Raw genomic sequence first — 44391 nt, 5'->3', positions numbered from 1 at the left:
TGAAAGGCAACTCAAATTCGGTGGTGACTGCATTTGAGTTGTTTTTATTTCCCTACAATGCCACGTAATGTAAACCAAGAATCTTTATATTGTGTGTGAAGATGTTGTCAGTGTGAAAGGCAACTCAAATTCGGTGGTGACTGCATTTGAGTTGTTTTTATTTCCTTACAATGCCACGCAGTGTAAACAAAAAATCTTTATATTGTGTGTGAAGATGTTGTCAGTGTGAAAAGCGGCTCAATTTCGGTGGTGACTGAATTTGAGCTTTTTTTATTTGTGCCACACAATTATTATTCCTTCCAAAAAAAACTATAATTTTATTAAATATTCTGCTTTAAATTATTTTTAATTCAAGCTAACTCATTGTTTTTTATATTGTTATTTTTTATTAACAAAATAGCTTTGAAAGCTTAACCAAAATTAATTGATTTTTAGTTGAACAGAAAATTCTCTTTGTTATACTCACGTTCGAACTTTCAGTAAGTTTTGAAAGTTTGATTGATACGGATCAATTTTCGCTAGGTAAATATGTGCTAGCTGGATTTGATTGTATTTAGCACCTGGTTTTAGGGCTTACAACAGCAATGTTTTTTAAATTTTTCCATTGCAAACTGTATTCCTCTAATTTTGTTATAGTCATTTTAGTAGGTTAATGTTTTTGAACACACTTTCTTTGCATCATACAAATACGGATCTTGCCTCTGGCGAGCCGCAGACGTGTGAGCGCTTGAATAAAGCAGGCAAGGGCGTGTGTGTAGCTATAACTTTATTAGTGTTTAATACTGTAATGTTGCTAAGCGGTGCACTAGAGGATGCCTTCAAGCTTGAAGCGCTATTAAGTGATGGGTTTATTGTAGAGCCGCTGTTACTTACTATTGTGCAATTTTTAGCTCATCCGATCATATCAAGTCAGTTACTTATTGGCCTTTGCTGGCTATTGTTCCATATTTTTCCAGCGCGTCGTGCTGGAATTATCCTCCGTAAAGCAGCCTTTGCTTTTAGCGAGGCTAAAGTTCTTCAGCCAGTGCAAGTTGCACACGGTTGTCGTGCTCCACCTAGCTTTACAGGTTGTCTGTAAGGCTGCATTTTGTTGCTGGTTTTAATTATTTGTTCTTGCTGTAAATAATTAAGGTTAGCTAAAACAAAGTAGCTCAGTGTTTTTTAAACACATTTCAGCCAACCACCACTCACCCAAGTTAACTTTTATTACGTTATATAAATGCGTTTAGAAAGCTGGGTTTGTTGCTAGGTCATTATTGGCATGAGCTTTAGGTTTTGAATAGCCCCCTTATTTTTTATAATTTAATTCTAGTTAACTTGGGTTTTACCGAAAAATCGTTGCTTTGTTTTTTATTTAAAGCAGCAAATTAGAACTTTTAGGTTTGTAGGATACTCCCTTGTTAATTCGTAACCTTTGTAATATTGCTTTAGCTAGTACAGTGCTGGCGTTGTCAGGCTGTAAAGGCGGGATACTCGATCCAAAAGGGCAGATAGGCATAGATGAGAAAAATTTAATCATCATCGCAACCGTGCTTATGTTGCTTGTAGTCGTTCCCGTTATTGTGATGACTTTGTATTTCGCATGGAAATATAGAGACACGCAAACTCATGAAATTTACGCTCCAAAATGGGCTCATTCAAATAAAATTGAAGCTGCAGTTTGGGCTGTCCCTATTGTTATTGTGATTATTTTAGGTGTTATTACCTGGGTGTCTACCCAAGAGCTAGACCCTTACAAACCAATTGAAGGTAAAGGTAAGCATCTTACTGTTGAAGTGGTTTCATTAAACTGGAAGTGGCTATTTATTTATCCTGAGCAAGGTATTGCTACGGTTAATGAATTAGTGTTTCCGGCTAATGTACCTGTTGAATACAAAATCACTTCAGAGAGCACAATGAATTCATTTTTCATTCCGCAATTGGGTAGTCAAATATACTCAATGGCCGGTATGGAAACCAAGCTTCACTTAATTGCTAATGAGCCAGGTACATTTAAAGGCTTTTCGGCAAATTACAGTGGTGCAGGCTTTACTGGTATGAAGTTTAATGCCATTGCTACACCTACTCAAGCTGGTTTTGATAAGTGGGTGAGTGATGTAAAAGCGAATTCAAGCGCTAATAATCTTACTCATGCAAATTATGTTGAGCTTGCAAAAGCAAGCGAAAATAACCCAGTTGCTTATTACGGTAAAGTTGATGACGGCTTATTTCATACCATCGTTATGAAATACATGCAGGCACATGGCGATATGAACAAAAAGCAACATGCAATGGGCGAACATGGGCAAATGAGTAAGAAGCATCAAGTAATGGATGAACACTCAATGCCATCATCTCACAGCCAGGGCGAGGAATAATAATGTCGTTATTAGGTAAACTAACAATAGACGCAATTCCGTTTCATGAGCCAATTCTTGTGTTCACGATGTCGGTTATTGCTATAGCTGGGCTTATTATTGCCGGGCTTATTACAAAGTATAAAAAATGGGGCGTGCTTTGGCGCGACTGGATCACGTCTGTTGATCATAAACGCTTAGGCGTAATGTATATTCTTTTAGCACTAATAATGCTGTTCCGTGGTTTTTCTGATGCCATTATGATGCGTGCTCAGTTAGCGCTTGCTACCAGTGGTGCGCCCGGTTATTTACCACCTGAACACTACGACCAAATATTTACTGCCCACGGCGTAATTATGATCATATTTATGGCTATGCCATTTATGATTGGTTTAATGAACATTGTTTTACCACTGCAAATTGGTGCTCGCGATGTTGCATTCCCATTTTTAAATAACTTAAGCTTTTGGTTTACAGCCAGCGGTGCCATTTTAATTAATATGTCGCTAGTGTTTGGTGAGTTTGCTAAAACAGGTTGGGTGGCCTATCCACCGCTTTCGGAGTTGACCTTTAGCCCTGGGGTGGGGGTGGATTATTATATTTGGGCCTTGCAAATATCCGGGCTCGGTACACTTCTAACAGCAGTAAACTTTTTAGCAACCGTGTTTAAAATGCGTGCACCAGGTATGACCCTAATGAAAATGCCAATTTTCACATGGACATGTACGTGGGCAAACATCTTAATTGCAGCATCATTCCCAATTTTAACTGCTGTACTTGCAATGCTAACGCTTGACCGTTATCTCGATTTCCACTTCTTTACCAATGAATTGGGCGGTAACGCCATGATGTACATCAACCTGTTTTGGGCATGGGGTCATCCTGAGGTATACATATTAGTATTACCAGCGTTTGGTATTTTCTCTGAAATTATTTCGACCTTTGCCGGTAAACGTTTATTTGGTTACAAATCGATGGTTTACGCCAGCGGTGCAATCTCAATTTTAGGCTTTATTGTTTGGTTACATCACTTCTTTACGATGGGGTCGAGCGCTAACGTTAACGCGTTCTTTGGGGTAATGACCATGGTTATTGCTGTACCAACTGGGGTTAAGTTGTTTAACTGGTTATTTACCATTTACCGAGGTCGCTTACGTATTAGCGTACCGGTACTTTGGACACTTGGCTTTATGGTTACCTTTACCGTAGGCGGTATGACCGGTGTATTACTTGCTATTCCTGGTGCCGATTACGTACTGCATAACAGCTTATTCTTAATTGCACATTTTCATAACACCATTATTGGTGGTGCTGTATTTGGCTACCTTGCTGGTTTTGTATTTTGGTTCCCTAAAGCAATGGGCTTTAAACTTAACGAAAAATGGGGCAAAGCATCATTCTGGTGTTGGATTATCGGTTTCTTCGTTGCATTTATGCCGTTGTACGTACTTGGTTTCTTAGGTATGACACGTCGTTTAAACCACACTAACAACCCAGATTGGAACATTTGGTTATACATTGCCGCAGGCGGTGCTGTAATTATTATGTTTGGTATTGTTAGCCAAGTAATTCAATTATATGTGAGCTTTAGAGACCGTGAAGCGCTTGACGATACAACAGGCGATCCATGGAACGGCCATACACTTGAGTGGGCTACAAGTTCACCTCCGCAAATTTATAACTTTGCAACAATTCCACACATCGATGATATTGATGCATGGACCGACATGAAAGAAAAAGGCCAAGCATACCAAGATAAAGCAAACTATAGCCCTATTCATATGCCTAAAAACACATCAGCTGGCGTGTTAATGGCAGCAAGCTTAACAGTATTCTGTTTTGCAATGATTTGGCATATTTGGTGGTTAGCTGTTGTTGGGCTAGTCGGCGCAATTGCCATCTTTATCAAACGTTGTTACACCAGCGATGTTGATTACTATATTCAACCTGATGAAATTGCACGCACTGAAGCTGCGTATAATTCAAGTGGCATTAAGGAGCTAAAAGCGTGAGTACACTTTCTGCAAATTTAGAATCAGTATCGCACGATGATCATGCCCACGTGCATGATCATCACGATACATCGGGTGACACCATATTCGGTTTTTGGTTATACCTAATGACCGATTGCCTATTGTTTGCCTCGTTTTTTGCCACTTACGCTGTGCTCTTTATGAACACAGCCGGTGGTGTATCGGGTAAAGATATTTTTGAACTCGACTTTGTAGCAGTAGAAACTGCTGCACTACTTATTAGTAGTATTACCTTTGGCTTTGCCATGATTGCCGCTCAAGGGCAAAAAAAGGCACTAACACTGACTTGGTTATTTGTTACGTTTTGTTTAGGTGCTGTGTTTATTGGTATGGAAGTATACGAATTTCATCACCTAATTGTGCACGGTAATGGCCCACAACAAAGTGCCTTTTTAACATCGTTTTTCTCATTAGTTGGCTTACATGGATTACATGTAACGGCTGGACTAATTTGGATGACCATAATGATGATTGAAGTTGCTAAACGTGGTCTAGGCAAAGCAACCGTAACGCGTTTAAGCTGCTTAAGCCTATTTTGGCACTTCTTAGACATTGTTTGGATTTGTGTATTTACCGTTGTTTATTTGATGGGAGCAATGTAATGAGCCACAGCGAAACGCATGCGTTAAAACAAGCGCAAAGTGATCATCATGATGAATCTCATGGAAGTGTTAAAACTTACTTAATTGGCTTTGTGCTATCGGTAATTTTAACTGCTATACCGTTTTATATGGTTATGGAAGGTGACTTCTCAAAAGCAACAACGCTTTGGAGCATTGTTACTTTTGCAATCGTACAAATTTGGGTGCATTTAAAGTACTTTTTACACCTTAATTTTACCACCGAAAATGGCCGTGCAAGTACTTTCTCATTCCTATTCAGTGCTCTGATCATCGTAATGGTTGTTGGGTTATCTGTTTGGATCATTTATGAATCTAACGCAATGATGATGTACTAGGAGTTGAAGATGTTTCGTCGTTATTTATCAGTGACAAAGCCGGGTATTATTATGGGCAATTTGATCAGCGTAGCGGGCGGGTTTTTACTTGCCTCGCGCGGTGATATAGACCTATGGTTAATGATTGCCACATTAATTGGTTTGTCGCTAGTGGTTGCATCAGGTTGTGCTATCAACAATGTTATAGATAGAGACATTGATGTAGCCATGGCACGTACTCGTACGCGGGTAACAGTAACTGGCGAAATGTCGGCCTTTGCTGCACTTAGCCACGGTGTTTTATTGGGCGTTATTGGCTTTGGTTTACTTATCGCCTATACCACTCAAGCCGCGGTATTTTTTGCAGTCTTTGGCTACGTAATTTATGTAGGGGTTTATAGCCTCTACATGAAACGCAACTCAGTATATGGCACTTTTGTAGGCAGCCTTTCTGGCGCTGTACCGCCAGTAGTAGGGTACTGCGCCGTAACAGGGCAGTTCGATATGGGCGCATTAATACTGCTAGTTATGTTTAGCTTATGGCAAATGCCGCACTCTTACGCCATCGCTATTTTTCGCTTTAAAGATTACCAAGCTGCAGGTATTCCAGTATTACCTGTGGCGCAAGGTATCGACAAAGCAAAGCGCCACATTGTGCTTTATATTGCTGTATATGCCTTAGTTGTGATGTTACTGCCAATTACTGGCTACACAGGTGCTGCTTTTATGGCTGTTGCTTGTATTACCAGCTTTTGGTGGTTGCTAATGGCGCTACGTGGTTATCGTCGTAATATTGATATGAGTAGCTGGGCACGTAAAGTGTTCGCATTTTCAATTATTAATATTACAGCGTTAAGTATTGCTATGGCTGTTGATTATCATAGCGTTGCTCCACAGCTATTAACGCTGACCTAATTTAAAAAATTTTTAACTATTCCAAAGTTAATCCAAAGGCTCGAAAGAGCCTTTTTTATGCTCGAATATTAAAATAATTGAACATTCGTATACTCGCTCTTTTACTTTTTAAAATCATCAGCATTGTAATAAAGTGGTTTAAGCGTGCCGCAATTAATAAACTTATAGGTAAGCTCATTTTCAGCTGGGACACGTTTTGAGGTACGAAGCTTTTGCATACACGCATTAACTAAATCGACAAAAATAAGATGGTTATAGCTCGGTGCTTTTTGAATTTTATGAATATAAATACGCTCAGTGCCGCTTAGTGTAATCATGTCGTAGTCTTGCCATTGCGATGGTTCACTCAAATCTTTTAGTTCTCTGGCATACAGCTGCTTACTCAAGACCAACTCTTTTTTTGAATAAATTAAACTGCCACCTTGTTGATAATCACCCTCGTAAATATCGGCAATAATTGTAATTTCTTCACCACGCATTAAATGCTGAATATTAAACGCTTGTGGCTTTACGGTGATTAACTCGGCATTTCTAACAAAGCCTAAAAATGGAACATCGGGGTTTCCTATTTTATAAACAACTTGCACATCATTGGGTAAATTATAGGTGGGTAAATTCATTGCAATAATAGACGAGCCTTTATTAACCAAAGCCATAGGGTGCTCAGCATTGTAAGCGGGGTCTACCGGTGGAAGTTCCGCTTTTTCTTCTTCAGCTGCGGCAAAGCCACTTAAAGTGATTAGTAATAAAGTAAGTAGTAAGCGCATTATAATCTCAATTAATTTATGAGCTTAAATTGTAGTATAAAAATATATATTACATTGAGTTAATTACACTTAATACTTAACTGCAAAGGATTGTATAAAAGGCTCAAATGAGCCTTTTATACAATTTCAAGGTAATCTCAAAGCGACATTAAAATAATGGCGACTAAATAAGCACTACTTAATTGCTTTTTTTACTTCTCGCCAATCTATTATTTTAAAGTTTTGAGGCTGCTGTGGCATACGGTTATAACCATCTTGTACAACTAAAATACCTTCAGGATAACCCGGAAGAGACTTAGATGTTACTGTTAACCCGTCGGTTTCTGATGAGCCATCAATACCATTAACCAAATCACTTATTACACTAAACTTACCTGCAAACTCTAAGCTAGGTGTTTTAATGCCTTGAGTACCATTCTTTATTTTATACAGTACGTAGCTGTTATCACCTTGGCTCGAAACAACTAAATAACGTGCTTTGTCGCTGTGGTAAATTTCCATACCTTCAACATCATCAACAAGTTGCTCATTTATGCCTTGTAGCATAACCGGTGTACTTCCTGCCGTTGGCTCTGCACCTACAAACCAAATACCGGCATCTTCCTCGCCTACAAATAATTGTCCTAGTTCATCATCTGCACTACAGCCTTCTGGTTGGCTTGGTAGGTTAAACTCGCGAACAAGTTTGCCTGTTGTTTTTTCGTTATCCTCACTGATTTTATATTGCTGATACAGCCCCGATTTATCATTTACAAATACATAGTTCCCCGTATTTGACGAGTACATACATAAGCCATAAATTTCATCAAGATTGGTAGGAATATCAGTAATGTACTTCACATTATTATTAGCTTGTACTGTAAATACACTAATACCGTTAAGTGTTCGGTTACTGGCGGTTATTAATGTATTGGTACTGTTTTTAATGGTGCTATTTTGTCGCAGGTCCACGTTATTTAAACGACCAACTTCAAGTGACTGTTCAAGCTTGCCATTTAGGCTATATACCATTAGTCCACGGCGTTTATCGGTGCCTAAAATTAAGCTGTTTGCTGCATTTTTAGGGTTAACCCAAATTGCCGGATCGTCTGCTGCATCACCAAATGCTTGAACGGGGGCAGTTTGTGCACTTGCCTTTATTTGAGTAATTGATTGGGTGCTGGTTTTTAATGATTTTTTGATAGGTGTTACAGGTAATGTACTTTTAATATAAGCGCCTGTTTCGTCGTTATACAGCACTGCCGTTGCCGTGTTGTTACTTGTGTAATTTACCGCTACCGATTCCAAGCTCAAGTCACCATTTAACATCCAGTTATTAAACGCTTTGCCAATTGGATCATAAGCATACACAGTATTGTTTTTGGTACTAGTAAACCAAATCATACCATCTTGCGAAGCCGAAATAGCTCCTAGTTCACTGTGTAACTCTCCAAAGGGGGCGACTAAAGCAATCGGTTTTTTATCTGCTTGCGATTCAGTGTTCGCGTTTATTGCCCAAATGCCTACTTCGCTTTCACTTACATATAAGGTATTTGTTGTTGTACTTACAGCACAACCCGACGCCTCACTAACGCCAGAAAATTCACGTACATTTACGTTAACCGCTTTATTATTCGCTGTATCAAAAATAATAGTTTCAGTAATTAGCCCGCGTACATCAGGTACAAATGCTGATATTGATTCACTCGCTTTATTAGCAAATAAACACACTGTATCGGGTTGTGCTTGTGGTGGGTTAATTCGGGTTAGTTCAATTGTATTCCAGCCACTTTGAGTGTGTTCAAGCTTAAATATAACAACGTTATCTTGATTGTTATCAATAGTTGCAACTAAAAATGAGTGTGCTGTTAGCTTAGTGACAGCAAGCGCTTCAAAGTTACCTTTTTTTATAATGCGGCTTTGTTGCGTTTCATCTTCAACTAACACTAAGCCTTTGCTTTCGCTTGCTAGCAACCAATTGTTATTATTTAACCATGCCGCTTGTGAACCTTGCATGTTATCTGTTGGACCAAATTTAGTACTATTAATGACTACTTTATCGGGTGTGTTTTTTACTGCCGTATTTGTAGTCACGTTACTATCGCTACACGCACTTAATGTACTAAGCACTAAGCTACTTACAATTAAGCTAATAGATTTTTTTAATTTAAAGTTCATGTTGTAACCCTTTATTGGTCAAAGCGCTTTTGAGTGCTGTAACGCACTTCGCCTTTATAGTTAATAGCCGTTGCTTTTAGTGCTTCATTGTTAATCGAAAAGCTCAAAAATCCTGGAGTAGCTTCTGCAAAACGCGTAAATTCACGTTGTTTTACGTAACGCGCTTCGCTACCGCCACCAGATACAAAGTGGTCGAGTTTACTGCCATCTATTTGGTTATGTTGCAGGTCATGTTCGTGTCCTGCTATGTATGCTTGCACACCATTTTGCTCAAATATGGGCTCGAGTAAATTACGTAAACCTTCAGTAAGTCCGTAACGTTTTCCACTGCTATAAAGTGGGTGATGACCAACCACTATTTTCCATCGTGCTTGGCTATTTTCGAGCTGGCTATTTAACCATGTTAATTGCGCTTGGCTGTTTTGCCCTTGAGTTGCTTTGTATTTTTCGCGTGTTTTGTATTCAGGATTTAAAGTATTAGTGTCTAAAAACACCATTAATATCTGCTCGCCACCTTTTAAAGTAAAGGTTTTGCTGTAATAGCGTGCAGGTAAATTCCAGCGCTGACTTTTTTTACTGTAATCAAGTTGTGCTTGCGCATTACCTAAATAATCATGGTTACCCAGTACTACATACCAAGGCTCGAATGTATGTGGACCATGGTAAATATCTTCATAGGCACTTTGCCAAAGCGGGTCGTTAACACTTGCTACGCCATTGGGGTAAAAGTTATCGCCAGTTGAAATAGTAAAATCACTATCCGTTTGAAACATCGCTATTTCTAACTGGTGCGCTACGTCTTTTTGATAAAAGTGCCCGTTATGACCCCAATCACCAATAACCGTAAAATTTAAGCTCTTAGGCAGCACCGTCAAGTTGGCAATTTTTTGTTGCTCGTATAATACGTCGGTGTACGTTACGTTTGCCAATACGCTTTGTATACTGCATAAGCCAAGTGTTATTAGCAGTAATGTTTTTTTTATCATTATTGTTCTCCCATGTTTGATAGCGCTAAATAAAGTGATTAGCACTACCTCATAAACTTATTTAAAACGCGTAACGCAGCATAAGTTGATAAACCGGTCCCGCTTCTTCAGACTCAATTTCGTACTCATCAAAGCTTCTACTAAACTGATCTTCAACGGTATCAAATTTATTAAAGGTTTCGTCTTTACTTGCATCAAGTAGGTTTGAACCCACCAAGCGTAGCGTTACATCTTCCCAACGTTTTTCTAAAAACACTTCAAAGTCGGCACTGTAAGATGTAGTGATTTCTTCACCTACAATACGTCCATATGCATCACCTTGCTTGCGGTAAGTTACGCCAAATGCAGCTTTGAGTTCGGGTAAGTCTTGAATAAACCCAACGTTATAAACGTAGTCTGATTGGTCGTTAAATTTGCGAGTTCCAAAAAAATCGGTTACTTCACTATCAAGCCATGAGTAGTTTAAAAATACACCCGTATTAGGCATGCTAAATGCGCCAAGTGGAGTAGATAAATCAAGCTCAACGCCTTTAACATTACCATCGCCTGTGTTGCGTGGTTGCAGTACAAATGTACCTTCGCCCTCAGAGCCTTCTTGTCCTGTATTTGCTATTTCTATTAGGTCATTTACTTTGCGATAAAATAAATTAATACCTACAACGCCACTTTTTCCTAAGCGATACTCGTAGCCTAAGTCCATACCCCAAGCTGATTCTGGTTTTAATTCAGGGTTCCCTAGTTGGTCGTTATCGCCAAGCTCTTTTTCGATAAGTGCCGGCGTTAAAAAATCAAACTCAGGGCGGCGTAAACTACGCGCAATCGATGCACTTATACGCCCATTTTCGCTAACGTTATAACGAAAGTGTGCCGAGGGGAGGATAAAGTCGTAACTATTATTTTCGGTCACGCCAATTGTTTTATCATTAATTTTAGAATCGGTAGACTCCCAGCGAACGCCCAGCTCCCAAGCAAATAAATCATCTTTGTGCTTAACAAGGGCAAATAAGTCAAAGCGATCTTCTTCTAAAGTATTTACACCACCAGTAACCGCTTCGTACTCGCTATTAAATGCAGCAAGCGTTAAAGGTGTTGCTGCGTATTGATCCCAACTGGTAAGTGCAAGTTCTAATTCGTTTTGCGATTCTAAAATTTCACTGTCGCGTTTTTTATTTTGTAAAAATGCACCAAACTGAATTTCTTTGCTGTCACCCCAAGGTTGGCTGTGTTGCCACTGTAGAGTCCATTCTTTATCATCTATTTCACTTTTAGTTTGCTCTTCTTCAAATACCATAGGCAGCTCTGAGGTATCTAATTCGACTTCTTCCTCATAAACAGACTCTTCAAACCGAGCAAAGCCAAATTTAAACTTACTTGTGCCGCTTAGTAGTGGAAATTCATAAGCGGTATTGATGTTGTAATTAGTTTGGTCAATATATTTAACATTCGCATTATCTGTTTCTAAGTTACCGCCATTTACAATATCGTTATTGGTTGCAGTTGGGTCGTTGTATTCAAATGAACGTTCATCCTCAGTACGCTCTGTATCAACCCACATAGCGCTAATATTAAACTGACTATCGTCGTCAAAAACAATTTCGTAGCTGGAGTTAAGTGACGTGTCGTCGCCATCGCGAGTGTCAGATTGGTCTTCGCGGTTATCAAATTCTTCTGTTTGAAAATTTATATTGTTTTCAGGGCTATCGCCGTAGCGCAAACTAGTTTTTTGTTTTGGGTTATATCTGCCTTGTAAATTTGCACCAAGTAATAAGCGCCCACCCGCAAATTCAGTACCGTACACTGCAGCTAAGCTTTCTTTAAATTCACCATCATCATAAAACAAGCCACCAGCACGCAAGTAACCGCCATCTAAACTGTAACCATCGCGCAATACAATATTTAATGTGCCTGCAATAGCATCGGCTGAGCGGTTAGCACTTGATGAGCGAATAATTTCAACGCGTTCAATTAACTCAGCCGGAATTCGGTCAACAAAAAATGAACGATCGGCACCAGCGCCAGGTACTTCTTCACCGTTTATAAGCACCTTTGTATAAGCAGGGCTTAACCCCCGCATACGTGCACCATCCGATTCAAGTACATCCGATAAAAATGTAACACTGGGTACTCGTTTTAATGCATCGCCTGCGGTTAAAGGTTCAAAACGTTGAAAGTATTCTTGTGAATATTCTAAGGTTGGTGCGAGTTCGTCTGAACGGTTTCTGTAACCAATTTCACCATATACAACAATTTTGTCAGAAACTTCGATATCTTTTTTTGTAGTTTCTTTTGCATCATCTTCTGCATAAGCTGTTAAATTGCATAAGGTTAATGCGGCTACCAGTACTTTTATTTTAAAATGTTTCATTGTATTTGCTCTTGGTTATTACTGGGTTGTTTCTTGGTATGGCGAGCAAGCTAAAGATATTTGGTTACGTAAATGTGACAGTGTTTAGTTTAAATACATGTATTTAGAGGTGTTTGAGCAATATGTAGTGCGTATTGAGCTTTTATCACTCCTCGTAAAGTCAGGTGTTATGTACCGTGCAGGGCTGTTTTTAAAGTAGGTATCATCTCGTTGTCATATAGCTGAGCTAATATGACCCTGCTAACAAAAACTTGTATGAACTAACTTCAAAACTCATTTATAAACGAGATACCGCACATGCGATTTAACCCCTTTATCAGCCACCGATTATTAATAAACGCTATTATTGCGATGTTTTTTAGCGCTGTGTTTTTAAGTAGTTATTTAGGTGTATTAAAAACTTACGCCAGTATTCAGTGGCTCGATATTATGGGGGAGGGCGGTATTGTATTAATGACCCTTGTATGGATTGCCGCGTTATTAATTTCAAGACCACCGAGTAAAGTAACCACTTACTTAGTAATAGGTGTTGGGCTATTTATGTTCTCGGCAACCCTAGATTTACTTGATGAATGGCTAATGCATCCCGCCCATCAATGGCTCAGTTGGATTGAATCTCTGCCAGCACCTTTAGGCATGTTGTTAACGAGTGTGGGTTTGTATTATTGGCATCAAGAGCAGTACGTATTAAATCGTCAGCTACGTCGCCGTGAAGCGCATTTACGTGAGCACGATAAGGTGTGTTCAGTTACAGGTCTTTATAAGGCGCAGTACCTAGATTCAGCAATTAAAGAGCAACTTACGAGCAAACAACCACTCTGGCTTGGGGCTATTGATATTCGTGATTTTTCGCATTTTAATAGTGAGTTTGGCTTTAGTCAGGGCGACCGGTTACTGCGTGAAATTAGCGAGCTATTGTTAATGAATTGCCGACTAAGTGATGTAGTGTGCCGCTACGCAGGAGATTGCTTTATGGTACTAATGCCAGCCACTACAGAGCAGCAAGCTAAAGAGTTGATGGCACAAATTAAAGGAGCTCTAAAGCATTGTGCATTTAAAGTTGAAGCATCTAAAAAAGCAAAGTTTCAATATGTCACTACCGCCTTAATACAAGGTAATAAGTATAGCAGTACAGATAAACTAACAAGCCAATTGCATAGTCAATTACAACAAAAAAAGCATCAACAAAAAGTAGCGCACCGTGCACATGTTTGTTAACCAAGACGATAAATATTTAAGCGCTCAAGGGCTTATTACGTCAGCTGTAGAGCTTGCTCAAAGCCGAAACATAAATTTACATAAGCTGCTACGCGGTACCGGTATTTTTGAACAAGACTTACTTAATTTTCAGCATACATTTAGTGTGTCTCAGCAGGTGCGTTTATTAGCTCAATTTAAGTTGTTGATGAAAAGTACCGACAGTGGTTTTTTACTCGGTAGCCAACTTATTAACGACACTCGAGCCGAAGCTCAGGCATTAAAATATAGCGATAATTTAGCTCAAGTATTAAAGCAATTATCACTTTTAAGAATGCAATTAGCGCCTTTGCTGTTTAGCCAAACGTATATTAAAAACGATAATGTTTATATTTATATTCAGCCAGCACATGGGCTTGATGAAAGCCTTTACCACTATGTGCTAGAGATATACAGCACTGCATTTTATAGTTTACTTAAACGAGTGAGCGAAAGTTACCCGCATTGTCAGTTCGACTTTGCTTTTAAACGCCCTCGGCATATTCAAGAGTACGAACAAAATTTAGGGCTAAAGGTAAGTTTTGATAAGCCATGTACTCGCTGGGTATTAAATAAAACCATGTTAAGGGCTAAAAACCCGCATGCGAGTCAATTACGATTTATGCAAGCGCAGTCGCAGCTACATGATAAAAGCGTAGTTAGCATGACTTTTATTGAAGCCGTCTGCAGATACTTATACTCTCACCCAAGTGCTAATTTAGAGTGTACCGCAAAGCACTTTGCTATGAGCTCAGCTACATTTAAGCGCAGACTCAAACTCAATGGGGTACGCTTTTCAGCGTTAATAGATGAGCAAAATAAGCACAAAGCTATTTACCTACTTACTCTGTGCGCTAAACATAACGAACAAGTCGCTGAGCATTTAGCTTTTTACGATATACCTAACTTTCGGCGCGCCTTTAAACGCTGGACAGGCTTAACACCTAATCAGTTAAAAGCGCAATAAGTTACTCAGTTGCCATGTCGATGGAATGCAACAATGTTCGTGCCTTTAAATGTAGGTTTGCGTCCTCTGGGTTTGACGTATTAGTCAGCCAAATTACATTGCCTTCTTTATTTACAAACAATGTCGTAGGTGTGCCTCGTATACCTAATTGCTGTGCTATTGCATCAGCTTTTACGGCTGTTTTAAAAGTATAACCTCTGCCTGAAAGCGCTTTAGCGGGAGTAGCATCGTCATCTTCTTTAAAGCTCACAGCAATAACCTTTAAGCCCATATCATCAATTTTTTGAAGTGCTGGCTGCAGCTTTTTACAGTACGGACACCACGTTGCCCAAAAGTGTAAAACGTAAGGTTGACCTAATAAATCTTGAGTGTTCAGTGCAGACCCATCAGCCATTTGTAAATTTAATGTAGGCAGCTTAGGGTATGTTTCTTGCGTACTTTCTTCTTGCGAATAGCTTGTAAAGCTTATAAAAATTAGTGCGATGGCAATAAATAGTTGCTTCATAATATGTTCGTTCTTATTTTACATATTAAATAAGAACGAGAATTTAACATTTTTATTTCAAACTAAAAGCGAGCGGCTTGCTCAACAACAATAGCATGGCGTTTAGCGAGGCGAAGATGGTCTTTATCGTAGCCACCACCTATTACTGTAGCAACGGGTGTGTTGTGTTCAAGGCAGCGTTTTAGCACTAAATGGTCGCGCTTAACTATGCCATCCCAGCTGATATCTAATTTACCCAAGCCATCGCCTTGCCAAATATCAACACCAGCATCGTAAAGTACCAAGCTTGGGTTTAGCTCTTCAAGTAAATAACTCAAGATTTCGTCAACTATGGCAAGGTATTCGTCGTCTTTCATGTTATCGGCTAAGCCAATATCTAAATCGCTAGCGGACTTTCTAAAGGGGAAGTTTTTTTCACAATGGATAGAACAAGTATAAGCGTATGCTTGATGCTCTAACATTGCGGCTGTGCCATCACCTTGGTGCACGTCTAAATCAAAAATAAGTACGTTAGTTACTTCACGCGATTCAATTAAAGTTTGCGTAGTAAAGGCTAAATCGTTAACCATGCAGTAGCCTGAGCCAAAATCGGTATGCGCATGGTGTGTACCACCAGCTAAGTGGCACGCTATACCATGTTTAAGTGCTAAACGAGCTGTTTGCAGCGTACCTTGAGGTGCTGTAAAGGTACGTGCCATAAGCTCTTTTGACCAAGGTAGGCCAATGCGACGCATTGCTTTTTCATCTAAGCGGTTATTCCACAAATCGTGTATGTAATTTTCGCAGTGTATTAGCTCAAGTGGCTCTGGCGTGCCTAATATTGGCTCAACCAGGTTATCGCTAATCAAACCCAGCTCTGCTACATGCTGATATAAATGTGCAAACTTACTCATTGCAAAACGATGCTTTGGATCGAAATTAAACGAGTAGTTAGGGTGATACACCAAAGGTAAATGTGGATTTAAAGTCATGTTTGCACAAGTTAAAAAGTTTGCACTATGGTAATCAACTAATCCAAATGAGTCTATTCTTGTGTGTCGTGAATCAACATAGCGAGTTCGCGATGTAATAGTTCGTCATCAGCTAAGTTTAGCTCTATTAAACGCTTTAAATAAGTAATGCTGTCTATATCAATATGGTGGCATTTTAAACCAATATGATCCGCTTCTATATGGCACACCACAACCTCCATTTTTATTTCTATTTCGCTTTGAGGCAGCGAAAAACGCAGAACAGCTTGGCTATTTTGGTTGCCAATAAAAGCATCACATTTAGTGATTAATGCGCCATGTAAAGATACATCAAGTAACTTACATGGGTATTGGTGATCATTAAAAATGACTTGTGCATCGGTTGAAAATAAAACACGAGAAAACTGACGACGATTTTGCATAACCTAATTTAGCCTTACTGTTTTTATAATAAATTAAGCATAGCGGGTAATTCTCTACATGCTAGCAGCATATGCTCCTGTAATGCTGGTGGCATAAAAAAGCCCCGCATAAATGCAGGGCTTAGTATTACTGTAATAAATTAGCTACAGTAAATATTAACCAATTTTTTTGTACTTAATACGTTTAGGTTCAGTTGCTGCTGCACCTAGTGTCTTTTTAAGCCACTCTTCGTATTCAGTATAGTTACCATCAAAAAAGTTAATTTGACCTTCGTCGCGGTAATCTAAAATGTGCGTAGCAATACGGTCAAGGAACCAACGGTCATGCGAGATACACATTACACAACCAGGGAACTCTAAAATAGCATTCTCTAGTGCGCGTAGTGTTTCAACGTCCAAGTCATTGGTTGGCTCATCGAGTAGTAACACATTGCCGCCAGCTTTTAATAACTTAGCAAGGTGTAAACGGTTACGCTCACCACCTGATAGGTCTTTAACAAACTTTTGCTGATCGTTACCTTTAAAGTTAAAGCGACTTACATACGCACGGCTTTGGAACTCAAAGTTACCAATTTTTAGTACGTCTTGACCGTCTGATATTTCTTGGAAAACAGTTTTGCTTTCGTCCATACCGTCGCGGAACTGATCAACAGTAGCAAGGTGTACGCTTTCGCCAACGGTAATACTACCGCTGTCTTGCTTTTGCTCACCACTGATCATTTTAAACAGCGTTGATTTACCCGCGCCATTAGCACCAATAATGCCTACAATGGCACCTTTTGGCATGCTAAAGCTTAAATCGTCAATTAAAACGCGATCGCCAAAACTCTTACGAAGATTAGTTACTTCAAGCACTTGGTCGCCTAAACGCGGGCCAGGTGGAATAAACATCTCGTTAGTTTCGTTACGTTTTTGGTAATCAGACTGCTGCATTTCAGTAAACTGAGCCATACGTGCTTTTGACTTAGCTTGGCGACCTTTAGGGTTTGAACGAACCCATTCAAGTTCTTGCGCAATTGATTTTTGACGTGCTTTTTCAGATTTTTGTTCTTGCTGTAAGCGCGCATCTTTTTGTTCTAGCCAAGAAGAGTAGTTACCTTCCCATGGAATACCTTCACCACGGTCAAGCTCTAATATCCAACCAGCTACATTATCAAGGAAGTAACGGTCATGCGTTACCGCCACAACAGTGCCTTCGTAATCGTGTAAGAAGCGCTCTAACCATGCAACCGACTCAGCATCCAAGTGGTTAGTTGGTTCATCGAGAATAAGCATGTCTGGTTTTTCAAGCAGTAATCGACATATAGCAACACGACGACGCTCACCACCTGAAAGGTGCTCAATTTTAGCATCCCATTCTGGCAGACGAAGTGCATCAGCAGCACGCTCTAAAACGTTATCAATGTTGTGACCATCGTGCGCCTGAATAACAGCTTCAAGCTCGCCTTGCTCTTTTGCAAGTGCGTCAAAGTCAGCGTCTTCCATGGCGTATTCGTTATACACTTCATCAAGGCGTTTAAGTGCATGTTTAACTTCGCCAACAGCTTCTTCAACAATTTCACGAACTGTTTTGCTTTCGTCTAAAACAGGCTCTTGCGGTAAATAACCAATTTTTGTACCAGGCTGAGGATGTGCATCACCTTCAAAATCTTGGTCAACACCGGCCATAATACGTAGTAACGTAGATTTACCAGAACCGTTTAAACCAAGCACACCAATTTTAGCGCCAGGAAAAAAGTGTAACGAAATATCTTTTAAGATAGTGCGCTTAGGTGGCACAACCTTAGATACTCGACTCATCGAGAATATAAATTTATCAGGTAAAACCATGGAGGAAAGCCTTCAAATAATAATAAAAATTTCAATGTTGTATTGTAGTGGCTGACAGGTGAAACAGTCAACGAATGGCGGGTTTTAAAGCACTAAAGCATGCTTGTAAGTAAAGTATAAAATCATGAATAAATTTCATTTAGACATCTATACATCTAGAGGTTGATATTTTTTACTTTCAGTTCATAATTAAGCTTCGGTTTTTATGAGCAGGAGTAAAGTATGCCAATTACAGTAAAAGACGAGTTGCCAGCAATTGCACGTTTACGTCAAGAAAACGTATTTGTAATGCCAAAAACACGTGCAAAAACGCAAGAGATACGCCCAATGCGTTTGGCTATTTTAAACTTAATGCCTAATAAAGTAGAAACCGAAGTTCAGTTTATTCGCTTGCTTGCCAACTCGCCTTTGCAAGTAAACGTAGAACTACTGCGCCTCGACACTCACCGCAGTAGCAGCAATTCAGAAGAGCACCTTGATACCTTTTATCGTTATTTTTCTGAGGTTAAAGACAACAATTACGATGCATTAATAGTAACTGGCGCGCCACTTGCGCATTTAGAATACGACGATGTAGCGTATTGGGATGAGCTAAAGGTCATTATAGATTGGGCTGAGCAACACGTTACCTCTACGTTGTTTTCGTGCTGGGCAGCACATGCAGCGTTATATCACCGTTACAATTTAAAGCGCGATTTAAAAGACGACAAACTGTGTGGCGTATTTACCCACCAATGTTACTTTGATCACGGCGCACTGACTCGCGGATTCGACGACACCTTTTTAGTACCGCACTCACGCTACGGCCACATTGATATAAATAAAATAAACGCCTGCGATGAGTTAGTAGTACTGGCAGGTTCTGAGCGAGTGGGGGCTTACTTACTTAAAAATAAATCGGGTAGTCAAGTGTTTATAACCGGCCACCCAGAGTACGACGCCGACTCGCTAAAAGCAGAATACGAGCGCGATTGTAAAAAGAGCCCTAATGCACCAAAACCCGAAAATTACTTTGTGGACGATGATGCAACCAAACAACCTTCAAAAACGTGGCAAAGCCATGCTTTTTTACTTTTTTCGAACTGGTTAAATTACTACGTGTACCAAACCACACCGTATGATATTAATTTAGTTAGCCAAGACGTGAGGACTAACAACTATGCCGAATAACGCTCCTACAAATAATAAGCAAGCCGAAATAAGCGCCGCATTAAAAGAACGCATTTTAATTTTAGATGGCGCTATGGGCACCATGATCCAAGATCATAAGCTAGAAGAAGAAGACTATCGCGGAGAGCGTTTTAAAGACTGGCATGTATTAATTAAAGGCAATAACGATTTATTAAGCCTAACCAAGCCCGATTTAATCACTGATATTCATCGTGGTTTTTTATCAGCGGGCGCCGATATTATCGAAACCAACACGTTTAACTCGACCACTATTTCGATGGAAGATTACGACATGGCAAACCTAAGCCGTGAAATAAACCTAGAGTCGGCTAAATTAGCTCGCGCAATTTGCGATGAATTTACAGCTAAAACGCCAGAAAAACCGCGCTACGTAGCCGGTGTTTTAGGGCCGACATCTAAAACGTGTTCAATTTCGCCAGACGTAAACGATCCGGGTTACCGAAATGTCACCTTTGATAAGCTGGTTACTGCGTATATTGAATCAACACTTGCATTAATGGAAGGCGGCGCCGATTTAATACTAATCGAAACTATATTCGATACCCTTAATGCAAAAGCCGCCTCGTTTGGCGTAGAAGAAGCCTTTGAGCAAGCAGGGCGTAAATTACCCGTTATGATTTCGGGGACTATTACCGACGCCTCTGGTCGTACGCTTTCGGGACAAACAACTGAAGCATTTTATAACTCTATTCGCCATATTAAGCCTATTTCTATTGGTTTAAACTGCGCGCTTGGTCCTGATTTACTGCGCCAATATGTAGAAGAGTTGTCGCGCGTGTGCGAAACCTTTACATCGGTACACCCTAATGCCGGCTTACCAAATGAGTTTGGTGAATACGACTTAGAAGCGGGCGATATGGCAACCGAAATTATCGATTGGGGTAAATCGGGCTTTATTAATATAGTAGGCGGATGCTGTGGCACCACGCCTGCGCATATTCGCGCTTTTGCAAAAGGTTTAGTGGGCGTTAAACCACGCCAACTACCAGAGCTTGAAGTACGCATGCGTTTATCAGGCCTTGAAGCCTGTAACTTAAATTAAGGAGCCAGCATGACCCAACAAATAGCAGTATTTACTAATGTCGGCGAACGTACCAATGTAACGGGTTCTGCCATGTTTAAACGTTTAATCATGGAAGAAGACTTTGAAGCCGCGCTAACAGTGGCACGCGAACAAGTAGAAAACGGCGCACAGGTTATTGATATAAACATGGACGAAGCCATGTTGGACTCAAAAGCCGCCATGGTTAAGTTTTTAAACTTAATAGCCTCAGAGCCTGATATTTCTCGCGTACCAATTATGGTCGACTCCTCAAAATGGGAAGTAATAGAAGCAGGCTTAAAGTGTATTCAAGGCAAGGCAATTGTTAACTCAATATCGTTAAAAGAGGGCGAAGAGCCGTTTATTCGCCAAGCTAAAATAATAAAACGCTTTGGTGCAGCCGCTGTTGTAATGGCGTTTGATACCGACGGGCAAGCCGACACGGCAGACCGTAAGTTCGCAATATGTGCGCGCAGTTATAAAATATTGGTAGAAGACATTGGCTTTGCGCCAGAAGATATTATATTCGACCCTAATATATTTGCCGTAGCCACCGGTATTGAAGAGCACGATAACTACGCCGTAGAATTTATTGAAGGCACACGCCGCATTAAGCAAAATTTGCCGCACTGTAAAGTGTCGGGCGGTGTATCAAATGTATCGTTTTCGTTTAGGGGTAATAACCCCGTACGTGAAGCCATTCACTCAGTGTTTTTATATCACGCTATTCAAGCTGGTATGGACATGGGTATTGTAAATGCGGGGCAACTCGCCGTTTACGATGATATACCAGAAGAACTACGTAAAGCCGTTACAGACGTAATACTTAACACCGACTCAGGCGCAGGCGAGCGTTTAGTAGAGCTTGCACCAAAATACTCGGGGATGGCGCAAGCCGAGCGAGTAGAAGATTTAGAGTGGCGCACATGGCCTGTTGCAAAACGCCTTGAGCACGCGCTTGTAAAAGGTATTACTACATTTATAGATGAAGATACCGAAGAATGCCGCGCCGCAGCAGCTAAACCTATTCACGTAATTGAAGGGCCGTTAATGGACGGCATGAACGTAGTAGGCGACTTATTTGGTGCAGGTAAAATGTTTTTACCACAAGTTGTTAAATCGGCGCGTGTAATGAAGCGAGCCGTAGCCTACCTAGACCCATACATTGAGCTTGAAAAAGAAGAAGGCTCAACTAATGGTAAAATAGTAATGGCGACCGTAAAAGGTGACGTACACGACATAGGTAAAAATATTGTGGGTGTTGTACTGCAATGTAATAACTATGAAGTAATCGACTTAGGTGTAATGGTACCGGCTGATAAAATACTACAAACCGCCATCGACGAAAAAGCCGATATTATTGGGTTATCGGGCTTAATTACCCCATCGCTTGACGAAATGGTACACGTAGCAAAAGAAATGAAACGCCGTGGTTTTGAACTTCCGCTACTAATTGGTGGCGCAACTACTTCTAAAGCGCACACCGCAGTAAAAATTGAGCCGCAATATGACAAAGGCGTAGTGTATGTTAGTAATGCCAGCCGTGCGGTAGGTGTAGTATCTAATTTATTATCAAAAGAGCATAAACCTGACTTTTTAGCTAAAACTAAAGCTGAATACGTAAAAGTGCGCGAGCAACAAGCGCGTAAAAAACCACGCTCTAAGCCTGTTACTATTCAGCGTGCCCGCGATAACGCAGCGGTGCTTGATTGGGATAACTACACGCCACCAGTGCCTAAAAAGCTCGGCGTGATCGAGTTTAAAAACGTATCCATTGCCACTTTGCGTAAATACATAGATTGGACGCCATACTTTATGACGTGGTCAATCGCCGGTAAATACCCGCGCATAATGACCGATGAAGTCGTAGGCGAGCAAGCGCAAAGCTTATTTAAAGACGCTAACGACATGTTAGACGACCTTGAAAAAGCAGGCAGTTTGCAACCACTTGGCGTAATTGGTTTATTCCCTGCTAACCGCGTTGGGGACGACATAGAAATATACACCGACGAAACACGCAAAGAGCTGTTAACGACCTCGTGCCATTTACGTCAGCAAACCGAAAAAACCGACTTTGCTAACTACTGCCTAGCCGACTACATAGCACCCAAAGGCACACCAGACTATTTTGGTGCGTTTGCTGTAACAGGCGGTCTTGAAGAAGACGACTTAGCAAATGCGTTTGACGCACAGCAAGACGACTACAATAAAATAATGATTAAAGCGGTTGCCGACAGGCTCGCAGAAGCGTTTGCAGAATACCTGCACGAAAAAGTACGTAAAGAGTATTGGGGTTTTGCACCAGACGAAAACCTAGCAAACGATGAGCTAATACGCGAAAACTACCAAGGTATTCGCCCAGCGCCAGGTTACCCAGCGTGCCCAGAGCACACCGAGAAAAAGAAAATTTGGCAGTTGCTCGACACCGAAAAGCGCATTGGCATGCAGCTAACTAGCTCGTACGCCATGTGGCCAGGTGCTGCTGTTTCAGGTTGGTACTTCTCACACCCAGAAGCTAAATACTACGCCGTAGCAGCAGTACAACGCGATCAAGTTGAAGATTACGCTAAACGAACCAATACGACGCTGGAAGAAGCTGAAAGATGGCTATCGCCTAATTTGGGTTATGATCCGGAGTAGAGAGGAGTGATCAGTTTTTAGCTGTCAGTTATCAGTAAAACAAAAAACGAGCCCAGTATGGCTCGTTTTTTGTTTTAAAATTAGAGCTATATGGTTACGAAAAGTTAATAAGATCTAACTTCGGTATTACCGTTTCCTACCGAATTAACGTTCATATAGCTTCAATACTTCAGCCTTGTTTGAAATAATATGAAAATGAGCACCCTCAGCCATTTTTTATTAACTTCTTTCACAAATGACTCGTTAACTAAGCTTGTGCTGTTTACAAATCTGTCTGACCACCCTATAAAATATGCTTTAGTAGGTGATAGAGGGTAAAAATACTCAGTTTCGTGTTTCAATGGTGATGTACCCATATTAGGTCTGGGATGGATGTTTACAACAGGCGCGTCAGCTGTAATAAATGGGATGCTAGTATTATTTTCTAAAATTGATTGATAGCAGTAACCTCTATTAATACACAAGCTTTTCCCTAAATTAGTGCCATAAAGAAAAGAAATAAACCACCAACTTTCCTCCATTAGTTCAGCTATTTGAGGGTCGCAATTCTTAGCAAAAGATTTAATAAATGTTTCTTTAAAAGCTTTAGTTCTAGTTAATTGATGCCCTAAAAATAATAAAAAATCTGTCATTTGATCAATGTTTTTTAAGGTGTTTACATCTAAATTTCTAAGTTTATTTGAAACACTTAAGGCATCGCGCTCAAGTTGAGAGTGTCTATCTTCGATCGAGTTATTTTTAGCGGCATTAAATAATTTATCACCATATTCGCTTTTAACATCCAAAGACGTATAATATTTATACATTTTTTGTGTGTCTAAATAGCTTTTAAGGACTTTTTCATGGTGCTTTTTTAATTCCATATCATTACTCATAGCTATGAGTTTTTCAATTAGGTAAACGTGTTTTTCTGTTAATGTATTAACACGATAGAAATACTTTTCCACTGCCACACTTTTTATGCTGTCTAGAGCTATCCCTTCTTTTTTCTTTGTGTAATATATGTCTCGACCGTTTGTAGACCAATGCTTCATGTAATTGGCCCATATATAATGATGCTTTTGTTTTACTTCCAATTTCTTATTATTAAGCCAATCCATGTCTTGCTCACTTTTATTCATTAAGTCGCATTTAGTAATGTCGAAAACTATTTCACATTAATACAAATACATATTTAAATAGTGGTTAATTATATTTTAGATTAACATCAAACAACCAAATAATAGGTGGTAAAACTTAGGTAATTACCTGACTTGTCTAGGCCTACTAAACAATGGATAGCTATTTGGCGTAGGGCCTACAAATGATAATGAAATCAAAGAGCCTAAAGCAAGTTATCATTATGAATTAATTGATTTTTATATTAAATATTTTCATCTATAACATCGGTAGGAATTATCCACTTTATAATTTTATCTCATGAATTTGTTGCATACATTTCTGATTATTTTAAATAAAGGACTATAAATGAAACATCTAAACCACATCCTACTGTGCCTATCTCTACTTTTTACATCTAGCACATTTGCTCTTGAGCAAAAATATCACGAGTTCGTTTTACCTGTTATTGCAGCCTTTGAAAGTGACGATAAACCTGCAATTGCTACACTTATTCGTTACCCATTAAAACGACGAGACCCCATACCTGACATTAAAAATGAAGCTGAGTTTATTAACCGCTTTGATGAGGTATTTAATGATGAACTAGTAGCAGTTATTGCCAGTTCAAACATTGACACCGATTGGGATAAAGTTGGTTGGCGCGGCATTATGCTAAATAACGGCGTTATGTGGGTAGATACCGACGGTAAAATTATTGCTGTAAATACCCAAAATGCTAAAGAGCAAGCACTTGCTAAAAGCTTAATCGAACAAGGTAAGCAATCCTTGCACGCAAGTATTAATACTCTTGAAAAACCAGTACTCGATTGGAAAACGGCTAACTATCATATTCGTGTTGATGATTTAGGCGAGCATAATTTTCGGTATGCAGTGTGGGGTATTAATAAAAAATCAAGCGACAAGCCTGATATGGTTTTATTAAATGGCGATATTACATTTGAGGGTAGCGGCGGGAATCATCACTATACGTTTAAGAATGGTCGCTATAGTTATGTGCTACAAGTAACCATTATTGGCTGCGATACATCACCACCAGGTTGGCTTGAAGTTTATAAAGACGATGAGCGATTGTTGTCTGAAGATGTTATAAGCACTCATTAATCGCTTTTTATTAGTAAGAATGCGGCTAAAATTTCTATAAAAGTAGCTTTAGCTGCAAGTTAAATGTTATTACTTTATTCTTCTATCCCTTTGTAAAACTTTGTTAATCGCCTCTTTATTTCCGGTTGGTACTCTATATAATGCCGTGTTAATGGAACGTTGCAGTTGTAGTGACGTGATTAAATAAAGAAATACAAAGGATTATGGAATTGATTAAACTATCTTGCCTTACGTTGCTCATGATGAGCGCGTATTCAGTGAATGCCAATACTCACGCTCAGCCTATAAAAAACACTCAAGAAAATACTTACGGTGATGCTGTTTTAATTAACGATCAAAAAATAAATTTTGATAAAGCTCATTTTGAAAGTTTATCTAAAAAACCTCTACTCGCGCCAATTATAAAAAATAATAGCCTTACTCAACCTGCCTCAGACGAGGAAAGCATAGAGCTTAGCAGCGTATTTCGTGAATTTTCGTTAGGCAACTCAACAGGTCGAAAAGGCTTGTACGTGGCACCTTTGTCGGGTGTGGGTAGTAAGCACATTATATCCGCCCAAGAGAGCAATTTTAATATTATAGAATATGTGAAAGGTGCGTATGAAGTAACTGCTCGCTACGACTTTGATGACTATATTGAAGATACCACGCTAATTAAAGATACAGTGGCAGATACATACTACTTATATGTTTTAGAAAATAACGCAGTACATAAAGTTAATTTAGTCACTCAAGAGATAGAACTAAGTAAATAGTTTTATTACCCAAGAGCAGCAGATAAGTTTGATATAAATAGCGATGGGCAAGATGAGCTTTTTGTTTATCAAAGCAGTAAGCTTTTTGTTCTTAACTCGCTCGATTTATCTGAAATTGCGGTACTTGAAAACGTACCACAAAACTTTGTGACAGGCTCATTTACTGAGGCTAATGCAAAAGAAGTTTTATTTAGTGATGGTGCGGTTTATAGATTCGAAAATTCAGAATTTGTACTGCACAAACAACTTAGTGTAAGTATTAATGGCGAGCATTTAATTGCTGTTGATATTAATAACGACGGCTTAGATGAAGTGATTAATGGGCAAAGTTGGTACAGCATAGAAATGCTAAGCCCAAGCACTGAAAGCATTTTATGGACAGCCCAAAGCGACTTAGATATTGATAAAGTAATAGTTGCAGACATCGATAATGATGGTACCGACGATTTAGTTTACGGCGATGGTCAGTGGGGAAGTTTATACGCGCTTTCACTCACAACAGGCGTTGAGTTTTGGAGTATTAATAATCCAGAGCATGGTGTATCGGGTATTGTTGTAGATGACCTTAACGGTGATGGTAAGCAAAATATTGCTTGGGGCTCAGGTTATTCTTCGTCAGGTGAAGATGGTTTTTATATTCACAACACGGATGACAAAACTCAACAGTGGGCTAAAGGCATTAAGTACTATTCAAATAAAGCGTTAGCACTTGCTGATATTAATAATAACGGAAGCTTAGATATACTTTATTCCGAGCGTGATAGTAACGCTTTGCACATAGTAGATACACAAACTAATGAAAAAATACTTACAAATATAAGCGTTAATAACGATTGGGATAATAACAATTTAGTTACTACTGCTCAGCTGTTTGATGATGGTAAGAATTATATTATTGCTGGTAGCTCTGCTATATACGACGCGAATGTACAGGTGTTTTCACCTGAAACGGGTGAAGAGCTATTTCAAACATATCTTGGCGACGGAGACTACATTAGTACCTTAACAACGTTAGATATTAATAATGATGGCAAGTTAGAAATAATAGTAGGTAATGGTGCTGAGCATACAGGAAGTGAAGGTACCTTTTTTAAAGTATTAAATGGGCAAACTGGAGAGTTATTAAAAACATCGCCTCGCTTAGGATTTTATTGGGGCGGCATGAGTTCAATAGTAACTGGAAGCTTTCTTAATAACGAAAATATAGATGTGGTTAGTCTCGTTAGTGATTACCTCATTAGTTATGACTACTCTGAAAACACTATATCTAAAGTTGCTTTGGAGCAAAGCTTTAACGGTTTGGTTAACACTGTTATTAATGGAGAAGAAACTTTAGTTGCATCTACCTATAATGGCTCACTTTATAAAGTGGCTTTAAATGGGCAGACAACATTAATTAGTGAAGTGTGCCAAAACTCTTTAAATAACATTGTGTCTGTAAGAGCTGGGTTTGTGCAGTATTCGTGTTCAGATCAGTTTGGTGAATATAACCTAGATAGCAATGTGGTTTCATACACTGTTGAGCGTAATAATAATGACAGTTGGTTAGCAACGTCTACGTATAATAATGTTGATTATACCTTGTTGGCGGGTCGGTCATTGGAGGTGTTTTCTAATCAAGTTACTGAGCCTTTAGCTAAGCCTGAAGCTGTAAGCTACTCTGATCATGTTTTAAAAAGCATACAAATAGATTTACCTGTATCAGATGATATTGATTATGTAGTTTTAAATAAGAGACCCACTCTGGGTAGGGTCGAGTTTACCGACAGACAGGCGGGTCTACTAACTTATATACCTTCGGGGACTGTAGGCATTGACGAGCTTAGTTACTACACAGTAAAAGATCGTTCACGTTCAGCGTTATCAAGCTTAACGTTAGAGCTCACAAATACAGCACCTACAGCAAATAATATGACACTGCAAACTCATTGGAATACACCGCTTAACTTTAATCTAGAAGGTATGGATGAAGACGCTGAGCAATTAGTATTTCAAATTAAAAATTCGCCTGCTCATGGGCAAATTCAGTTAATGGATTCTGCTTTAGGTAGCGTGACCTTCTCACCAAGTGGTGACTCGGTTGAGCCAGTATCAGTTAGCTTTACAGTGAAAGATTCTTTAGTTGAATCTGAGCTTCATAATGTTGTTATTGAACTTACAAATACAGCCCCACAAGCTCAAAATGTAACATATAACACCTCTTATAAGAGTGAAGTGAATGGTCGCTTTTCAGCATTAGATAGCGACAACGATACACTTGAATTTGAAGTGGTAACTGAGCCAAACTCAGGAACTTTAACATTTGAGCCTGATACTGGATTGTTTAAACTAACTCCCACGAGCGAATCTGATCATGTAGTAACGTTTAGTTATGTAGCTAAAGATAAATTTGATAGTTCAGCAGTTCAAACCGTGACTATAAACGTTGAAGGTAAGCAAGCTGCTGCGGTAGCGACTCCTTCATCTGATTCAGGCTCTAGCTCTGGTGGCAGTATTTATTACTTACTTACGCTGCTATCAGTGGTTTTATTTGGTAGACGCCGTTTTAATTAATAGTTAGAAGCTTATTTACACTATCTAAAACCGCCAAATGGCGGTTTTTTTTTATTAATAGTCTTTTTAAACTTTTATTGAGGGCCTGTTTATCTTTCGAGGTTTAACATGCGCTGACCCAAGGGTTCTGCATAGGGGCAATTTACGCTTTGTTGTTTACAAACCTCCCGCCGCGATTAAATTGCCTCTAGTTAGAACAAATTTTAATCCACAAAGTTCAGCAGAGCCTAGTTATAATACTAATAATCAGGCGTTAATAATTTCAATGTGGTTTAAACGTTCTAATAATTAGTATTTTTATAAAACAGATCTAAGTGGTAGGCTAAAAGTAGTAAGTATAAAATAGTAAGTAATTAAAAATAGTTCTCGCGCAACAAGGAACCCTCCTGTAAAGCGCTTTGCCAAGGAGTTTAGTATGATCACGCTTACCATTAATGGTAATAAACATGAGTTTTCTGGCGATCCGTCAACGCCAGTATTATGGTATCTCCGAGACGAATTGAATTTAACTGGGCCTAAATTTGGCTGTGGTATGGCTCAGTGCGGTGCGTGTACCGTGCATATTGATGGGGTAGCTCAGCGCTCGTGTGTATTACCTGTAGCGGCAGTAGCGGGTCTTTCAATTACTACAATTGAAGGGCTAAGCGAGCAGGGCGACCATCCAGTGCAACAAGCATGGGTTGAGCATAAAGTACCGCAGTGTGGTTTTTGCCAGTGCGGCCAAATGATGCAAGCTGCAAGCTTATTAGCTGCAAACCCAACCCCTACCGACGATGAAATAGTAAGTAATATGTCGGGCAATATTTGCCGTTGTGGTACCTACCCGCGTATTCATAAAGCGATTAAGTCGGCCGCTAAAACAATGGCGAGTGTTCAGTATTTTGACCCAAATGAACAAGGGGAAGAAGTATGAACCAAGATAATAAATACTTTGACTTAAACCGCCGTAAGTTTTTAAAAACCAGTGCAATAGGTGCGTTGGTACTCGGTACTTATTTTGTAGGCAGTGCGCCAAGAGCATTTGCGGGTGTGTTAGAGCAGCCATCTGAGCTGGCAAAACGCGCAAACTTATTTATTGCACTGCGCCCAGACGGCATGGTTGAAATAACCTGCCATCGCTCTGAAATGGGTCAGCAAATTCGCACCGCGATTGCACAAATTGTTGCCGATGAAATGGAAGCCGCGTGGGATAAGGTTATTGTTATTCAGGGTAAGGGCGACCCTAAATACGGCGATCAAAATACCGATGGCTCGCGCAGTATTCGCTACAACATGCAGCGCCTGCGTGAAATGGGCGCAAGTGTACGTTACATGATGCAGCACGCTGGCGCTAAGTTTTGGAAAGTTGATCCACAAACCTGTACTGCTAATCAACACGTTGTTACACACAGCTCAGGTAAATCGCTTACTTATAAAGATTTAATCGACTTAGCGCTTACAATAACGCCACCAGAAGCTGACAAACTAACGCTTAAAACACGCAAAGAATGGCGTTATATTAATACCGGCATGGCGCACATAGATTTAGCCGATTTAGTAACAGGTAAAGCTATATTTGCAGCCGATGTACGCGAACCACAAGCGCTGGTGGCTATAATTGAACGCCCGCCGGTAGTAGGCGGTGTTGTTAAGTCGTTTGATGCCAGTGCTACAAAAGCGATAAACGGCGTTATAGATGTTATTGAAATACCTGCACCAAAAGGCGCACCGCAGTTTCAGCCAAAAGGCGGCATTGCGATTATAGCTAAAAACACATGGGCTGCATGGCAAGGGCGTAAAGCATTAAAAGTCGTGTGGGATGATGGCAAAAATGGCGATTACAATTCAAAAGAATTTAAAAAGTCATTACTAAAAACAGTACAAACTCCACAGGCAAACATACGTGATAAAGGCGATGCCATGGGCGTGTTGGCTAAATCGAGCAATAAACTCGTAGCTGATTATTACGCGCCGCACCTTGCTCAAGCACCAATGGAGCCACCTTGTGCAACAGCTATGTACAACAAAGACAGTGTTGATATATGGGCTGCTACGCAAAATCCACAAGCCGATATGAAAACAGTGGCGGCAATGCTTGGCATGGATGAGAGCAAAATTAATGTTCACGTTACCATGTTAGGGGGTGGTTTTGGGCGTAAGTCAAAACCTGACTTTTCAGCAGAAGCAGCTTACCTTTCAATGAAAGTAGGCAAACCTATTCGTGTGCAATGGACGCGTGAAGACGACATACAACATGGTTTTTACCATGCGGTTTCGGCTCAGCACATTGAAGCATCGCTAGATAAAAATGGCGCAATAGAATCGTATTTACATCGCACCGCATTTTCACCAATTACCTCTACCTTTTCAGAAGGGGCAACTACGCCAGGAAGCTTTGAACTGCGCTTAGGATTTACCGATAACCCTATTAACACGCCTAATATGAAGTTAGAAAACGGTGATGCGCAAGCCAAAGCACGAATTGGTTGGATGCGCTCTGTATCAAATATTTTTCATGCCTTTGCTATTCAGTCATTTATTGGCGAAGCAGCGCACAAAGCCGGTCGCGACCAAAAAGACTATTTACTAGACACTATAGGTCCGAGTCGCATTGTTGATGTAACTGAGCAAAATGCCACATACGATAATTACGGTGGCGATAAAGCGGTTTATCCTTTAGATATTGGCAGACTGCGCCATGTTATTGAAAAAGTAGCTGACATGAGTAAATGGGGGCGAGAGCTTCCTAAAGGTCGAGGTTTAGGCATAGCAGCACATAGAAGCTTTTTAACTTATGTAGCTACGGTAGTTGAAGTAGAAGTGTCGGATGCTGGCGATTTAAAAGTAATTAAGTCGTGGGTTGCCATTGATGCGGGTACGGTTGTAAACACCGACACCGTTAAAAACCAAACCCAAGGTGGCTCTATTTACGGTATTACAACTGCAATCAGCGATGGTATTACCTTTGATAAAGGGCGCGTACAGCAAAGTAATTTTCATGATTATCGCGTACCGCGTATGAGCGACGCACCTCTTGAGATTGAAGTTGAAATTGTACAAAGTGATGCACCACCAGCAGGAGTCGGCGAGCCGTCTACACCAGTTTATGCGCCAGCATTATGTAATGCTATTTTTGCAGCGTGCGGAAAGCGTATTAGGCAGTTACCGATTGGTAACCAATTAAAAGCGTAGCTAAATAACCTACAGCTTAAACAAAAAAAACCGCCAAATGGCGGTTTTTTTAAAAGCGGTTAACGCGGTTTAACGACCTTTTTCAAACTCATCAACTTCACGCTCTGCTTCTTCTTTAGATTTACCGTATTGCTGCTGGATTTTACCAACTAGCTCTGTACGGCTACCTTCAATTTTATCTAAATCGTCGTTGGTAAGATCGCCCCATTTTTGTTGAGCCTTACCTTTAAGTTCTTTCCAATTACCTTCGATACGATCGCTGTTCATAAGTTTATCCTTACTTCAGGTTAGTGAATTAACTGTCAGTTATAAAGTAGCAAGCCTTGTACCAATGAATAATAATGATTTTATTATTTTTATTATCAGTTGGTTATATTTTTATGTTGAGCGATTTTGTTTTTAATATTGCGCTTTTTATTAAAAAATATACATAGCAGCCTGTAATTATTGCTGACATAAATTAGGCCGCTTTGATGTAACTCATTCTTAAATTTTTGTTTTAAGCTAATATGCAGGTATTAAACAAAGTAGTTAACCTGAGTGAGTTATGAATACAAAAACGTGTGAATACGGAGTGGATGACTGCTCATACAAAATGGCAGGTGAGTTAGCAGGTATTACACAATTGGTGAATGCGTTTTACGATAATATGGACGCTTTAAAAGAGGCTGAAAATATAAGGAGTATGCATTCAAAAGATTTATCAGCATCACGTAAAAAGCTCGCTTACTTTTTGTCGAGCTGGTTAGGTGGTCCTAAATTATACGCTGAACATTTTGGCAGTATTAACATTCCTCAAGCGCACAAACATTTACATGTAGGAATTGAGCAAAGTGACGCATGGCTTTTGTGCATGCAAAAAGCGGTTGATGAGCAACCTTACGAAGCACCATTTAAAATTTACTTAATGCAGCAATTACGAGTGCCTGCAGATCGAATTAGAATGGTGTCGGGTAGCTAATAGCAATTATTAATAAATATCAACCGCGGTGTCGCTGCGGTTTTTTGTTACAATGCCTGCAAAGCAATTTAGGGTAAATAGCTGTGCTGCCGGTTCAAGACATATATCAACAACTCGTTACTACATTACAAAGTAATCCTATTACGTTATTACAAGCGCCGCCTGGTGCGGGTAAATCTACGTGGTTGCCGCTGCAACTAATGCGCGATGGGTATTTTAAACGTATTGTAATGCTAGAGCCTCGCCGTTTAGCAGCTCGTAATATTGCCAGCTACCTAGCAAAGTGCCAAAACGAAAGTGTTGGGCAAAGTGTGGGCTTGCGGATTAGGGGTGAGAGTAAAGTAAGTGCTAATACGCGCCTCGAAATAGTCACCGAAGGCATGCTAACGCGCATGCTGCAAAACGACCCCGAATTAAGCGATATTGATTTACTGATATTTGATGAATTTCATGAGCGTTCAATTGCAGCCGATACCTCACTTGCCTTTGCGCTCGAGACCCAAAGTGCGCTGCGTGAAGATTTAACCATTATGCTTATGTCGGCAACTCTTGATACTGAGCGTTATACAGCGTTTTTTGACTGCCCTGTAATTCAATCAAGCGGTCGCAGCTACCCAATAGACGAAGTATACATACCCATAAAAGATGAAAGCCGTTGGCTTGATGCAATTCCTAGCATAATAAAACAAGCACTTAATGAGCAAACAGGTAGCGCATTGGTGTTTTTACCTGGGCAATTTGAAATACTACGCGTGCAACAAGCACTGAACGATTTACCCAGTAACTGCATAGTCGCAACGCTATTTGGCGAGCAAGATAAAGCTAATCAGCAAGCTGCGATTGCTCCAGCACCAAACGGCATGCGCAAAGTAGTGCTTACTACAAATGTAGCCGAAACCAGTTTAACTATTGAAGGCATACGCATTGTAATTGACAGCGGCAAGCGCCGTGCAGCGACCTTTAATTTAAAAACAGGGGTTACAGAGCTCACAACACAAAGTATATCGCGCTCCTCTGCTGTGCAACGTGCAGGACGTGCAGGGCGAATAGAGCCGGGCATTGTTTATCGAATTGGCTCAAAGCAAACCTTTGAGCGACGTAATAGCCACGACAATCCCGAAATACTCACATCAGACATAAGCCAACTTATGCTTGAGGCAAAGCAGTGGGGAGCCAGTATTGATGAGCTAACCTTGCTCGATAAGCCCACTGAGCAACAATGCGAGCAAGCAAGTAACCTGCTCAACATGCTAGAAGCTATTGATAGCAAGGGTAAGCTCACACCGCTTGGCAGTAAAATGTTAGGTTTTGGTGCTGATATTCGTTTGGCGCATATGCTACTAAAAGCACAAATACTTGATGACCAACTCCCTGGTATTTTTAGGCTCGCTATTTATTTAGTGGCATTACTTGAGAGCCGAGTAAACAGTGCAAACGAGTTGAGTTTAGCGTTGCATAGCCAACAGCAACGTCCGCATCCGGTATTTAAACAGCAGTTAAAATATTGGCAAAGCCGCTTAAAAGTAAAAGACGAAAACAGCGAATTAAATACGCATTATATTAGTTTGCTAGTGGCATTGGCGTACCCAGATCGCATCGCTAAAAAACGCGGTAATGGTTACCTACTTGCCAATGGTGCAGGTGCTGAGTTAAATGCCGATTACTGGCACAACGACGATTACTTAGCTATAGCAACCATGGGCGGGCACAAAGGAGGGCGTATATTTGCAGCCACCGCGCTTAACCCATTTGAGTTACAAGAATTTTTACCGCATTTATTTAGTGAACTTACTCGCTGTGAGTTTGACGAAAAATCAGCACGTTTTATTCATCAAGATGAAGTAAAGCTCGGGGCTATAACGCTCAGCAGCCAGCCTAGTAAACAAAAACTAGATAAGAGCGAGCGCGCTAAAGCGTGGCTAAACTTATTTGCTAAACACGGTTTTGCATTATTTAACGAGCAACCTGATGCGCAGCAATTGCTGATACGTATGAGTCTAGCAAGTAAGTTATTACCCGATAAATTTCCAAAAACAAATGAGCAACAACTCATTCAAAATGCAGCGCAGTGGCTAAGCGTGTTTTTAGAAGATATTAAAACGCTCACGCAGCTTAAAAAGTTTAACTACTTTGAAGCATTACAAAACTGTTTTGATTGGCAACAACAAACCGCGTTAAAAGCACTGTTACCACTGCGCTTAACGGTGCCAAGTGGCTCAAATATAAAAATAGAATACCAGCTTGATGGCCCCGCAAAGCTAAGCGTGCGTATGCAAGAAGTTTACGGCTTGACCAGTACGCCTATGCTTGCCAACGGTAAACTGCCACTGCTTATGGAGTTGTTATCGCCAGGTAAACGCTCACTGCAACTTACTCAAGATTTAGCGCACTTTTGGGCTAGCAGTTACCGCGATGTGCAAAAGGAAATGAAAGGTCGTTACCCTAAGCATTTTTGGCCAGGCGACCCTGCCAACAGCGTTGCAACCAACAGAGTAAAGAGCAAAATGTAGGTGTTAGTACTTAAAACTATTTGTTTTATTGTTGAACATATTAATATAGTGTTCCTATAAATGAATCAATATTTTTAACTACAGGGAATAAGTGATGAAGCTACTTTTAACGTTAGGTTTGGCTCTAGTAACTGCTTTTTCGGCTTATGCTGAAAAGCCACTCGACTTAAATGCGTTTGCGCAGCAGTACTATAAAACAATGACCGCCACACAAGCACCTAACGCAGGTGCTAAAGAGCTTGAGGCTTACCTTGCATTGTTAACCGATGATATTGGCAATCAGCATATTCCGTATCAACCGGATGACTCACGTACTCCAGATGGTAAAAAGCAGATGCGCAAAGGTATGAGTTTTTACTTAGGTGCGCACACATTGTTTGAAAGCACACTGCTTAATACATTTGTGTTTAACGATACAGGCTTTGCTATTCGTTATAAAAACTATGTAAAAGGTATTCATCCGCAAAATAAGCAGCCAATAGAGTACACCTCCACAATGATGGAAGTGATTGAAATTGAAAGCGGCAAAGTGGCGATGATCCGCAAGTATCACGAATAAACGAATAAACGAATAACTAATAAAACAAATAAGGATATATATGAAACATTTACTTATCGCACTATCAATATTAATGCTTAGTGCATGCGCTAGTACAAAAAGTGATTTTAGATTTGATGGCTCTACACCTGAGTCAACTAAAGTGGGAGTTAATAAAGTTTTAAAAGCATTAAAGCCTCAAGATTCCATGCGTTTTTTAGGCGCTTTAATCGCAATTCAATTTTCTGACGTGCAAAGCTTAGACGATATTATGGGCGACCCGACCATGATGGGGGAAATGAATTACTTTATTATTGGCAAAAAAATAGATGGTTTAAATTATTACGAAGTACTGGAGCTTGCGAGTTCGTCTCCATCAAAAGTTGAATTTTCTGTAGTGGAATAATTTCAGCTTTTTGTACTACTTTAAATGTGTAATACCAATCCGCAATAATACTTAATCATTTTGCGGGGCTAAACGTGTCGCTACCTGCGTTAAAAAATTCTCATTTAGAACAACTAAATAGCGAATTTTTTGCCTAGCTATCAACACGTTTTTCCGCCCTCAAAATAGACCACTTAATTAAGCGAATTGGTATGATTTTATGTCTATATTAAATATGTTATTGAAAGGGCTAAAGTTTTAACGCTATAAAATTTAATAGTAAACTTTGTTTATTCCTGCTCATGAATTTATACTACGCTTTAGTAAGAAGCTAATTATTTATTATTAAGGTACAGGGAGTCTAAAATATAAAAATGTAAGCTACTTTGACTTAATTTTACACGATTAGATAGAGACTATGACATTAAGATTTTTTGTAATAATAGGTACTTTGATTTTAATGTGCTTTGTAACAAGTTTATTAGTTGGGTACCGCTATTTCTTTAGCCTGCCGACCATAAACACTAGTATTGAAGATTATCAAAATCGTGAATTATTAAGTCTTAAAATTGCGCTTGATAGAGAGTTTATATTTTTAGAAACACTCAATTATGACTACGCCGTATGGGACGATACCTATAATTACATGGCTGATTTTGACGTAGAATATATAGATTCAAACTTTGTAGGTGACACCTTCTACTCTCTCAAAATTGATGGTGTGTTTATTTACGATATAAACTTTAATATGGTTTACGGGCAAGCGTATGATTATATTAAACATACTGAGTTTGATGCGCCTGATTTAGATTTACAGGTTAATAAATTAAACCGCGCAATTATTCCTAATTCAAAAGCCTCTGAAGACGACAACAGTTTAAGCCATTCTGGTTTTTTGCAAACAGCGGACGGCCCTGTCATGTTTGCATCGCATGTAATAAAGCGAACAGATAAAACAGGTGAGCCTGTTGGTAGTATTGTTTTTATAAAAAAAGTAAGACCGTCGTTGATCAAGTCCCTAGCTGAGATTGCACAAGTGGAGCTTAGCTACTTACAAATAGAACAGGCTAGTTCTTTAAACGATATTGCGACGCTTCAAGGGAGCCTCCAAGGAGAGGACATTGCCACTCAAAGGAAAAGGGTGATTCTAGATATAAACGGTAATCCACTTCTTGCTTTGAACATTAAGCACCACCATCAAACACTGCCAGTTTTATTTGATCACTATTTAAAACTTATTTTGTTAATGTTTTTTGTAATGTCACTTTTGAGTTTCTATATTGTAAATCGTTACTTTATTGAACCACTTATTAACGGTGCGTCCGCTATCAATTCAATGTTGGTTAAAAACGATTTACAGCCTCTGAGATTCAGTAATAAATTTTTAGAAATGCGCGTTTTAATTAGCGGGTTTAATGCATTAATTAAACAAGTTAAAGATCAAAATTTTAAGCTTGAAAAAATAAGTAAAATTGATGGGTTAACCCAAATTTACAACAGGCGTGCCTTTGACGAAATTATTGCGGCGCAATGGGAACAGGCTCAACAGCAAAAAAATGCCTTTGGAATAATATTACTTGATGTAGACCATTTCAAAAATTATAACGATTTTTATGGTCACCAAGGCGGAGACAACGTTTTACAAGCTCTTGCCCAAAAGCTAAAGCAAGTAGCTAAGCAAAACACAGGTACAGTGGCGCGCTATGGCGGCGAAGAGTTCATATTATTCTTTAAACAGCTTTCTTATGAAGAGTTTGTAGATATATCTCAGCAATTGCTTTTGGCGGTTAGGGAATTAAATCTACCTCATGAAGCGTCGCCTGTACGTGAATATTTAACAATTAGTGCTGGGTGTGTATTTGCTACAAAAGAAACCTTAAGTAGTAATAATGTGTCTATGCAATCACTAATTAAAGAAGCTGACATAATGCTTTACGAAGCGAAAAACTCAGGTAGAGATAAAACATCAATCAAATCTATATAATTCAAGTGAATTATTAAAGATGCATCAGCTGTTTTTTATTATAAAACGCTTAAACCTCTTTCCCGCTATGGCTCTGTGCTAGGTCGTCAAGTTCGGCGCAAGTGTAATCAAAACCACTTTCGTCGTATTCGTATGTCACTTTTACACTATCGCCGCCATTAAAAAGTCGTGTTTTTACATCGTTAACCGGCCAGTCTTTCAGTTCGTGTAAAAACCGGTTAGCAACTTGTGAAGATTCAAAACAATAGCGAATTTCTGTTTTCATAAATAATAAAGCTCTGGCTGTTTACCCCTGCAGCTAGTGCATTATTAATGGGGCGTTCATGATTCGGTTACAAAAAATAAAGAGTTAAATTGTAAATTTTGTGTTTCAATAAATGCATCAAACTCGGTACACACTAACGTACTTTAATTAACAAATGATGACGACTTTACATGCATTATAAATTTGCTCTGATCGCAATCACTGTTTTTATACTAAGCGCTTGCGGTGGTTCAGGCTCAGATGATACGCCAACCGTTAACGGAAATAAAATCCCCATTTTGTCAGTCGCTGATATTCCTAGTGAATTAAGTAAGGGCCAAACAATTGAGCTAACAGCAACAGCCAGTGATAAAGACGGCACTATTACATCGGTTGTATGGCAACAAACGCAAGGGCCTGAACTAATTAGCGGGCCTTTAGAGGCAGTAACCACCTCAGTAACACTGCTAAATGCGCAAAGTTATAAGCCTGTTAATTACGCTTTTTCGGTCACAGCAACCGACAATGAAGGAGCAAGCAGTGTAAAAACGCTGAGCTTTATAGCGCGCAATAATATGGATGAGATTAGCGCCGCACGGTTACTACACCAAGCAACAATGGGGCCTAAGCTTAGTGAAATACAAAACGCACAAGGTTTAAGCGAGCAGCAATGGCTTGATAAACAAATAGCGCTACCTATTAATTATCACCGTGATTATTTAGTAAAGCTAAATGACGATGACGACTTTAAATACATAAGCCGCATAGATGCATGGTGGAAAGCAGTAATGCAAAGTGACGATCAACTCCGTCAACGTGTTGCATTTGCGTTAAGTGAAATATTAGTGGTGTCGGATGAGAACAGTGCCTTAAGAGGGCAACCTGAGGGCATGATCACTTATTACGATTTATTACTAAAGCATGCCTTTGGTAATTATCGTGACTTACTCGAAGATATAACGCTTTCGCCTATTATGGGTACTTTTTTAAGCCATTTAGGTAACGAAAAAGCAGACGATGCACTTAACATTCGCCCAGACGAAAATTACGCACGTGAAGTAATGCAGTTATTTACCATCGGGCTTGAAGAGCTAAACCAAGACGGAACTGCAAAGCTTGATGCACAAGGTAATACAATTGCCACTTATGGCCAGGTAGAAATAGAGGGGTTTGCACGCGTATTTACTGGTTGGACGTTTGCCGATAGTGAAACATTTAAGCGTAAAAGTCGTGATTATATTAAACCAATGGAAGCATTTGACGAGTACCATTCTAGTAAACAAAAAACCTTACTAAATGGCGAGGTTATACCACAAGGTTACGCAGTAGAAGAGTCATTGCAAATAGCGCTCGATAATTTATTTAATCATCAAAATGTTGCGGCGTTTATTAGCAAGCAGCTTATTCAGCGATTAATTACCTCAAACCCAACACCCCAATACGTTGAGCGAGTAGCTAATATATTTATTGATAATGGCGCCGGTGTACGCGGCGATTTAGCGGCTGTAGTAAAGGCTATATATTTAGATGATGAAGCGCGGCATTTTGGCTCAGTGCTTAATTACCAAGGTAAAATTAAAGAGCCTATTTTAAAAACTGTACAGTTTTGGCGAAATCTCGATGCTAAATCGCCAGCGGGTTATTATAAAACATGGAATTTAATAAATAGCTACGGACAAGGACCCATGCAATCGGCTTCGGTATTTAACTTTTTTAGGCCTGATTATCAAACCGCAGCTTTGCGAAATGAAGGTATTGTTGCACCAGAATTACAAATAGCAAACGACGCAACACTGATTGGTACCATGAACGCGCTTTACGCAAGTTTAGTTTGGAGTACCGCAGAAGCGCGCAGCGATTTAAATTCAAATAGTATTTATATTTATGTTCAAGACGACATGAATGTTTTAGAGAAAAACGGTGTTAGCGCGCTATTAGCTCAGTACAACACGTTATATTTTGCAGGCGCAATGAGCAGTGACACGCGCCAAGCGTTACTTGATTTAGATGCCTATTTCAATGAAGAGCAATACCGTGAACGGGTTTCGTATTTATTATATATGATTGCTATTTCACCTGAGTTTAACGTGCAGTATTAGGAGCGCATAATGAGCATTAATAGAAGAGAGTTTTTGTCGTTATGTGTAAAAGGCAGTGTATCGGCTGCCGCGTTAACGAGCCTGCAATTACAAGCATTAACTGGAGCGACTAATGCAGTTGAGCTAGGAGATTACAAAGCATTAGTGTGTGTGTATTTATATGGAGGGAATGATTCGTTAAATATGCTAGTTCCGCTTGAAGGCGAGCAACGTAGTGTTTACGAGCAAAGTAGGCAGAACCTAGCGGTAGAGAGCCCACTTGAGTTAAGTATTAAAAGCCAGTTTGCCGGTGGAGTCGGTATTCATCCCTCACTTGAACCTATACAAAATGTGTTTGAATCTCAAAATTTAGCATTTATAGGTGGGGTAGGTACTTTACTCGCTCCCACAACATTGAGTGACTATAAAAATAAAACAATAGGTTTGCCTAAGCATTTGTTTTCGCATAACGATCAGCAAGCTGCATGGATGTATGGTCGAGAAAAACAATCACTTAATAGCGGGTGGGGCGCACGACTTTTAGAACGTTTAGAGCTACAAGATGAGTTTGCAGCTAATGTATCACTCGACGGTACTAATTTATGGCAAACGGGAAGTGCTAGCAATGCATTTGCGCTTAACAAAAGTGGCATTAGTAGTATTAACGCGTTTGGAGGGTATCAACCTCGTAGCGAGCACGTAACTTCTATTATGAACCGCTTACTAGGCAATACGAGCCATCCGTTAAGTACAGCTTATGCCAATGGCTTAACAAGTGCGATAAATAACACTCAAGCAATGAACAGCGCGTTAGAAAGCGCGCCTGCACTTATTACCCCATTTAGCGATAATAGTCTTAGTGAGCAATTTGCAGCAGTAGCTAAAACAATTAGCGTACAGGCAAAATTGAGCACTCAGCGCCAAGTGTTTTTTGTTTCTATGGGGGGGTATGATACGCACGATAACCAATTAACAACGCACCCTGCTTTATTAAATACGTTAGCTCAAGGGTTAAGTGAATTTGATAGCGCGATGAAAGAGCTTGATATGGCAGATAAAGTGACTGCGTTTACTATGTCTGATTTTGGTCGCACGTTGACCTCAAATGGCGATGGCACTGATCATGGTTGGGCAGGAAACCAAATAGTAATGGGCGGCGCAGTAAAAGGCGGCAATATATATGGCGAGCTACTAACTCAACATTTGGATGGCCCACAAGATACCGGTGGCGGGCGTTTAATTCCAAGTGTTGCTAATGAGCAGTACTTTGCCACATTGGCTCAGTGGTTTGGTGTGCCAAGCTCTGAGCTTGTTGATATTTTTCCAAACTTGAGTAACTTTGATCACACAACATTGGACTTTTTTGTGTAATTAGTCGCTAATAGTAATCTAAAAGCACTTATTAGTAGTATAAGTTACTGGTTAATAGTGCTTATCTGTTTTAATAATAAAAATCACACACAATATAGGAATCATAAAATGAAAGTTTTAGTGAGCTTAGTTAGTTTAATCGCTTTTTTACTCGTCATACTGCCAGGGCCTTTGTATAAATTTGGTATTGTAGAATTAGGTGTTGCGTTTACGGGGTTTAAATTTGGCGTTTATGCTGGTGGCGCTGCATTGGTGCTACTTATAGTACAAGCGTTATTTATGCGTAAAACGTTAACGCTAAGCAGTGGTGTTATTGCACTTGTATTTTCGGTTGTGGCCATTGCTATGCCACTTAATATGATGAACAAGGCTGAAGGCGTACCGGCAATTCATGACATTTCAACTGATTTAGTTAATCCACCAAAATTTGTAGCAATTGCACCACTACGTGCAAATGCATCTAACCCAGTAGAATACGCGGGTGAAGAAACGGCAGTACAGCAACGCAAAGCATACCCGGAGCTGGTAACTTTAAGCTTTGCACAATCTAAAGCCGATTTAATGACAGCAAGCGAACAAGCAGTTAAAAATCTTGGCTTTGCAGTGGTAAGTGCAAATACGGCTACAGGTATTGTGGAAGCTACCGATACAACAACGTGGTTTGGTTTTAAAGACGATGTGGTAATTCGTATTAAAGATGAAGGCAGCCAACGTTTTGTTGATATTCGTAGTAAGTCGCGAGTAGGGCGTAGTGATTTAGGAAAAAATGCAGAGCGCATTCATTCAATTATTAATGAATTAAACAGCTTACTTGCAAAATAACTAAATTTAGCGCCCTAGTCCTAACGATTAAGCCCAAACACTGTTTGGGCTTTTTTTGTGCCTATTTTATATTGTCAGGTTCTATTCACAGGCTATGTACTATGCTGTTGATGATTTAAATTTTTAACTACTATGGAGTTATTATGAAAACAGTAGGATATGCAGCAAAAAGCCAAGGTTCTGAATTGACAGAGTTTTCTTTTGAGCGCCGCGATTTACGAAATAACGATGTAGAAATTGAAATTTTATACTGTGGTGTGTGCCATTCAGATTTACACGCCGTACGAAATGATTGGGGTGGCAGTGACTACCCATTAGTACCTGGGCATGAAATTGTTGGTAAAGTTATGTCGGTAGGTAGCGACGTTAAAAAATACAAGCAAGGCGACACGGTTGCTGTTGGTTGTATGGTTGATTCGTGCCAAAGCTGCGATCAATGTGATAACGATGAAGAGCAATTTTGCCGCGAAGGTATGATTGGTACTTACGCAGGCAAAGACCGCATTAGTGGTGAAATGACCCAAGGTGGGTATTCTAAACATGTTGTTGTACGCGAAGAATTCGTACTTTCTGTACCAGAAAATTTAGACCTTTCTCGCGTAGCACCGCTACTTTGTGCAGGTATTACTACTTACTCGCCACTTCATAAATGGGGCGTAAAAAAAGGTAGCCGTGTTGGTGTTGTTGGTCTAGGCGGACTTGGCCATATGGCCGTTAAAAATGCAGTTGCAATGGGCGCAAGCGTTACTGTAATTGGCCGTAGTGAGTCTAAAAAAGATGATGCGGTTAAATTGGGTGCTCAGCATTACTTAGTGTCATCTAATGATGACGAAATGAAAGACTCGCAATCTGCCTTTGACGTCATTATAGATACGGTACCTGTAAAACATGATTTATCTATTTACACACCACTACTTGATGTAGATGGTACTTTAGTTATCGTAGGCCAAGTTGGTCCTGTAGATGAGCTAAGCACGGTGCCATTATTAATGGGTCGCCGTCGTATTGCAGGCTCACTTATTGGTGGTATTGCACAGACGCAACAAATGCTCGACTTTTGTGGTGAAAATAACGTGCTACCTGAGTGCGAAATGATCAACATTGACGAAATTAACACTGCATACGAGCGTATGGAAAAGTCAGACGTACGATACCGCTTTGTTATTGATATGGCATCGTTAAACGCTTAATTTACTAAGGCCTGTTTATCTTTCGAGGTTAAATTTGCAGCAGACTGTTTGGTATTTAGGCAAGGCAGAGCCTATGTAGTGTGGTTATTCCCCGTAAGTAGGCGATAACGCAGCATAAATGCCAAACATGCGCTGCCCTTTGGGTTCTTTCTAGGGGCAATTTACTCTTTGTTGCTCGGTTTTTACTTAGCCCACTAGGTTACAAACCTCACGCCGCGATTAAATCGCCCCTAGATTGAACAAATTTTAATCCTGAAAGGTCAACAGGCCCTAGGTAAATTAAAAATAAAAGAGCCGCTAATTAGC

At 39.8% G+C, this 44391-nt stretch carries 36 protein-coding genes; 25 read left to right on the top strand and 11 right to left on the bottom strand.

What is annotated here, in order from left to right:
- Positions 1-658 precede the first annotated feature (658 nt).
- The 6 genes from CXF89_RS06420 (at position 659) to cyoE (ending at position 6221) form a co-directional block, all read left to right on the top strand.
- The gene (locus CXF89_RS06420) at positions 659-1078 is read left to right on the top strand and encodes a hypothetical protein (RefSeq protein ID WP_007581161.1); all 420 of its coding nucleotides are present in this window, start codon (positions 659-661) and stop codon (positions 1076-1078) included.
- Positions 1079-1397: 319 nt separating this feature from the next.
- Positions 1398-2357 (top strand): ubiquinol oxidase subunit II, encoded by a 960-nt coding sequence (gene cyoA, locus CXF89_RS06415; protein ID WP_121954119.1) that lies wholly within the window; start codon positions 1398-1400, stop codon positions 2355-2357.
- Between the two features lie 2 nt (positions 2358-2359).
- Positions 2360-4348 (top strand): cytochrome o ubiquinol oxidase subunit I, encoded by a 1989-nt coding sequence (gene cyoB, locus CXF89_RS06410; protein ID WP_007581166.1) that lies wholly within the window; start codon positions 2360-2362, stop codon positions 4346-4348.
- Entirely contained in the window at positions 4345-4971 is a 627-nt protein-coding gene (gene cyoC / locus CXF89_RS06405; RefSeq protein ID WP_024589277.1) for a cytochrome o ubiquinol oxidase subunit III, read from the top strand. The genes cyoB and cyoC overlap by 4 nt, the downstream gene beginning before the upstream one ends.
- On the top strand, positions 4971-5327 hold the full coding sequence (gene cyoD, locus CXF89_RS06400) for a cytochrome o ubiquinol oxidase subunit IV (RefSeq protein ID WP_024589276.1): 357 nt from the start codon (positions 4971-4973) through the stop codon (positions 5325-5327). Before cyoC ends, cyoD begins: the two co-directional genes overlap by 1 nt.
- Before the next feature lie 9 nt (positions 5328-5336).
- A complete protein-coding gene (cyoE, locus tag CXF89_RS06395) occupies positions 5337-6221 on the top strand; it encodes a heme o synthase (protein WP_121954118.1) in 885 nt (294 codons plus the stop codon).
- Positions 6222-6322: 101 nt separating this feature from the next.
- On the opposite strand, the gene CXF89_RS06390 is transcribed toward cyoE, so the two are convergent.
- The 4 genes from CXF89_RS06390 to CXF89_RS06375 form a co-directional block, all read right to left on the bottom strand.
- Positions 6323-6988, bottom strand: a complete 666-nt coding sequence (locus CXF89_RS06390) for a hypothetical protein (RefSeq protein WP_121954117.1) — start codon at positions 6986-6988, stop codon at positions 6323-6325.
- A gap of 174 nt (positions 6989-7162) precedes the next feature.
- Positions 7163-9145, bottom strand: coding sequence for a phytase (locus CXF89_RS06385; RefSeq protein ID WP_121954116.1), 1983 nt, complete (start codon positions 9143-9145; stop codon positions 7163-7165).
- An 11-nt stretch (positions 9146-9156) separates the two neighbouring features.
- Positions 9157-10131 (bottom strand): metallophosphoesterase, encoded by a 975-nt coding sequence (locus tag CXF89_RS06380; protein WP_121954115.1) that lies wholly within the window; start codon positions 10129-10131, stop codon positions 9157-9159.
- A 61-nt stretch (positions 10132-10192) separates the two neighbouring features.
- Positions 10193-12496, bottom strand: a complete 2304-nt coding sequence (locus CXF89_RS06375; protein WP_121954114.1) for a TonB-dependent receptor plug domain-containing protein — start codon at positions 12494-12496, stop codon at positions 10193-10195.
- Positions 12497-12793: 297 nt separating this feature from the next.
- Here CXF89_RS06375 and CXF89_RS06370 point away from each other — a divergent pair, with 297 nt between their 5' ends.
- Both CXF89_RS06370 and CXF89_RS06365 read left to right on the top strand, forming a co-directional pair.
- Complete coding sequence (locus tag CXF89_RS06370; RefSeq protein ID WP_121954113.1) at positions 12794-13714, top strand: GGDEF domain-containing protein; 921 nt, start codon at positions 12794-12796, stop codon at positions 13712-13714.
- Complete coding sequence (locus CXF89_RS06365; RefSeq protein WP_121954112.1) at positions 13698-14699, top strand: AraC family transcriptional regulator; 1002 nt, start codon at positions 13698-13700, stop codon at positions 14697-14699. The genes CXF89_RS06370 and CXF89_RS06365 overlap by 17 nt, the downstream gene beginning before the upstream one ends.
- Position 14700: 1 nt before the next feature.
- Here the strand turns inward: CXF89_RS06365 and CXF89_RS06360 are convergent, their stop codons facing one another.
- The 4 genes from CXF89_RS06360 to ettA form a co-directional block, all read right to left on the bottom strand.
- Positions 14701-15204, bottom strand: coding sequence for a TlpA family protein disulfide reductase (locus tag CXF89_RS06360; RefSeq protein WP_121954111.1), 504 nt, complete (start codon positions 15202-15204; stop codon positions 14701-14703).
- 62 nt (positions 15205-15266) lie between these two features.
- A complete protein-coding gene (locus CXF89_RS06355; protein WP_121954110.1) occupies positions 15267-16175 on the bottom strand; it encodes a histone deacetylase family protein in 909 nt (302 codons plus the stop codon).
- Between the two features lie 53 nt (positions 16176-16228).
- On the bottom strand, positions 16229-16597 hold the full coding sequence (locus CXF89_RS06350; protein ID WP_007581201.1) for a PilZ domain-containing protein: 369 nt from the start codon (positions 16595-16597) through the stop codon (positions 16229-16231).
- Positions 16598-16753: 156 nt separating this feature from the next.
- Positions 16754-18427, bottom strand: a complete 1674-nt coding sequence (ettA, locus tag CXF89_RS06345; protein ID WP_007581203.1) for an energy-dependent translational throttle protein EttA — start codon at positions 18425-18427, stop codon at positions 16754-16756.
- 222 nt (positions 18428-18649) lie between these two features.
- Between ettA and metA the strand changes: the two genes are divergently transcribed.
- The 3 genes from metA to metH are packed head-to-tail and all read left to right on the top strand — an operon-like array spanning position 18650 to position 23300.
- Complete coding sequence (metA, locus tag CXF89_RS06340; RefSeq protein WP_024593525.1) at positions 18650-19597, top strand: homoserine O-succinyltransferase; 948 nt, start codon at positions 18650-18652, stop codon at positions 19595-19597.
- Entirely contained in the window at positions 19587-20660 is a 1074-nt protein-coding gene (locus CXF89_RS06335) for a homocysteine S-methyltransferase family protein (RefSeq protein WP_121954109.1), read from the top strand. Before metA ends, CXF89_RS06335 begins: the two co-directional genes overlap by 11 nt.
- A gap of 9 nt (positions 20661-20669) precedes the next feature.
- Complete coding sequence (gene metH / locus CXF89_RS06330) at positions 20670-23300, top strand: methionine synthase (protein ID WP_121954108.1); 2631 nt, start codon at positions 20670-20672, stop codon at positions 23298-23300.
- A 161-nt stretch (positions 23301-23461) separates the two neighbouring features.
- On the opposite strand, the gene CXF89_RS06325 is transcribed toward metH, so the two are convergent.
- Positions 23462-24421 carry a DUF4238 domain-containing protein gene (locus CXF89_RS06325; RefSeq protein WP_121954107.1) on the bottom strand — a complete coding sequence of 320 codons (960 nt, stop codon included), beginning with the start codon at positions 24419-24421 and terminating at the stop codon, positions 23462-23464.
- Positions 24422-24767: 346 nt separating this feature from the next.
- On the opposite strand from CXF89_RS06325, the gene CXF89_RS06320 reads away from it, so the two are divergent.
- The 5 genes from CXF89_RS06320 (at position 24768) to CXF89_RS06300 (ending at position 32002) form a co-directional block, all read left to right on the top strand.
- The gene (locus CXF89_RS06320) at positions 24768-25523 is read left to right on the top strand and encodes a hypothetical protein (RefSeq protein WP_121954106.1); all 756 of its coding nucleotides are present in this window, start codon (positions 24768-24770) and stop codon (positions 25521-25523) included.
- A gap of 209 nt (positions 25524-25732) precedes the next feature.
- Positions 25733-26278 (top strand): hypothetical protein, encoded by a 546-nt coding sequence (locus tag CXF89_RS06315; protein WP_145990802.1) that lies wholly within the window; start codon positions 25733-25735, stop codon positions 26276-26278.
- Between the two features lie 147 nt (positions 26279-26425).
- The gene (locus CXF89_RS06310; protein ID WP_121954104.1) at positions 26426-28831 is read left to right on the top strand and encodes an Ig-like domain-containing protein; all 2406 of its coding nucleotides are present in this window, start codon (positions 26426-26428) and stop codon (positions 28829-28831) included.
- A gap of 415 nt (positions 28832-29246) precedes the next feature.
- Positions 29247-29744: a (2Fe-2S)-binding protein gene (locus tag CXF89_RS06305; RefSeq protein WP_002958127.1), complete on the top strand. Its 498-nt coding sequence runs from the start codon at positions 29247-29249 to the stop codon at positions 29742-29744.
- Positions 29741-32002: a xanthine dehydrogenase family protein molybdopterin-binding subunit gene (locus CXF89_RS06300; RefSeq protein ID WP_121954103.1), complete on the top strand. Its 2262-nt coding sequence runs from the start codon at positions 29741-29743 to the stop codon at positions 32000-32002. The genes CXF89_RS06305 and CXF89_RS06300 overlap by 4 nt, the downstream gene beginning before the upstream one ends.
- A gap of 69 nt (positions 32003-32071) precedes the next feature.
- Here CXF89_RS06300 and CXF89_RS06295 read toward each other — a convergent pair whose 3' ends face one another.
- A complete protein-coding gene (locus CXF89_RS06295; RefSeq protein ID WP_007581220.1) occupies positions 32072-32269 on the bottom strand; it encodes a CsbD family protein in 198 nt (65 codons plus the stop codon).
- 280 nt (positions 32270-32549) lie between these two features.
- Here CXF89_RS06295 and CXF89_RS06290 point away from each other — a divergent pair, with 280 nt between their 5' ends.
- From CXF89_RS06290 to CXF89_RS06270, 5 genes are all read left to right on the top strand, one after another.
- A complete protein-coding gene (locus tag CXF89_RS06290; RefSeq protein WP_121954102.1) occupies positions 32550-32963 on the top strand; it encodes a group II truncated hemoglobin in 414 nt (137 codons plus the stop codon).
- 83 nt (positions 32964-33046) lie between these two features.
- Positions 33047-35473, top strand: coding sequence for an ATP-dependent helicase HrpB (gene hrpB / locus CXF89_RS06285; RefSeq protein ID WP_121954101.1), 2427 nt, complete (start codon positions 33047-33049; stop codon positions 35471-35473).
- 94 nt (positions 35474-35567) lie between these two features.
- Positions 35568-36032: a nuclear transport factor 2-like protein gene (locus CXF89_RS06280; protein WP_121954100.1), complete on the top strand. Its 465-nt coding sequence runs from the start codon at positions 35568-35570 to the stop codon at positions 36030-36032.
- A 40-nt stretch (positions 36033-36072) separates the two neighbouring features.
- Complete coding sequence (locus CXF89_RS06275) at positions 36073-36417, top strand: DUF6694 family lipoprotein (protein ID WP_121954099.1); 345 nt, start codon at positions 36073-36075, stop codon at positions 36415-36417.
- Between the two features lie 397 nt (positions 36418-36814).
- Positions 36815-38380, top strand: a complete 1566-nt coding sequence (locus CXF89_RS06270) for a diguanylate cyclase domain-containing protein (protein ID WP_257983184.1) — start codon at positions 36815-36817, stop codon at positions 38378-38380.
- Positions 38381-38429: 49 nt separating this feature from the next.
- On the opposite strand, the gene CXF89_RS06265 is transcribed toward CXF89_RS06270, so the two are convergent.
- Positions 38430-38645: a hypothetical protein gene (locus CXF89_RS06265; RefSeq protein ID WP_024593535.1), complete on the bottom strand. Its 216-nt coding sequence runs from the start codon at positions 38643-38645 to the stop codon at positions 38430-38432.
- 170 nt (positions 38646-38815) lie between these two features.
- On the opposite strand from CXF89_RS06265, the gene CXF89_RS06260 reads away from it, so the two are divergent.
- The 4 genes from CXF89_RS06260 (at position 38816) to CXF89_RS06245 (ending at position 44085) form a co-directional block, all read left to right on the top strand.
- A complete protein-coding gene (locus CXF89_RS06260) occupies positions 38816-40723 on the top strand; it encodes a DUF1800 domain-containing protein (protein ID WP_121954097.1) in 1908 nt (635 codons plus the stop codon).
- Between the two features lie 9 nt (positions 40724-40732).
- A complete protein-coding gene (locus CXF89_RS06255; protein WP_010555167.1) occupies positions 40733-42073 on the top strand; it encodes a DUF1501 domain-containing protein in 1341 nt (446 codons plus the stop codon).
- A 108-nt stretch (positions 42074-42181) separates the two neighbouring features.
- On the top strand, positions 42182-42895 hold the full coding sequence (locus CXF89_RS06250; RefSeq protein ID WP_121954096.1) for a DUF1499 domain-containing protein: 714 nt from the start codon (positions 42182-42184) through the stop codon (positions 42893-42895).
- Positions 42896-43038: 143 nt separating this feature from the next.
- Complete coding sequence (locus CXF89_RS06245) at positions 43039-44085, top strand: NAD(P)-dependent alcohol dehydrogenase (RefSeq protein ID WP_007581239.1); 1047 nt, start codon at positions 43039-43041, stop codon at positions 44083-44085.
- The last annotated feature ends 306 nt before the right edge of the window (positions 44086-44391 follow it).

Origin of the sequence: Pseudoalteromonas sp. MelDa3, assembly GCF_002863625.1 — a bacterium.
Classification (GTDB): Bacteria; Pseudomonadota; Gammaproteobacteria; order Enterobacterales; family Alteromonadaceae; genus Pseudoalteromonas; species Pseudoalteromonas arctica.
The sequence above is the reverse complement of the archived record's forward strand: the minus strand, read 5'-3'. Positions and strand labels throughout refer to the sequence as shown.

Coding starts and splice junctions, on each gene's coding strand:
- CXF89_RS06295 (WP_007581220.1), bottom strand. CDS start 32,269: ATGAACAGCGATCGTATCGAAGGTAATTGGAAAGAACTTAAAGGTAAG.
- CXF89_RS06280 (WP_121954100.1), top strand. CDS start 35,568: ATGAAGCTACTTTTAACGTTAGGTTTGGCTCTAGTAACTGCTTTTTCG.
- CXF89_RS06355 (WP_121954110.1), bottom strand. CDS start 16,175: ATGACTTTAAATCCACATTTACCTTTGGTGTATCACCCTAACTACTCG.
- CXF89_RS06385 (WP_121954116.1), bottom strand. CDS start 9,145: ATGAACTTTAAATTAAAAAAATCTATTAGCTTAATTGTAAGTAGCTTA.
- CXF89_RS06305 (WP_002958127.1), top strand. CDS start 29,247: ATGATCACGCTTACCATTAATGGTAATAAACATGAGTTTTCTGGCGAT.
- metH (WP_121954108.1), top strand. CDS start 20,670: ATGACCCAACAAATAGCAGTATTTACTAATGTCGGCGAACGTACCAAT.
- CXF89_RS06265 (WP_024593535.1), bottom strand. CDS start 38,645: ATGAAAACAGAAATTCGCTATTGTTTTGAATCTTCACAAGTTGCTAAC.
- CXF89_RS06375 (WP_121954114.1), bottom strand. CDS start 12,496: ATGAAACATTTTAAAATAAAAGTACTGGTAGCCGCATTAACCTTATGC.
- cyoD (WP_024589276.1), top strand. CDS start 4,971: ATGAGCCACAGCGAAACGCATGCGTTAAAACAAGCGCAAAGTGATCAT.
- CXF89_RS06270 (WP_257983184.1), top strand. CDS start 36,815: ATGACATTAAGATTTTTTGTAATAATAGGTACTTTGATTTTAATGTGC.
- CXF89_RS06275 (WP_121954099.1), top strand. CDS start 36,073: ATGAAACATTTACTTATCGCACTATCAATATTAATGCTTAGTGCATGC.
- CXF89_RS06320 (WP_121954106.1), top strand. CDS start 24,768: ATGAAACATCTAAACCACATCCTACTGTGCCTATCTCTACTTTTTACA.
- CXF89_RS06350 (WP_007581201.1), bottom strand. CDS start 16,597: ATGCAAAATCGTCGTCAGTTTTCTCGTGTTTTATTTTCAACCGATGCA.
- CXF89_RS06260 (WP_121954097.1), top strand. CDS start 38,816: ATGCATTATAAATTTGCTCTGATCGCAATCACTGTTTTTATACTAAGC.
- CXF89_RS06250 (WP_121954096.1), top strand. CDS start 42,182: ATGAAAGTTTTAGTGAGCTTAGTTAGTTTAATCGCTTTTTTACTCGTC.
- CXF89_RS06325 (WP_121954107.1), bottom strand. CDS start 24,421: ATGAATAAAAGTGAGCAAGACATGGATTGGCTTAATAATAAGAAATTG.
- CXF89_RS06245 (WP_007581239.1), top strand. CDS start 43,039: ATGAAAACAGTAGGATATGCAGCAAAAAGCCAAGGTTCTGAATTGACA.
- CXF89_RS06290 (WP_121954102.1), top strand. CDS start 32,550: ATGAATACAAAAACGTGTGAATACGGAGTGGATGACTGCTCATACAAA.
- CXF89_RS06390 (WP_121954117.1), bottom strand. CDS start 6,988: ATGCGCTTACTACTTACTTTATTACTAATCACTTTAAGTGGCTTTGCC.
- CXF89_RS06380 (WP_121954115.1), bottom strand. CDS start 10,131: ATGATAAAAAAAACATTACTGCTAATAACACTTGGCTTATGCAGTATA.
- metA (WP_024593525.1), top strand. CDS start 18,650: ATGCCAATTACAGTAAAAGACGAGTTGCCAGCAATTGCACGTTTACGT.
- cyoB (WP_007581166.1), top strand. CDS start 2,360: ATGTCGTTATTAGGTAAACTAACAATAGACGCAATTCCGTTTCATGAG.
- CXF89_RS06255 (WP_010555167.1), top strand. CDS start 40,733: ATGAGCATTAATAGAAGAGAGTTTTTGTCGTTATGTGTAAAAGGCAGT.
- cyoE (WP_121954118.1), top strand. CDS start 5,337: ATGTTTCGTCGTTATTTATCAGTGACAAAGCCGGGTATTATTATGGGC.
- CXF89_RS06370 (WP_121954113.1), top strand. CDS start 12,794: ATGCGATTTAACCCCTTTATCAGCCACCGATTATTAATAAACGCTATT.
- ettA (WP_007581203.1), bottom strand. CDS start 18,427: ATGGTTTTACCTGATAAATTTATATTCTCGATGAGTCGAGTATCTAAG.
- CXF89_RS06300 (WP_121954103.1), top strand. CDS start 29,741: ATGAACCAAGATAATAAATACTTTGACTTAAACCGCCGTAAGTTTTTA.
- CXF89_RS06335 (WP_121954109.1), top strand. CDS start 19,587: ATGCCGAATAACGCTCCTACAAATAATAAGCAAGCCGAAATAAGCGCC.
- CXF89_RS06360 (WP_121954111.1), bottom strand. CDS start 15,204: ATGAAGCAACTATTTATTGCCATCGCACTAATTTTTATAAGCTTTACA.